This window comes from Candidatus Nanopelagicales bacterium (assembly GCA_030700225.1).
Classification (GTDB): Bacteria; Actinomycetota; Actinomycetes; order S36-B12.
The window spans coordinates 1-48,294 of the sequence record JAUYJT010000014.1; the positions used below are offsets into that span (position 1 = coordinate 1).

The 48,294-nt window shown below is 64.7% G+C and carries 39 protein-coding genes, 2 tRNA genes and 1 pseudogene; 13 read left to right on the forward strand and 29 right to left on the reverse strand.

All coding sequences use genetic code 11. The features are described from left to right. Positions 1-88 precede the first annotated feature (88 nt). The 7 genes from Q8P38_01525 to Q8P38_01555 form a co-directional block, all read right to left on the reverse strand. Positions 89-161: transfer RNA gene (locus Q8P38_01525), tRNA-Glu, on the reverse strand. Between the two features lie 60 nt (positions 162-221). Then, positions 222-293: transfer RNA gene (locus tag Q8P38_01530), tRNA-Gln, on the reverse strand. 20 nt (positions 294-313) lie between these two features. After that, complete coding sequence (gltX, locus tag Q8P38_01535; GenBank protein MDP4013294.1) at positions 314-1,861, reverse strand: glutamate--tRNA ligase; 1,548 nt, start codon at positions 1,859-1,861, stop codon at positions 314-316. Continuing rightward, positions 1,854-2,645 carry a fumarylacetoacetate hydrolase family protein gene (locus tag Q8P38_01540; GenBank protein MDP4013295.1) on the reverse strand — a complete coding sequence of 264 codons (792 nt, stop codon included), beginning with the start codon at positions 2,643-2,645 and terminating at the stop codon, positions 1,854-1,856. The genes gltX and Q8P38_01540 overlap by 8 nt, the downstream gene beginning before the upstream one ends. Before the next feature lie 46 nt (positions 2,646-2,691). Next, the gene (gene cimA, locus Q8P38_01545; protein MDP4013296.1) at positions 2,692-4,302 is read right to left on the reverse strand and encodes a citramalate synthase; all 1,611 of its coding nucleotides are present in this window, start codon (positions 4,300-4,302) and stop codon (positions 2,692-2,694) included. A gap of 44 nt (positions 4,303-4,346) precedes the next feature. Next, the gene (locus tag Q8P38_01550; GenBank protein MDP4013297.1) at positions 4,347-5,450 is read right to left on the reverse strand and encodes a branched-chain amino acid aminotransferase; all 1,104 of its coding nucleotides are present in this window, start codon (positions 5,448-5,450) and stop codon (positions 4,347-4,349) included. 55 nt (positions 5,451-5,505) lie between these two features. Continuing rightward, a complete protein-coding gene (locus tag Q8P38_01555) occupies positions 5,506-6,561 on the reverse strand; it encodes a 3-isopropylmalate dehydrogenase (GenBank protein ID MDP4013298.1) in 1,056 nt (351 codons plus the stop codon). A gap of 399 nt (positions 6,562-6,960) precedes the next feature. On the opposite strand from Q8P38_01555, the gene leuA reads away from it, so the two are divergent. Both leuA and Q8P38_01565 read left to right on the forward strand, forming a co-directional pair. Then, complete coding sequence (gene leuA / locus Q8P38_01560) at positions 6,961-8,784, forward strand: 2-isopropylmalate synthase (protein MDP4013299.1); 1,824 nt, start codon at positions 6,961-6,963, stop codon at positions 8,782-8,784. Between the two features lie 54 nt (positions 8,785-8,838). Continuing rightward, a complete protein-coding gene (locus Q8P38_01565) occupies positions 8,839-9,078 on the forward strand; it encodes an NIL domain-containing protein (GenBank protein MDP4013300.1) in 240 nt (79 codons plus the stop codon). On the opposite strand, the gene Q8P38_01570 is transcribed toward Q8P38_01565, so the two are convergent. From Q8P38_01570 to serA, 6 genes are all read right to left on the reverse strand, one after another. Further along, a complete protein-coding gene (locus tag Q8P38_01570; GenBank protein MDP4013301.1) occupies positions 9,075-10,715 on the reverse strand; it encodes a glycerol-3-phosphate dehydrogenase/oxidase in 1,641 nt (546 codons plus the stop codon). The two genes, Q8P38_01565 and Q8P38_01570, sit on opposite strands and share 4 nt — an antisense overlap. 13 nt (positions 10,716-10,728) lie before the next feature. Beyond that, entirely contained in the window at positions 10,729-12,375 is a 1,647-nt protein-coding gene (locus tag Q8P38_01575; protein ID MDP4013302.1) for an NAD(P)-binding protein, read from the reverse strand. Continuing rightward, entirely contained in the window at positions 12,375-13,376 is a 1,002-nt protein-coding gene (locus Q8P38_01580) for a thiamine pyrophosphate-dependent enzyme (GenBank protein MDP4013303.1), read from the reverse strand. Before Q8P38_01580 ends, Q8P38_01575 begins: the two co-directional genes overlap by 1 nt. Beyond that, a complete protein-coding gene (locus tag Q8P38_01585; GenBank protein MDP4013304.1) occupies positions 13,373-14,632 on the reverse strand; it encodes a hypothetical protein in 1,260 nt (419 codons plus the stop codon). Before Q8P38_01585 ends, Q8P38_01580 begins: the two co-directional genes overlap by 4 nt. Further along, on the reverse strand, positions 14,616-15,206 hold the full coding sequence (locus Q8P38_01590; GenBank protein MDP4013305.1) for a 2-oxoacid:acceptor oxidoreductase family protein: 591 nt from the start codon (positions 15,204-15,206) through the stop codon (positions 14,616-14,618). The genes Q8P38_01585 and Q8P38_01590 overlap by 17 nt, the downstream gene beginning before the upstream one ends. A 92-nt stretch (positions 15,207-15,298) precedes the next feature. Continuing rightward, positions 15,299-16,885: a phosphoglycerate dehydrogenase gene (gene serA / locus Q8P38_01595; protein MDP4013306.1), complete on the reverse strand. Its 1,587-nt coding sequence runs from the start codon at positions 16,883-16,885 to the stop codon at positions 15,299-15,301. 115 nt (positions 16,886-17,000) lie between these two features. Here serA and Q8P38_01600 point away from each other — a divergent pair, with 115 nt between their 5' ends. The 4 genes from Q8P38_01600 to Q8P38_01615 all read left to right on the forward strand — a co-directional run bounded on the left by Q8P38_01600 (position 17,001) and on the right by Q8P38_01615 (position 21,331). Continuing rightward, the gene (locus Q8P38_01600) at positions 17,001-18,296 is read left to right on the forward strand and encodes an alpha-amylase family glycosyl hydrolase (GenBank protein MDP4013307.1); all 1,296 of its coding nucleotides are present in this window, start codon (positions 17,001-17,003) and stop codon (positions 18,294-18,296) included. Positions 18,297-18,387: 91 nt separating this feature from the next. Continuing rightward, on the forward strand, positions 18,388-19,404 hold the full coding sequence (locus tag Q8P38_01605) for a hypothetical protein (protein MDP4013308.1): 1,017 nt from the start codon (positions 18,388-18,390) through the stop codon (positions 19,402-19,404). A gap of 67 nt (positions 19,405-19,471) precedes the next feature. Next, positions 19,472-20,572, forward strand: a complete 1,101-nt coding sequence (locus tag Q8P38_01610; protein ID MDP4013309.1) for a hypothetical protein — start codon at positions 19,472-19,474, stop codon at positions 20,570-20,572. A gap of 417 nt (positions 20,573-20,989) precedes the next feature. After that, a complete protein-coding gene (locus Q8P38_01615; protein ID MDP4013310.1) occupies positions 20,990-21,331 on the forward strand; it encodes a hypothetical protein in 342 nt (113 codons plus the stop codon). Positions 21,332-21,338: 7 nt separating this feature from the next. Here Q8P38_01615 and ilvC read toward each other — a convergent pair whose 3' ends face one another. From ilvC to Q8P38_01630, 3 genes and pseudogenes are all read right to left on the reverse strand, one after another. Then, complete coding sequence (gene ilvC, locus Q8P38_01620) at positions 21,339-22,367, reverse strand: ketol-acid reductoisomerase (GenBank protein MDP4013311.1); 1,029 nt, start codon at positions 22,365-22,367, stop codon at positions 21,339-21,341. A gap of 76 nt (positions 22,368-22,443) precedes the next feature. Beyond that, a complete protein-coding gene (gene ilvN / locus Q8P38_01625; GenBank protein MDP4013312.1) occupies positions 22,444-22,956 on the reverse strand; it encodes an acetolactate synthase small subunit in 513 nt (170 codons plus the stop codon). Then, a pseudogene (locus Q8P38_01630) lies at positions 22,956-24,722 on the reverse strand (acetolactate synthase large subunit). The gene ilvN and the pseudogene Q8P38_01630 overlap by 1 nt, the downstream one beginning before the upstream one ends. A gap of 403 nt (positions 24,723-25,125) precedes the next feature. On the opposite strand from Q8P38_01630, the gene Q8P38_01635 reads away from it, so the two are divergent. Then, positions 25,126-25,251 carry a hypothetical protein gene (locus Q8P38_01635; protein MDP4013313.1) on the forward strand — a complete coding sequence of 42 codons (126 nt, stop codon included), beginning with the start codon at positions 25,126-25,128 and terminating at the stop codon, positions 25,249-25,251. Between the two features lie 65 nt (positions 25,252-25,316). On the opposite strand, the gene Q8P38_01640 is transcribed toward Q8P38_01635, so the two are convergent. Then, positions 25,317-26,084 carry a 5'-methylthioadenosine/adenosylhomocysteine nucleosidase gene (locus Q8P38_01640; protein ID MDP4013314.1) on the reverse strand — a complete coding sequence of 256 codons (768 nt, stop codon included), beginning with the start codon at positions 26,082-26,084 and terminating at the stop codon, positions 25,317-25,319. A 131-nt stretch (positions 26,085-26,215) separates the two neighbouring features. Here Q8P38_01640 and Q8P38_01645 point away from each other — a divergent pair, with 131 nt between their 5' ends. After that, positions 26,216-26,680: a cupin domain-containing protein gene (locus Q8P38_01645; GenBank protein ID MDP4013315.1), complete on the forward strand. Its 465-nt coding sequence runs from the start codon at positions 26,216-26,218 to the stop codon at positions 26,678-26,680. A gap of 148 nt (positions 26,681-26,828) precedes the next feature. Here the strand turns inward: Q8P38_01645 and Q8P38_01650 are convergent, their stop codons facing one another. Both Q8P38_01650 and Q8P38_01655 read right to left on the reverse strand, forming a co-directional pair. Continuing rightward, positions 26,829-27,218 (reverse strand): type II toxin-antitoxin system death-on-curing family toxin, encoded by a 390-nt coding sequence (locus tag Q8P38_01650; protein ID MDP4013316.1) that lies wholly within the window; start codon positions 27,216-27,218, stop codon positions 26,829-26,831. Then, on the reverse strand, positions 27,215-27,445 hold the full coding sequence (locus Q8P38_01655) for a hypothetical protein (GenBank protein MDP4013317.1): 231 nt from the start codon (positions 27,443-27,445) through the stop codon (positions 27,215-27,217). The genes Q8P38_01650 and Q8P38_01655 overlap by 4 nt, the downstream gene beginning before the upstream one ends. A 136-nt stretch (positions 27,446-27,581) precedes the next feature. Here Q8P38_01655 and Q8P38_01660 point away from each other — a divergent pair, with 136 nt between their 5' ends. Continuing rightward, positions 27,582-30,425 carry an MMPL family transporter gene (locus tag Q8P38_01660; protein MDP4013318.1) on the forward strand — a complete coding sequence of 948 codons (2,844 nt, stop codon included), beginning with the start codon at positions 27,582-27,584 and terminating at the stop codon, positions 30,423-30,425. Then, entirely contained in the window at positions 30,422-32,842 is a 2,421-nt protein-coding gene (locus Q8P38_01665) for a hypothetical protein (protein ID MDP4013319.1), read from the forward strand. The genes Q8P38_01660 and Q8P38_01665 overlap by 4 nt, the downstream gene beginning before the upstream one ends. 1 nt (position 32,843) lies before the next feature. On the opposite strand, the gene ilvD is transcribed toward Q8P38_01665, so the two are convergent. Beyond that, entirely contained in the window at positions 32,844-34,508 is a 1,665-nt protein-coding gene (gene ilvD / locus Q8P38_01670) for a dihydroxy-acid dehydratase (GenBank protein MDP4013320.1), read from the reverse strand. A gap of 95 nt (positions 34,509-34,603) precedes the next feature. Between ilvD and Q8P38_01675 the strand changes: the two genes are divergently transcribed. The 3 genes from Q8P38_01675 to Q8P38_01685 all read left to right on the forward strand — a co-directional run bounded on the left by Q8P38_01675 (position 34,604) and on the right by Q8P38_01685 (position 37,200). After that, the gene (locus Q8P38_01675) at positions 34,604-35,353 is read left to right on the forward strand and encodes a polysaccharide deacetylase family protein (GenBank protein ID MDP4013321.1); all 750 of its coding nucleotides are present in this window, start codon (positions 34,604-34,606) and stop codon (positions 35,351-35,353) included. 61 nt (positions 35,354-35,414) lie between these two features. Further along, positions 35,415-36,374 carry an aldo/keto reductase gene (locus Q8P38_01680; protein MDP4013322.1) on the forward strand — a complete coding sequence of 320 codons (960 nt, stop codon included), beginning with the start codon at positions 35,415-35,417 and terminating at the stop codon, positions 36,372-36,374. Further along, complete coding sequence (locus Q8P38_01685) at positions 36,343-37,200, forward strand: endo alpha-1,4 polygalactosaminidase (GenBank protein ID MDP4013323.1); 858 nt, start codon at positions 36,343-36,345, stop codon at positions 37,198-37,200. Before Q8P38_01680 ends, Q8P38_01685 begins: the two co-directional genes overlap by 32 nt. Positions 37,201-37,415: 215 nt before the next feature. Here Q8P38_01685 and gatB read toward each other — a convergent pair whose 3' ends face one another. The 9 genes from gatB to Q8P38_01730 form a co-directional block, all read right to left on the reverse strand. Beyond that, a complete protein-coding gene (gatB, locus tag Q8P38_01690; GenBank protein ID MDP4013324.1) occupies positions 37,416-38,930 on the reverse strand; it encodes an Asp-tRNA(Asn)/Glu-tRNA(Gln) amidotransferase subunit GatB in 1,515 nt (504 codons plus the stop codon). After that, positions 38,927-40,411 carry an Asp-tRNA(Asn)/Glu-tRNA(Gln) amidotransferase subunit GatA gene (gene gatA / locus Q8P38_01695; GenBank protein MDP4013325.1) on the reverse strand — a complete coding sequence of 495 codons (1,485 nt, stop codon included), beginning with the start codon at positions 40,409-40,411 and terminating at the stop codon, positions 38,927-38,929. The genes gatB and gatA overlap by 4 nt, the downstream gene beginning before the upstream one ends. After that, positions 40,408-40,701 (reverse strand): Asp-tRNA(Asn)/Glu-tRNA(Gln) amidotransferase subunit GatC, encoded by a 294-nt coding sequence (gene gatC / locus Q8P38_01700; GenBank protein MDP4013326.1) that lies wholly within the window; start codon positions 40,699-40,701, stop codon positions 40,408-40,410. Before gatC ends, gatA begins: the two co-directional genes overlap by 4 nt. Before the next feature lie 24 nt (positions 40,702-40,725). After that, entirely contained in the window at positions 40,726-42,978 is a 2,253-nt protein-coding gene (gene ligA, locus Q8P38_01705) for an NAD-dependent DNA ligase LigA (GenBank protein MDP4013327.1), read from the reverse strand. Between the two features lie 147 nt (positions 42,979-43,125). After that, a complete protein-coding gene (locus tag Q8P38_01710; protein MDP4013328.1) occupies positions 43,126-43,812 on the reverse strand; it encodes a hypothetical protein in 687 nt (228 codons plus the stop codon). Continuing rightward, a complete protein-coding gene (locus tag Q8P38_01715) occupies positions 43,809-44,354 on the reverse strand; it encodes a hypothetical protein (GenBank protein ID MDP4013329.1) in 546 nt (181 codons plus the stop codon). Before Q8P38_01715 ends, Q8P38_01710 begins: the two co-directional genes overlap by 4 nt. A gap of 220 nt (positions 44,355-44,574) precedes the next feature. Next, positions 44,575-44,967, reverse strand: a complete 393-nt coding sequence (locus Q8P38_01720) for a hypothetical protein (protein ID MDP4013330.1) — start codon at positions 44,965-44,967, stop codon at positions 44,575-44,577. A 303-nt stretch (positions 44,968-45,270) separates the two neighbouring features. After that, the gene (locus tag Q8P38_01725) at positions 45,271-45,762 is read right to left on the reverse strand and encodes a hypothetical protein (protein MDP4013331.1); all 492 of its coding nucleotides are present in this window, start codon (positions 45,760-45,762) and stop codon (positions 45,271-45,273) included. Between the two features lie 35 nt (positions 45,763-45,797). Next, a partial coding sequence (locus Q8P38_01730; protein ID MDP4013332.1) for an RHS repeat-associated core domain-containing protein occupies positions 45,798-48,294 on the reverse strand: 2,497 nt, incomplete at its 5' end.

A 48,294-nucleotide genomic window follows, 5' to 3' on the forward strand; every position in this document is an offset into this window, starting at 1 on the left:
GCGTACCGGGCGGCACATCCGTAAGCGGAGCCGCGTGGACGCCGAAAGGCCCCTGACACCCGTTTCCGCGAGTCAGAGGCCTCCGCCGTAGCCCCGACGGGATTCGAACCCGCGCTACCGCCTTGAGAGGGCGGCGTGCTAGGCCACTACACAACGGGGCCGTGGCCGCGCGATGACGGCCGTCGAGCCGACACAACGCGAGGATCGCACTCGCGATCCAGCTGGGGTACCAGGACTCGAACCTAGACTAACGGAGCCAGAATCCGTCGGGCTGCCAATTACCCCATACCCCATCGGGTGCTTCGCCCGGCGATTATAGCCCAGTCTGAGTCACAGCCGCGATCGCCAGATCGAGGCGGCGGATGGCGGACTCGCGTCCCAGAATCTCCAAGGACTCGAACAGCGGCGGCGAGATCCTGCGACCAGTGACCGCGACCCGGACCGGCCCGAACGCCAACTTGGGTTTCAACCCCAACCCGTCCACTAACCGATCACGAAGCACCCGCTCGATCGAATCGTGCGACCATTCCGGCAGCTCGGCCAGAGCGGAGCGCGAGGCCTCAAGGACCGGACCTGCCGCCTCGCCCAACACCTTCGTCGCGTCGTCTGGATCGACGCGGAACTGATCCTCGTCCACGAACAGGAACTCCAGCATCGGTGCGGCCTGTCCGAGTGTGTCCAGGCGCTCGGCGATCAACGGCACCGATTGCTCCAAGGTGTCGCGCTGATCGCTCGTCAGCTGCTCGCCGACAAGGCCCCCCTGCCTCAGATACGGGACCAATCGCGCCTGGAGTTCCGCGGCCGGCAACGCTCTGATCCACTCGGCGTTGATGGCAGTGCACTTCTTCAGGTCGAATCTGGCTGGATTGGGGTTCACGCGAGTGATGTCGAAGTGCTGCGCCATCTCGCTCATCGAGAACAGTTCCGGATTGTGGCCGATGGTTGACTGATGGTCATCGCCCATCGACCACCCCAGCAGCGCGAGGTAGTTCAGCAGGCCCTCCGGCATGAATCCAGCGTCGCGGTACATCCGCAGGGACGATTCAGGGTCGCGTTTCGCGAGCTTGCGGTTCCCCTCGCCCATCACATAGGGCAAGTGGCCGAAGGCGGGCGTGGAGCCCTCGACGGCGCCACACTCGAGCATCGCGTCATACAGCGCGATCTGGCGCGGCGTCGAAGAAAGCAGATCCTCGCCTCGCAGAACATGCGTGATCCGCATCAGAGCGTCGTCGACCGGGTTCACCAGCGTGTAGAGAGGCTCCCCGTTCGCACGCACGAGCACGTAGTCACGAACCTGCCCGGCTGCGACCCGCACATCTCCGCGGACCAGGTCATGCCAAACGAAATCCCGGTCGGGCATCCGGAAACGAAGAGCGGGCTTGAGTCCCTCATCCGCCAAGCGCCCGCGATCCGTTGGAGTCAAGTCCCGGCAGTGCCCGTCGTAGCCGGGGGTAGTGTGCGCCTGTCGCGCCGCGACGCGGCGGACCTCAAGCTCCCCCGTAGTGCAGAAGCACGGGTAGGCATATCCGGCCTCCTGGAGCCTCCGCGCCACATCGCGGTAAGTGTCGAGCCTCTCAGACTGCCGGTAGGGACCGTACGGACCGCCGACCTCGGGCCCCTCGTCCCAGTCCAGACCCAGCCACCGCATGGATTCAAGCAACGCCAGATACGACTCCTCAGTGTCTCGTGAGGAGTCCGTGTCCTCGATCCGAAACACGAAAGTGCCGCCGTGATGCCGCGCGAACGCCCAGTTGAACAGGGCCGTGCGGATCATCCCGACGTGCGGGTTTCCGGTCGGTGACGGGCAGAACCGCACCCTGGTATCCGCGCCCAAATCCGTAACACCCATGGATTCACTCACCAGCAATCACATCGTTGGTCAAAGTCCCCAGTCCGGCGATCGAAACGCTGACGCGATCCCCCTCGACCAGCGGACCCACACCGGCAGGGGTCCCGGTGAGTATGACGTCTCCGGGCAGCAAGGTCATGATCGAACTCACCCACGAGACCAGCTCCCGGACGCCGAACAACATCTGCCTAGTCGAGCCCCGCTGCCGCCGTTCATCGTTCACGAGAACTTCCACATCCGCGTCAGCCGGATCGAAATCGGTTTCGATCCACGGACCCAGCGGGCAGAACGTGTCGAAGCCCTTGGCCCGGGTCCACTGCCAGTCGGTCGCCTGAAGATCGCGGGCAGTGACGTCGTTCCCGCACGTGTAGCCGAGGATGACCCGGTCAGCGTCCACAGCAGCTACGTGACGGCACATCCGCCCGATGACGACAGCCAGCTCGCCCTCGTGCTCCACCCGCGAAGACTGCTCCGGCAGCTTGATCCGCGCACCGGGACCAATCACAGCGGTGTTCGGCTTCAGGAAGATCAGAGGATCCGCGGGGGGCTGCGAACCCATCTCGGCCGCGTGATCGGCGTAGTTCTGCCCTATCCCAATGATCTTGGACGGCAGCACGGGCGCCAACAGCTTCACAGATTCGATGGGAATCGCGGTGTCCACGAGGTCCAGCTCCGCGTAGGGATGCCCGCGAACCGGGCGCACGCTGGCGCCTGACATGCCGCCGGGCCCCGGTCCGGCCGCCTCCAAGACTCCGAAGGCAACTGTCCCTGGCAGCGAGAAACGAACGATACGCACAGCAGCACAGCCTACGGCGGCGGCGCGGCTGCCCTCCCCCTCGCGGTCAGTCGTCGCGCTCCGCGAGGAGTAGCCCGTAAGTGATCGCATCCTCCAGCGCGAGCCAGGAGGCTTCTATTACGTTCTCGTGCACGCCGACGGTTTGCCATTCGCAGCTGCCGTTGGACGTGCTGACCAGTACTCGGGTGACGGCATCGGTGCCCTTGACGCCTTCGAGTATCCGAACCTTGTAGTCCACCAGCGAGACGTCCTTGAGGGCTGGATGGGCGCGCACTAGAGCCTTGCGCAACGCGTTGTCCAGCGCGTTGACTGGGCCGTTGCCCTCCGCGGTCGAGATCACACGTCCGCCGTTGGTCTCGATCTTGACGGTGGCTTCGCTGACGACTGCCCCATCATCGCGGTGCTCAACGATCGTCCGCCACGACTCCAACCGGAACGTCTGGGGTCGTGTCCCAACCTCCGCGAGCAGCATCAACTCGAACGACGCGTCGGCGGCTTCGAACGTCCAGCCCTGCGACTCCAACCCCTTGACGCGTTCTACGAGGCGCTCGACCGCGGCTGGGTTGGCCGACAAGTCGTAGCCCAGCTCCTTGCTCTTCATCTCGACAGAGGCACGCCCAGCCATCTCGGTGACCAGGACGCGCATGTCGTTGCCGACCAAGTCCGGGTCGGTGTGGTTGTAGAGCTCGACGGCGACCTTCAGCGCGCTGGCATGGAGACCGGCCTTGTGGGCGAAGGAGGACACTCCCGCGTACGGCTGATGCGTGTCCGGAGTCAGATTGGCGATGTCGGCGATGGCGTGTGCGACCCGAACCGTCTCCCGGAGACATCCTTCGGGCAGTACCCTCATGCCCAACTTGAGCTCAAGGTTCGCCACAACAGCGAATATGTCGGCGTTTCCCGTGCGTTCACCGTAGCCATTCGCAGTGCCCTGGACATGCGTAGCTCCGGCCTCGACCGCGGCGATCGTGTTGGCGATCGCGCAACCTGTGTCGTCCTGGCAATGGATGCCGATCCGCGTGCCCGACCGGCGAACCACGTCAGCCACGATCGAGCTGATACCGCTGGGTAGCATGCCCCCGTTCGTGTCACAAAGGACCCCGACTGAACCTCCAGCGGCGGCCACGGCGTCAAGCAAGCGGATTCCGTAGTCCCGGTCGCGGGAGTAGCCGTCGAAGAAATGCTCAGCGTCCACGAATACCCTGCGGCCTTCCCCGACCAAGAACGCGACAGTGTCCGAGACCATCGCCAGGTTCTCCTCCAGGGTTGTACGCAAGGCCTCACTCACGTGGCGCACGTCCGACTTGGCCACGAGAGTCACCACCGGGGCGCCCGAATCGAGCAGAGCCTTCACCTGCGGATCGTCCTGGACATTGACGCCCGCCCTGCGAGTGGCGCCGAAGGCCACGAGCTGAGCGTTCTGGAGCCGCAGCTCCGACACCGCCCGGCTGAAGAACTCGGTGTCCTTGGGCATCGCGCCCGGCCACCCGCCTTCGATGAACCCGACTCCGTATTCGTCCAGCAGCCGGGCGACGGCTAGCTTGTCGCTGACGGAGTACGAGATTCCCTCCCGCTGGGCGCCGTCGCGCAGAGTCGTGTCGAACACATGGAATGAGTCGTCGGGCCGGAAGTCCGTCCCTGTTTCCGCGGCAGTCATCTCCGTCGTCCTTTCGCGTGCTGTTGGTCAGTGATCGCGGGAGGTCAGGCGATTCGCCTCAACCATCCGTGGTGATCGGGCGCCGCACCAGTCTGAATGTCGAGCAAAGCGTGGCGAAGCTGGCTAGTGACAGGACCAGCCTCGGCGCCACCGACGTTCCACTCGGCCGTCCGGCCGCACACGCGGTCCACTGGCGTGATCACCGCGGCGGTGCCGCAAGCGAATACCTCAGTGATCTCGCCGGACATCGACCCCTCGCGCCATTCGTCGACACTGATTCGGCCCTCCTCCACGTCATAACCCAAGTCGCGTGCCAACGTCAGCAGCGAAGCCCGCGTGATCCCTGGGAGCAGGCTCCCAGTTAGTTTCGGGGTCATCAAACGCGCGCCGGTTCCGGTGCCGTAGACGAAGAACAGGTTCATCCCGCCCATTTCCTCAACCCAGCGGCGCTCGACCGCGTCCAGCCAGACGACCTGATCACACCCGTTTTCCATGGCCTCGACTTGGGCGATGAGAGAAGCCGCGTAGTTCCCCGCGCACTTGGCTTCGCCGGTACCTCCCGGCGCGGCCCGCACGTAGTCCTCGGTGAGCCAGACAGCCACCGGCTGGACCCCATCCCGGAAGTAGGCGCCGGCCGGAGACGCGATCAGCAGGTACAGATACTCGTCCGCTGGCCGCACTCCGAGCCCGACCTCGGTGGAGAACATGAACGGACGCATATACAGCGACTTCTCCCTGTGGTGAGGAACCCAGTCCGCGTCCAGGGATAGCAGGGCCTCCAACGACCCAATGAACAGATCCTCAGGCAGTTCGGGCATGGCCAGTCTGCGGGCCGATGCGCGAAACCGTCGGGCGTTCTCCTCAGGCCGGAAGACGTACACACGATCGTCGGCGTGGCGGTAAGCCTTTAGCCCCTCGAAGACGCTCTGCCCGTAGTGCAACGAGTTAGTTCCTGGGTCCAGCTGCAGCGGACTGTAGGCGTCAACGGCCGCGTCATGCCATCCGCGACCCGCGAGCCAACGGATCTGCACCATGTGGTCGGTGAACACGTTGCCGAATCCAGGGTCGTCCAGAATCGCCCAGCGCTCATTCACCGGAAGCGGTGACGCATTCTGGCGGATCACGAAACTCTGAGTGACTTCTTCCACGGTTCCCTCACGATCAGGCGTCAGGTTCAGTTTCCTCCATCTCGCCGCGGCAGCGTCAGCGGGAGGCGGAAATGATCGAGTCCGCCAGTGCGTCGCCGATCTGTGAAGTCGTCCTGACTCCGCTCCGACTGGCGAGATCCTGTGCCACCGCCTGCTCAACAGCGGCGGCGGCGTCTGGGCGTCCCAGATGATCCAGGAGCAGCGCCACGCTGAGCACGGTCGCCGTTGGGTCAGCCTCGCCCCGACCGGCGATGTCGGGGGCTGAGCCATGTACCGGCTCGAACATGCTCGGATTGGCGTGGCTGGGGTCCAGGTTGCCGCTTGCGGCCAGGCCGATGCCGCCGCAGATCGCCGCGCCGATGTCGGTGAGGATGTCGCCGAACAGGTTGTCGGTCACGACGACGTCGAATCGCTCGGGATTGGTCAGGAAGAACATCGCAGCCGCGTCTACGTGCAGGTACTCGGTCTCGATCTCCGGATGCCTGGCCGCCTCGTCGTCAAAGACGCGGCGCCATAACCCTCCGGCGTAGACCAAGACGTTGGCCTTGTGGACGAGCGTTACCTTGCCTCGCGGTCGACGTTCGGCGCGAGCGAAGGCGTCGGCCACGATCCGGGACACGCCGTAAGCCGTGTTGACGCTCTCCTCGGTTGCGACCTCGTGCTCGGTGCCACTCCGGAGCACTCCTCCAGCCCCCGCGTACGGGCCCTCGGTGCCTTCCCTGCACACGACGAAGTCGATGTCGGCCGGTGCCTTGCCCGCCAACGGAGTCTCGACTCCCGGATACAGCTTCACCGGACGCAGGTTCACGTGATGATCCAGCTCGAAGCGCAGGCGAAGGAGCAGGCCACGCTCGAGTACACCTGGGGGAACCATCGGGTCACCGACAGCCCCGAGCAGGATGGCGTCCTGCTCACGAAGCTCCTCAAGAACCGAATCCGGCAGGAGCTCTCCGGTGGCAAGGTATCTCTTGGCGCCCAGGTCGTATTCGGTGTAGTCGCAGTCGAACTCGAACCTGTCCGCCGCCGCGTCCAACGACTTGCGGGCTTCGGCGACGACCTCGGTGCCGATACCGTCCCCGGGAATGACGGCCAACCGGAATGTTTCGGACATGATCCAAGGGTAGGGTCCACGCTGAGTCCGCGTCGCTTGCCCCGTGCCGGTCCCGTGTCCCCGGGGTTTCGCCCCCCCCGCCGCCGAAACGCCCGTTCCGCACAGAAGCGCCCTTTTGGGGACAGACGCGCCCGTTGCAACGGTCGCGTCCTTGCGCAACGGTCGCGTCTGTCGGGAACGGCCGTTTCCGCGCCCCGGGGCGGCGGGCTTTGGCGACCACGCGTCGCGGCTGATACTGTTTCCGTGATGTTGTTCGCGGCACTGCTTCTTCGTAGCCGCGACGAGGCCTGAGCGACCGGCCGCCTCGTCGCGGAGGCGCTGCACGTCGGTCACTCCTCCCCCCTCCCCGGCTTCGCCGGGCGGGCGGTACCCCCACCCACTTCTCGAAGAGGAACCGCGATGAACGGCATCAATCACGACGAAACCAACGAGCAGCAGCCGTCGGGCATGGCCATCCACAGGTACCGCCCCTACCCACCGATCTCACTCACCGACCGGACATGGCCGTCCCGTAGCATCACTGCCGCACCACGCTGGTGCGCGGTCGACCTTCGTGACGGCAACCAGGCCCTGATCGACCCGATGACGCCGGACCGCAAGCGACGGATGTTCGACCTGCTGGTGAAGCTGGGCTACAAGGAGATCGAGGTCGGCTTCCCCTCGGCCTCCCAGACCGATCATGACTTTCTGCGTCACCTGATCGAAGATGACGCGATTCCGGACGACGTAGTGATCCAAGTTCTGACCCAGTCGCGAGAGCACCTGATCAAGAGCACATTCAACGCGATCCGGGGTGCCAAGCAGGCCATCGTCCACCTGTACAACTCAACGTCTACCCTCCAGCGCCAAGTTGTGTTCGGGATGGACCGCGACGGGATCACGGACATCGCCGTGCGCGGAGCCCAGCTATGCGCGAAGTACGCGGAGCCCCTGGCCGGAGAGACCGACATCTTCTTCGAGTACTCCCCGGAGTCCTTCACCGGGACCGAACTGGACTACGCCGCCGAGGTATGCAACAGGGTCAACGACATCTGGGAACCAACACCCCAGCACAAAGTGATCATCAACCTGCCCGCGACCGTTGAGATGTCAACGCCCAACGTCTACGCCGATTCGATCGAGTGGATGGGTCGGAACCTCGAGCGGCGTGACTCCATCGTGGTGAGCCTGCACCCACACAACGACCGGGGCACGGCCGTAGCCGCTGCGGAACTTGGGCTGATGGCTGGCGCGGATCGCATCGAGGGCTGCCTATTTGGCAGTGGCGAGCGCACCGGGAACGTATGCCTGGTGACGCTGGGACTGAACCTGTTCAGCCAAGGGGTCGACCCTCAGATCAACTTCCGTGACATCGACGAGGTCAGGCGGACGGTCGAGTACTGCAATCAGCTCCCCGTCAACGAACGGCATCCCTACGGCGGCGACCTGGTCTACACAGCCTTCAGCGGATCGCATCAGGACGCCATCAACAAGGGGCTGCGCGCGATGCAGGCAGCCGCCGGCACCGTCCCCCACGTCGCTGGGGGTCCCCTCCCCCACTTCGCGGGGGGACCCCCAACGAAGTGGGGGAGGGGGTCTCCACCCGTCGATGACTTGGCTTGGCAAGTTCCGTACCTGCCAATCGACCCGAGAGATGTCGGCCGCACCTATGAGGCGGTCATCAGGGTGAACAGCCAGTCCGGCAAGGGCGGTGTCGCCTACATCATGCGCACTGAGCATCAGCTTGATCTGCCCAGGCGCCTGCAAGTCGAGTTCTCTCAGGCGATACAGCGACGCACCGACGACGCGGGGGGCGAGGTCACGCCGGACGAGATGTGGGAGATCTTCAACGACGAGTACCTGCCGAACCCAGACGCGCCGTGGGGGCGCTTCGAGCTGCTCTCGGTAGGCGAAGAGTCCAAGGTGGGTGGGCAGACCAGCGTCCACGTCGAGCTGACCGACTACGGCCGACCGATCCAGCTGTCCGGGACCGGTAATGGCCCGATCGCGGCGTTCTGTCAGGCGCTCGGATCACATGGAGTAAATGTGCGCGTCCTGGACTACGCCGAGCACGCCATGTCGTCCGGCGGAGACGCCTCCGCGGCGTCGTACCTGGAGTGCGGCATTGACGGCAGTGTCCTGTGGGGCGTTGGCATCGACCCGTCCATCGTGACGTCGTCGCTGAAGGCGATCGTGTCGGCTGTCAACCGGGCCTGTCGCGGCAAGACGCACGCCCACCCGTAGGGTTGGGCCTACGGTTCGTCGGCGGCGGCGAACGTGTGAGAGAGGAGCCCAGCTGTGGCGGAGCATCTGCGCTTGACTTTCCCGGAGAATCAGGTCACGGAACCGGTCATCTACCACTTGGTGAAGGACTATCACGTGGTCCCGAACATCCGGCGCGCTGCGATCGAGAGCCACTTCGGCTGGATGGTCGTCGAACTCGCTGGAGATCTCGACTCGATCGCCGCGGCCAAGAAGTACCTTGAGTCGCACGGGATCAGAATCGACAGCGCCGAAGGCGACATCGTCGAGGGCTAACTCCGGACGGCGATCTCCCCGTCGGCCCGCTCCTTGGTGAAGTACTCGTCGTAACGTCGTTGCGCGTCATCGCCGAACAGCAGCTCGCAGGCTTCCTGTATCCCGTCGGCATCCCTGATCGCGTCGTGGTCGATCACCAGCGCGATCTTCGACCGACGCCTCATGAAGTCCTCGAGCTTGGTGATCATCTCAGTCTTGGCCGCGTAGAACAGCTCGACTCGCACGTACTCGGCACCCTCGATGACGTCATCGGCCATGCTCGGGTCATCGCGGATCGCTTCGAGCATCGCGAAGGAGCGCAGCCCATACCGCCTCCACAACCGCGTCGACAAGGTCTCGAAGCTCGCTCGCCTGCGCAGCTTGTCCAGCCCCATCAGCCGCGCCTGGCGCTCGAACTCGTTCCTGGTCGCCTTCTTCGGCTCCCCGTACCAGGACTTCTTGTCCTTCTCCAGGCTGACTCCCAGGGACTTCACAAGAGCACAGACTTCGTTGCCGATGTTCACGCAGTCGGTCAGCTTCCCGCCGAAGACCGTGATCCATGACCGCGCGGAATCGGTCTCCATCGCGTGCTTGCGCGACAACGAGGTCCAGTCCGTCTTCTCGCTATCCATGACGGTGGCTTCGACGACCAATGGCCGCACTCCGCAGCGGGTCGCGATTATGTCAGCGGGCGTCAACGGCTTGTCCAGACTTAGCCGTGCGTTGATCTGGTCCAGCAAGTAGTCGCGATCATCCGTAGTGACTTGCGTGACCGGATCGCCAACACGGTCATCGGTCGTTCCGATCATGGATCTGGGGCCCATAGGAATCACGTAGAACAGACGCCCGGTGTCGTCGAAGAAGGCCAGAACGCGCTCACTGTCGCCGATTCTGGGCACTATCAGGTGGATCCCCTTCGAGAAGACGATCTTGTGCTTCGTGGCTATGTCCTGCTGACGGTTCAGTTCGTCGACGAAAGGCCCGGTGGCGTTGATGATCACTCTTGCGCTGGCCCGGTAGGTCGCGCCAGTGTCGGTGTCCCTCAGCTCAGCCTGCCATTTGTCCTGCTCTCGCGCGGCCGAGACCAGCTCCACGTAGTTGGCGCACACGGCACCGACGTTGAGCGCGGACCTAATGAAGCTGAACACGAACCGGGAGTCATTGTCGACTAGGTAGGCGTCCGAGTACTCGATACCCCCGGCAACGTTGGCCGTGTTGATAACGGGCTCGATCTGGGCGATCTTGTCCGTGCTGTGCATTCGGGGCGACTTGGTGAAGCAGCTGCCAATGAACCAGTACGCCGAAGCGCCCATAATCGCGAGCCACCTGTTGTACGGCGAATGCTCGCCCAACGCGGCTAGGAAGCGGATCTCCTTCAGGTTCGCGGGGTAGAACCGGATCAGGTGATTGCGCGAAACGCACAGCTTCCTGACCAGTCCGATCTCGTAGTTCTCCAGGTACTTGAAACCGCCCCACACTAGGTTCGACGACTCCATGGAAGTGAAGCCGGCGAAGTCTCCACGGTCGATGACGGCGACAGACGCACCCCTCGATGCCAGGGCGGCAGCGCTCACAGCGCCGTTGATACCCCCACCGACGATCAGGACGTCGAATTCCCCGCCGTCAAGCTTGGCGATGTTGCTGTCTCTTAGTCCCATGGTCGCCTCTTGTCTAGATCTCCTCGGGCACGAGCACGATCGCACCGGACGGGCATTCGTTCACGCAGATCCCGCAGCCCTTGCAGTAGTCCAGCTTGAACGCGTAGTCGCGGCCGTTGTCGCCTTCGGCGCTGCCGACCTCGAACTTCGAGACCGAGTTGTCCGGGCAAACCCCGAAGCAGTTGTCACAGTTGAAGCAGTTGCCGCACGACAGGCAACGCCGCGCCTCGAACACCGCATTCGACTCGTCGAGCCCGATCTTCACCTCGTCGAACGAGTTCATCCTGCGCGCTAGGTCCAAGCTCTCGCGAACCGTGCGAGGGGCGTCGGCGTAGTACCAGGTGTTGAGGCGGTCGAATGACGCGACCTCGGGACGGTCCGGATGGACGTATGGCTGCCCGCGCAGCCAACCGTCAATGTTGCGCGCGGCGAGCTTCCCATGGCCGATGGCCACCGTGACTGTTCGTTCACTGGGAACCATGTCGCCGCCCGCGAAGATGCCAGGCGACCCGGTCATCATGCGCGAGTCGACGTCAACTACACCGTCTTCGATCGTCAAGCCGGGGACTCCGTCAAGCAAAGACAGGTCGACTTCCTGCCCGAGCGCCAGAACGAGCGAATCAGCTTCGAGCTCCTCTATCTCCCCGGTCGGCTGCGGGAAACCTTTGTCGTCAAGTTCCATGCGTTCTACGGTCATGTGGCCGGCGTCCATGTGCTTGATCGTCGACAGCCACTTCATCAGGACGCCTTCCTCAAGCGCGCCCTCCACCTCGTCATCGTGCGCTGGCATGCGGTCCCGCGTCCGCCGGTAGACCACGACCGACTCTTCAGCGCCCAGCCGCTTGGCGGTACGCGCGGCATCCATGGCTGTGTTGCCGCCGCCGTACACGACGACGTGGCGCCCGAGCAGAGGCTTGTCCTGGCCTTCCATGCTCCGCAGGAGGCTGACCGCGTCCAGGACCTTGGCTGAGCTGCCCGCCGGGATGTAGGCGCGCTTGCCTATGTGCGCCCCTACCGCCAGGAACACGGCGTCGAACCCGCCACCCTTCTTCGCCTCCAGCACGTGGTCAACGCGGGTGTCAAGCTCCAGAGTCACGCCCATGTCGAGGATCCGCGCCACTTCCGCGTCGAGTACATCCCGCGGCAACCGATATGTGGGGATACCGAAGCGCAGCATCCCGCCCGCCTTCGGGCCGGCGTCCTTGATGACGACCTCATGACCTAGCAGCCTCAGGTGGTATGCGGCCGAAAGCCCGGACGGACCCGCGCCGATGACCAGTACGCGCTTGCCCGAATCCTGGGCCGCGACGGGGACGCGCCACCCCTCCCGGAGAGCCATGTCCCCGAGGAACTGCTCCACGGAGTTGATCCCAACCGGCTTGTCGAGTTGGCCACGATTGCACGCCTTCTGGCAAGGGTGATAGCAGACCCGTCCCATCACCGCGGGCATGGGGTTGTCCCGCGTCAAGATCCGCCAGGCGGCTTCGTAGTCACCACTCTCGGCCTCGAAGAGCCAGCCCTGGATGTTCTCCCCCGCAGGGCACGCGTCGTTGCAAGGGGGCAACGAATTTCGGTAGACGGGCCGTTTCGTCCGCCACGATCCAGTCTTGTTCGCCAGGCTGGATCCGACATCGAGCGTGATCGCGAACGGCTTGTCCATCACGACTCCTCCTCATCCGGCAGGAGCCCGTAGCGCTCGATGTTGCGATCGGCCGCCGCCTGAATCTTGGCGATGACCTCGGTGGCCGGCTCATCACCGAACAGATGGGAGTATCGCTTCTGCCTGCGCAAGTACTCGTCCACCGGGACGCGCCGCCTGATCTTCGAAACGCTAACCACTTCCCCATTTCTGGCTTCGAACACGGGGAAGACCCCAGATTCCTTGGCCAGCCTGGACAACAGGATCGTCTCCCGGGACTCCGATCCCCAGCCCAGAGGGCAGGGCACGAGGACATGCAGGTAGCGGGCGCCACGAATCGACATCGCTGTCGCGACCTTGTCCTCCAGATCGCGCAGGTCGGCCACAGTCGCGGTGGCGACGTAGGGGATTTCGTGAGCCATGGCGATTCTGGGCATGTCCTTGCCCTGTCCGAACTCATTCCCCGGATGCGGCCCGACGGCCTGTGTGGTCATGGTCTTCGCGGCCGGCGGCGTCGCACCGGATCGTTGAATACCGGTGTTCATGTAGGCGCCGTTGTCGTAGCAGATGAACAACACGTCATCGTTGCGGTCGAACATCCCCGACAGCGGTCCGAAACCGATGTCCACGGTGCCACCGTCGCCGGCCTGACCGACGACGCGGATGTCTTCTCGGCCCTTCGCCTTGAGAGCGGCCGCGACACCCGCCGCGACGGCCGCAGCGTTTCCGAATACCGAATGCAGCCAGGGGATCTGCCAGCTCGTCTCCGGGTACGGCGTGGTGAACACCTCCAGGCAGCCTGTCGCATTCACCGCGATGAGCTTGCCGTTGGTCGCGCGAACCGCCGCGTCGATCGCATAACGCGCGCCGAGCGCCTCACCGCACCCCTGGCACGCGCGGTGACCACTGGTGATCGCGTTGCTCCGGTCCGCGTCGGATTGAACGCTGCGTGCCGATTCGTCGACGAGCCGGTTCCCGACCGCGAATGATCCGACTTGGTAGAACTTGATTGGCGTATTCATCCGGTCCCCCCGGCGCCACCCGCAGGACCAAGGTCCCGCAGGATGTTCTCAGCCGCCGGGCCGGACCTGCGTTTCCCTCGTACTCGTTCAAGCTCTCGGTCCACCAGATCGTGACGCAGATTCAGGAAGGTTAGATCAGCCAGCCGACCAGCCTCAGCGTCGTTGATCATCCCGGACAGGGCACTCTTCAGGATCGGCCGCCCGCCCAGCCCGGCGATGACCGTGTACGTCTGGATCGGCAACCCCGCGAGCGCCGTTCGGACGTCGGCCGAGACGATCCCGCCGATCCCGACAGCGAATGCGCGCTCCAGGACCACGACCGTCTTGGCGCCAATCAGCGCATCGTGCACGGCGGCGACGGGGAAGGGCCGGAATGACTTCAGCCCAAGAACACCGATCTTGCGTCCATCGTCACGGAGTTCGTCTACGGCATCCTTGAGCGTGCCGAGCACCGAGCCGAGGGCGACAACGACGGTCTCCGCGTCCTCCAGCCGGTACGGCCCAACCAGTCCCCCGCTCGCGCGCCCCGTCACTTCCTCGAACTCCGCGGCTATCTGAGGGATCTCCTCCAGAGCCTGCATCTGCCGCACATGTGCCAGAAACCGGACTTCGGTGAAAGCCTCCGGACCGACCATCGCGCCGATTGACACAGGGTCGTCCGGATCGAGCACTTCCTGGGGCTCGAACGGTGGCAGGAACTGGTCGACCATCTCGGCTGTGGGGATGTCTACGTCCTCGAACGCGTGCGTCAGGATGAACCCGTCCATGCACACCATGACCGGCAGCGAGACCGACTCGGCCAGGCGGAATGCCTGGATGTGCAGATCGGCAGCCTCCTGGTTGTCTTCCGCGAAGAGCTGGATCCAGCCGCAATCGCGCTGGCTCATGCTGTCGGTCTGATCGTTCCAGATGTTGATCGGGGCGCCGATCGCCCTGTTGGCCACTGTCATGACGATAGGCAGCCCTAGGCCTGATGCGTTGTACACGGCCTCCGCCATGAACAACAGACCCTGACTGGCCGTGGCTGTGTAGGTACGCGCCCCCCCTGCGGACGATCCGATCGCGACGCTCATGGCGGAGAACTCACTGTCGACGTTGACGAACTCGCAGGGCGATAGCTCACCGGACTTCACCAGCTTGCTGAGTGCTTCGACGATGTGGGTTTGAGGGGAGATGGGGTACGCGCAGATCACTTCCGGGTGGCACAGGCGCACCGCTTGGGCAACTGCCTGTGAGCCTTCAATCTGTCGACGCATGCGCCCGGTCCTTTCGCTTCGAGCTGACATGGTCATAGGCCTCGCGAGCTCCGGCCTCATTCGCCCTGGCGACATCCTCCCGGAATCGCTCGCTGATCGCCTCGACTACATCCTCCAGCGAGACTTCCCGAATCATGGCGGCCAACCCGCCGAGGAGAACCGCGTTCGGCAGGGGCCTGCCTACGTGCCTCATGGCGATCTCCGTCGCCGACACGGTGACCAGCCGCTCGGGATCATGAGCGGCCGCGAACTCCCCAAGACCCAGGTCTTCGAACGACTTGTTCGTGTTGACGATCACGTAGCCCTCCTGGGGAAAGCCCGACAGAAGGTCCACCGAATGCAGCAGTGTGACGTCTTGGATCACCAGGGCGTCAGGCACAATAATCGGCTCCCGGATCCTGATGGGCTTGTCGCTGATCCTGCAGTACGACACCACTGGCGCCCCCGTGCGCTCCGAACCGAAGTTCGGGAACGCCTGGGCGAACCGCCCGCCCTTGAACGCGGCAACCGATAGCAGCTCCGCGGCGGTCACTACACCCTGACCACCTCGACCGTGGACCCTGACCTGGAACACGGCGCCTCCTCATCAAACGCCGCCGAGCTGGTCACCCGGTTGCGCATTTCACCCTAGTCAGTCAAGGGGTGGGAAGCATGCCGTTGAAGCGGTCAGTCCAGATCTACCGCCCGTCCGAAGTCGGCACCGATCTCGCGAGTGATCTCGTCGGCAATTCCCGACGGTATAGCCGAATCAACGGTCAGAACGGTCAAGGCCTGCCCACCGGCGCCTGTTCTGCCGACCTGCATCCCAGCGATGTTGATGGCCTCGTCGCCGAGAATGTGGCCCAACTGCCCGACGACACCGGGCCGGTCTTCGTGCCCGAGAAAGAACATGTGCTCGCTGATAGCTACGTCCAGGTCGACTCCGTCAACTTCAACGAGTTTCAGCTCGTTGTGGGGTCCGACGACTGTGCCACCAACCAGCGACGAATTCCCGTCGGCCAGTGTGGTCCTGACGCGGACCTCCAAGCGATGGTCGGGGCTCTCAGCGTCAGTGATCAGGCAGACGTGGATGCCACGTTCCTTCGCCATCACCGGGGCGTTGACGTATGAAACCGGATCGTCAACCAGTTGTCCCAGAATCCCCTTCAGAGCCGCCAGCTCAAGGACGCGCACGTCCTCAGTGGCAACTTCACCCAAGACTTCTACGTCCACCCGCTCGATCGCCCCGGCGGACAGCGCGCATGCGATGGACCCGAGTTGCTCGGCCAAGGGAAGCAGCGGCTTGACACATTCCGCCAGGACTCCGCCCTGGACGTTCACGGCGTCGGGGACGAGCTCTCCCTCCAGCGCTAGCCGTACCGATCTGGCTACCGACAGACCAGCCTTCTCCTGGGCCTCATCCGTGCTAGCTCCCAAGTGGGGAGTGGCCACGACGTTCTCCAGAGCGAACAACGGCGAGTCCGTGCAGGGCTCTTTGGAGTAAACGTCAACGCCAGCGCCAGCCACACGTCCTTCAACGATCGCCTCGTAAAGTGCCGCCTCATCCACGATGCCGCCCCGCGCGGCGTTGATGATGCGGACGGTGGGCTTCACCTTGCGCAACGCGTCATCGCCGATGAGTCCGAGCGTCTCGGAGGTCTTTGGCAGATGGACGGTGATGAAGTCCGACTCGGCCAGCAGCTCATCCAGTTCGACGATCTTCACGCCGAGCTGGGCGGCGCGAGCTGGCTGCACGAACGGGTCATAGGCGATGATCCGCACTCCGAACGAACTGATCCGCTGAGCGACCAGAGTCCCGATCCGTCCGAACCCGACTATCCCTACGACCTTGTCCGCCATTTCCACGCCGCTGAACTTCGACCGTTTCCACTCGCCTCGGGCGAGCGCCTCGTTGGCGGGAACGATGTTGCGGGCGCAGGCCAGAATCAGTGCTACTGCAAGTTCAGCCGCGCTCACGACGTTGGACGTGGGCGCGTTGACAACCATGACACCGGCCTGTGTGGCTGCCTTGACGTCGACGTTGTCCAGACCGACACCGGCACGGGCGATCACCTTCAAGTTGCGGGCGGCCGCTAGGGCTTCGGCATCGACCTTCGTGGCGGACCGGACGAGGATGGCGTCAACGTCAGCGATCGCCGGCAGCAACTGCCCCCGGTCAGACCCGTCGCAGTACCTCACTTCGAACTCGGGGCCCAAGGCCTCGACCGTCGCGGGCGATAGTTCTTCCGCGATCAACACGATCGGTTTCGTCACGGCGGCTCCCAGCGTGCGGTTGTGGCGAGTCGCGACGCCCATTCCGGCGGCGCGAACCCCGGACGCTTGGGATTCTACCCACCGGCCTGATAGCGACTGCTGCTACGTTCCGATCGTGGCCTGGGCAGACGACGTGATCTGGTGGCAGGTGTACCCGCTCGGCTTCACGGGCGCCCATCCTGGCGGGGCCATCGGCCGGACTCTGCGCTATCTGGAGCCGTGGTTGGACTACGCCATCGAACTGGGCTGCTCCGGTCTGGCGCTGGGCCCAGTGTTCGAATCTGAGTCGCACGGGTACGACACGATCGACCATTTCCGAATCGATCCGAGGTTAGGCGCACAGGAGGACTTCGACAGCCTCGTCACCGCTGCTCACGACCGGGGGATGCGTGTCCTGCTCGACGGCGTGTTCAACCACGTCGGTCGTGGACATGCCCAATTCCAGGCGGCCCTCGAAGCCGGTCCCGAGTCGGAGGCGGCCCGCTGGTTCCGCCTCCAGCGAAGGGAACCCGAACCGGTGTACGAGGCGTTCGAGGGCCATGAGGACCTGATCAACCTGAACCACTCCGAGCCATCAGTCGCCGACTACGTCTCGCGCGTCATGGAGTACTGGCTCGACCGCGGAGCCGATGGCTGGCGACTCGATGCCGCCTACGCGGTCCCTGTCCAGTTCTGGCAGACCGTGACCGGCCGGGTCCGGGACAGGCGACCTGAGGCGTGGTTCTTGGCTGAAGTCCTTCACGGCGACTACGCGGAATTCGCTGCCGAGTCCGGCGTGGATTCGGTGACGCAATACGAGTTGTGGAAGGCGACGTGGAGCAGCCTCAACGACGTCAACTTCTTCGAGCTCGCCTGGGCGATTGAGCGCCACGACGGTTTCGCCGAGCAATTCCTGCCGCTCACGTTCGTCGGCAACCACGACGTCACCCGCCTGGCCAGCGTGCTGAACGATCCCCGGCACATAGGCCACGCCCTGGCGATACTGTTCACAATCGCCGGCATCCCATCGGTCTACTACGGCGACGAGCAGGCCTTCCAGGGCGTGAAGGAGGAGCGGTTCGGCGGCGACGATGCCGTCCGGCCCGAGTTCCCCGCCTCCGCGGAGGATCTCGCACCATTTGGCTGGCCGACCTACCGGCTGCACCAGGAACTGATCGCCCTAAGGCGGCGGCACCGCTGGCTGACCTGTTGCTCCACGACGCAGCTCCACCTGACGAACGCGGCCTTCGCCTACCGGTCCACCGCGCGCGACGGCGACGGCTCGTTGACTGTCCTGCTGAATCTGTCAGACGATCCCGTGCGCTTCCCGGTTGACCTGGGTGGCACCCGCACCGAGGCCGAGTCCGGTCGGGCGGACGACCCCGCACTCGTCGACGGGCACGGCTGGCGGATCCTGGTCGAGGCTCCGTGACCCGATGCCCCCTCATCCGCAGGTTCAGTCGAGCCGCTCACGATCCGACAATGGTGTTGTGGGTTCGCTGAGTACTGTGCGACGCCGTCGAATGAGTGCCGCCGCGGGAGCCGCGATCGTCGCTGCCGCCTTGGGCGCGAGCATCGTCACCGCACCCGTAGGTGCAGCGCCTGTGGCGGCGAACGCCAATCCGGCTCGCCAAGCGTCGGGCACGTCGGTTTCCGGTACAGTGCCGGGCACGAACTGCCCACTGTTCCCCGCCAACAACTACTGGCGGACGCCGATCAGGGACGCCAAGGTCCACCGCCGCTCGAAGCGGTGGGTGCGCGCGATCGGCGGCGGGAAGCTGCACCCTGACTTTGGTCCATCGTTCGGAGAACAAGCCATCCCATACGGGATTCCGTTCAACGTCGTGCGGAACGCCCACGTCACCGCGCGAGTGACCTTCGACTACGACGACGAGAGCGATCACGTCCGTTACCCTCTCGGGTCTGACATCGTCCTCGAAGGTGGACCCGGCGCCGACGGCGATCGTCACGCGATCATCGTCAACGCGGACACTTGCACCCTCTACGAGACCTGGGCCACCGAGCGCCGCGGCTCACGCTGGCACGCCGGATCGGGGGCAGTGTGGGATCTGCGCTCCAACGCACTGCGGCCAAGGGAGTGGACGTCGGCCGATGCGGCGGGCCTGCCGATCCTGCCGGGGCTGCTGCGATACGACGAAGTGCGCGCGGGCAAGGTCAAGCACGCGATTCGCTTCACCGCGCCCGTGACCCGCGACCGGTTCATCTGGCCCGCCCGTCATCGGGCCGGGGCGACCGACAGCGCGGGCTACCCGCCGATGGGCGCCCGGTTCAGGCTGAAGAAGTCCTTCTCTCTGGTCGGCTGGTCCCGGGACGCCCGGGTCGTACTGAAGGCGATGAAGAGGTTCGGGCTGGTTCTAGCGGATAACGGCGCCGCCTGGTACTTCCAAGGAACGTCCGACGAGCGTTGGCCTGTGGCCTTGGTCAGCGAACTCAAGCAGATCCCGGCGCGTTCGTTCGTGGCTGTCGCGACCGCCGGGATGAAGATCCGTCCCTGGTCAGGCCGCGCTCGTCGGCCGTAGCCCGGCCCCAGCCGATTCGGCCGACTTGACCCGGGGTCGATCGCAACCGCCGAAGTAGGATTGGTGAATGGACTGGTGGAGGCATCCCAGCGCACGCCTGGTCGCCGGGTGTGTCGCTGCGGCCCTGAGTCTCGCTTTGGCCGCCGCCGCGACCGCGCCCGTGGTCACTGCGGCACCGGAGCAGACGGCGCCCCCAGCCCGGGAAACCGGGCGAGCGGCCCCCGGGAAACTCGCATCCGGACTGCCTCCTGTGCCGGGACGTCGCATGTTCGCGGCGAGCAGTCCGTTCAACCAGCTGATTCCCAGATCCGCGCCCGTACATCCAAGCTCCGCTGAACTCGTCGCACGGCTGTTCCGTCGCGCGCGCTCCAGCCCTCCGGTCGTGGCCGTGTCCCAGTGGTCCGTTCCAGTCCTCCGCGCCCGGAAGGGCACGAAACGCCAGTCCGTGACACTGACCGCGAACTGGTCACCGTACGCGCGCATGGTTGGCGTTCCCATCCCACGGGGCGCCAGACCCGACCCGCAGGGGGACGGCCACCTGGCCATAATCGCTCCCGGCAAGAAGTGGCTCTGGGAACTGTGGCAGGCCCGACGCAAGGGTGGCCGCTGGCTGGCGTCCTGGGGAACCCGTATCCGGTTGGCATCCTCCGGGGTCCATCGTCGGGGGCTCTCGGCCCGTGGGTCGGGCTTCGCCTTGACCGCCGGACTCATCTGGCCCCGTGAACTTCGGCGAGGTCGCATCGCCCACGCTCTACTGTTTTCGGCCCATCCAACCAGGCGGACCACGTTCGTGGCCCCGGCGACGGAATCTGACGGCACAAGTCGCTCGGCCCTGGCTCTCCCAGAAGGTGCACGACTGCGCTTGGATCCGGCGGTCGACCTGAGCGCGTTCGCCATGACCCGTAAGGAACGAGTCATCGCCGTCGCCCTTCAGCGCTACGGAATGTTCCTCGGGGACGATGGCGGCAGCGTCGTCAGCCTCTACCAAGTCAATCCTTCGTCGTTCCGGAAGGCAGTTGTCGGAAGACAACCCTGGCGGCTGTACGACGGCGTGGCGGAGTTGCCTGGGATCCCGTGGGACAGGCTCCAAGTCCTCGACTACCAAGGCTCGGAAAGGCGTGTGGACACCGACCGCCTTCGCGTCACCGACCCCAGGATCTACCGATAGGCGCCGCGCGACGTGCGAACTGCCTCTTGATGATCTTGTTGCGCTTTCGGCCACTTCAGATACGCCAAGCGGCCACATTTGGCCGTTTTCGCTACAAGATCACTTGGGGGCTGGATTCGGTCCGGAAACGGCGTGCACCCCGGCCTGGCGACAGACACGTTTGATGGCACGAAGCCACCCGCTTCCTTGGGCCAGCCAGACCCGGGCTAACCCAATCCTGAACTCCACGCAGCAGAGCCGCAAACCGGGCTACCTAGATACTCACTGTCGCTTGTGTCGGAACGGCCGCAAACACACGGCGTCGTACGAGCGGCGATCAATGCGGGAGCTTCTGGAGGAACGAGGCTAGCCAAGGAACCTGTGCCTCAGGTTCTATAGACAGGTGGAACGGGCCAAGAACTAGGCGGGAGACAACGCATGCACTGGAACAAGGGCCTAGTGGCCGCGTGGGTGGCCCTGTTGTGGAGCTGGATCCTGGGCGGATGGTGGATGGTGGACGCCGCGCTCCCCTCCTCGGGGATCAGAGACCCAAACTACTTCTGGGTGATGCTCGCGGGAGTCACGCCCCCGCTCGCACTCACCGCCATCTGCGTGGTCATCCAGTCGTCCCCAAGCGCTCGCTTCAAGGTCCGCCTGGTCTGCACGCTGCTGTTCGCCGTCTACGCGTTCGGCCTGTTCATCCTCGGGTTGTACTTCATGCCTGCACTGGCAGCGTCTGTGATCTCGACCATCCAAAGCAGGGTGCCGCGCGAGCAGTAGGCGGGACCTAGCGCGCGGCGGTGCCTTCGACGTAGTCGTCGTCCTGGGTATCCACCCAGGCCATCAGCTTGCGCAGCTCGCGCCCGGTCCTCTCGATCGGGTGCTTCTCGGCCCTCGCACGCAGAGCCTTGAACTCAGGCGCACCGGCATCCTGGTCGTCGATGAACCGTTGAGCGAACTTGCCAGACTGAATGTCAGCCAGCACCGCCGACATGTTCTGCTTCACCGCTTCGCTGATGACCCGAGGGCCGCTGACGTAGTCGCCGTACTCGGCGGTGTCAGAAATGCTCCAGCGCTGCTTGGCGATGCCGCCTTCATACATCAGATCCACGATCAGCTTCAGCTCATGAAGGCACTCGAAGTAGGCGACCTCGGGCTGGTAGCCAGCCTCGACGAGCACTTCGAATCCGTACTGCACGAGCTGCGACGCTCCCCCACACAGGACCGCCTGCTCACCGAACAGGTCGGTCTCGGTCTCCTCAGTGAACGTCGTCTCGATGCCACCCGCGCGCAAAGCGCCGAGGGCCTTCGCGTACGAAAGCGTCAGCGGCCAGGCGCTGCCCGTCGCGTCCTGCTCGACGGCGACGATGGCCGGAACGCCGCGGCCTGACTCATACTCCCGGCGCACTAGGTGGCCAGGGCCCTTCGGTGCGACCATGCACACGTCCACATCGGCGGGCGGCTTGATGTAGCCGAACCGGATGTTGAACCCGTGCGCGAAGAACAACGCGTCGCCGGACTGCAGATTCTCCGCGATGGCGTCGGCGTACAGGCCCCGCTGGGCGGGGTCCGGCACGAGCACCATGATCACGTCGGCTTCAGCGACGGCCGTGGCCGGATCCACGACGCGAAGTCCGGCTGCCTCTGCCTTCTCACCGCTTCTGGAGCCCGGCTGCAAGCCAACACGGACGTCAACGCCGGAATCACGCAAGTTGAGCGCGTGAGCGTGACCCTGCGAACCGAATCCGAGGATCGCCACGACGCGGTTCTGGATGACCGACAGGTCCACGTCGTCTTCGTAGTACAGGGTTGCCACTCGAATTCCTCCTCCAAGGTCTGCCGCGGCCAGGCTACTTGCCGCCGCGATCTGTCCAATTCCCAGGCCCGCGCGGTCAGGCCTTGCGCGAAGACCTGTCAGTGATCGACTTGCCGCCCCGGCTCACAGCCACTGCCCCCGACTGGACAAGCTCCTTGATCCCGAACGGCTCCAGGACCCGCAACAGTGCCTCCAGCTTCCCCCGGGTACCGGTCGCTTCGATCGTCACGGCGTCCGGCGCGACATCAACGACCTTCGCGCGGAACAGGGCCGCGACGTCCAGGACGTGGCTGCGAACCTCCAGATCGGCACGGACCTTGACCAGGATCAGCTCGCGCTGGACGCTGTGATCGGAGTCGAGTTCCACGATCTTGATGACGTTGACGAGCTTGTTGAGCTGCTTTGTGACCTGCTCCAGTCGTTGCCCGGAGACATTGACCACGATCGTCATCCGCGATGTGCCGGGCCGTTCGGTCGGTCCGACCGCCAGCGACTCGATGTTGAACCCGCGCCTTGCGAACAGGCTCGCGATCCGAGCCAGGACGCCCGGCACGTCCTCAACCAGGACCGAGACAGTGTGCCGTGACATTAGTCCTCCCGCTCCCACTTGGGCGCCAAATGCCGCGCCACCTTGATGTCGTCGTTACTCGTGCCGGCCGCGACCATAGGCCAGACCATCGCGTCCTTGTGGACCTTGAAGTCGACAACCACTGGCTTGTCGTTGATCGCCATCGCCTGCTCGATCGTCGAGTCGACGTCGGCCTCAGCCGAGCACCGAAGTCCGGCAGCACCGTACGCCTCGGCGAGCTTGACGAAGTCCGGAAACTCGTGGGATCTCAAGTCGGTACTGGAGTAGCGCTGGTTGTAGAACAGCGTCTGCCACTGCCGCACCATCCCGAGACTGGAGTTGTTGATCAGCGCGACCTTGATGGGGATCTCGTTGATCGTGCACGTGGCCAGCTCCTGATTGGTCATCTGGAAGCACCCGTCACCGTCGACGACCCAGACCGTCGTGTCCGGACACCCAACCTTCGCGCCCATGGCCGCCGGGATCCCGTACCCCATGGTGCCCAATCCGCCCGACGTGAGCCATCGGCGCGGTTGCTGGAAGTTCAGGAACTGGCTGGCCCACATTTGGTGCTGCCCGACGCCGGAGGCGTAGATGGCTTCTGGTCCAACCAGGGCGGCGAGCCTCTGGATCACGTATTGGGGCGACAGCGTGCCGTCGTGCGGATCCTCGTAGCCCATGGGGTAGGTCTCGCGCCAGTGATCGACGGTGGACAGCCAATCGGTGTAGTCCCCGGCCTGGTTGGCGCCGGTCTCGGCCCGCAGCGCGATCAACAGCTCGGACAGAATCTCCCGGGCGTCCCCGACAATGGGCAGGTCGACCGCCACGCTCTTACCGATCTCCGCGGGATCTATGTCAGCGTGGATCACCTTGGCCCTGGGCGCGAACGAACTCAGCTGACCGGTGACCCGGTCGTCGAACCTGGTACCGATCGCGAAGATCAGGTCCGCGCGCTGCAGCGCCCCGACAGCAGCCACCGTGCCGTGCATCCCCGGCATGCCGTAGTTCAGGCGGTGACCGTCGGGAAACGCCCCGATCCCCATCATCGTCGTGACGACGGGAATGCCCGCGAACTCAGCCACGTGCATCAGTTCCGTCGCCGCGTCCGCCAGCACGACTCCCCCACCGGCGAGTAGGACTGGCCGACGGGCCTTGACGATCATCCGGGCGGCGTCGCGAATCTGCTTGGAGTTGGGGTGAATCTTCGGGCGGTATCCAGGCAGATCCAGTTGCTCCGGCCACGCGAACGTCGTAGGTGCCTGCAGCGCGTCCTTGGCGATGTCCACTAGGACCGGCCCAGGGCGCCCCGTTCCCGCGATGTGGAAAGCCTCGGCGATCGCTCGCGGAATGTCGTCTGGGTTCGTGATCAGGTAGTTGTGCTTGGTGATCGGGAACGTGATGCCGCGGATGTCTGCCTCTTGGAAGGCGTCTGTCCCGATCGCCGGACTTGCCACCTGGCCCGTGATCGCCACCATGGGAACTGAGTCCATGTGCGCGTCCGCGAGCGCGGTAACAAGGTTGGTTGCCCCAGGCCCCGACGTCGCCATGCACACTCCAACGCGGCCGGTCGCTATCGCGTACCCCTCAGCCGCGTGCCCGGCCCCCTGCTCATGGCGCACGAGGATGTGACGGATCTGCGCCGAGTCCATCAACGGGTCGTAGGCGGGCAGGATCGCTCCTCCGGGAATGCCGAAGACGACCTCGACCCCGGCGTGCTCCAAGGACGCCACCAGACTCTGCGACCCCGTCATGTGCTGCACCATTCGGGACCCTCCTTCCTGCATACCGCCGCTCCTGCGGCGACGTCGTCGCGAACTGTACGCCGCCGCCTCGTCCGTTGCCCTCGCCCGCCAAACGAATGGGGACCCAGCAACGAAAAACCCCCCGGCCCTATTGGGGCACCGAGGGGTCGCGCGTCAGCGGGTGGCCGACGCGCTACGTAACTACGAGGCGATGTGATCGCACGGGGCAATCCTCGGCCTGGCGGGGGCATCGTGTCAAATCAGGGGGTCGGCGGTCCAGCCAGCCCTGACTTTGCGGCCGTTCCCGACAAACGCGCCCTTTGGGGTACAGGCGCGCCCGTTGCAACGGTCGCGTCCTTCAGTAACGGGTGTTTCTTCCGGGAACGGCAGTGAGTATCTAGGTAGCTCGGTTTGTGGCTCTGATGCGTGGAGTTCAGGATTGGGTTAGATGATCCACGCCGAGCACCGGAAGCTGCTGCGCCTGCGTGACGACGAGGGTCTACCCGACGAGTTGATGTGCACCATCCAGCGTGAACTGGATGTGCGACTCAAGGCCAACGAGCTGCCGCGTTGATCGTCCGAGAACTTCTGGGTAACCGCAAGCCTCCCCACCGTGGCGTCCGGCCCCCACCAAAGGAACTACAACTGCCGGGCTTTCGCGGTCAGGAAACCGCGAATGATCCCCAGGCTGTACGGATCGGCGATGTGGGTAAGAAACGATTGGAAATCGACCGCCGCGTGCGAATCTGCCGTGTCGGAGATGATGCGGGCGATGCCGAAACGTGCGCCGTGTTCGTAGGCCACCTGCGCCACGGCCGCTCCCTCCATCTCCACACAGATGGCGTCGGGGAGCCGTCGGCGCAGATCCTCCCTGAGCTTTCCGTCGGCGACGAACTGGTCGCCGCTGAGCATGAGTCCCCGGGTGACCACCGGGTTGGCCACCCCGAGGCGGTGTCGGACTTCCTCGGGAAGTTCGGTCAATAGTTGGTGGCGCAGGTAATGTTCGGCGCTTCGTTGCAGCTCCTCCGTCAGCACAGGATCTGTTGGGATCCGGGTGACTCCCAGGAACGGAAGTTCATGGCGAGGGAATAGTGGTCGGGCATCCATGTCGTGTTGAACGAGTTCGTCGGCCACGATCACGTCGCCGATCCCACGGTCCGGGTCGACTGCACCGGCGAGTCCTATGAACACGAGCTCGGCGGGGTCGTAACGGGACAGCAACTGAGTGGCCGTAGTGGCTGAGGCGACCTTGCCCCATCGGGACCACACCGCTACCACCGGACTGCCCCACAACTCTCCCGCGTAGAACTGCCGCTCGCCGATCCTCTCGGACCGCACGCCGGTCATCGAGCTGAGCAACGCGTCGATCTCTTCCTGCATGGCGGCCATCAGGGCGATTGGGCGCATGGCCCAAGTGTTCCAGAGTCCTGAGGAATAGACCCGGCAGTTACTCAGCGGTCGGTGCGCGAAGTGGTCGAAGATCAGCCGCAGCGCGGGATTCTCGACTGCGGCCTGTTTCCCGTCGATAGGCTGCGGCTGTGGCCGATGCAGAGAGCTTGATCAGAGATCTGGGCCTACAACAGCACCCCGAGGGTGGTTGGTTCGCAGAGATCCACCGTAGCCAACACCAGGTGACCCGCTCCGATGCTGCCGTGCGAGTAGCCGGAACGTTGATCTACTACCTGTTACGCGCTGGCGAACACAGCACCTGGCACCGGGTGGCGTCCGAGGAGATTTGGAACCACGTGGCGGGTGATCCCCTAAGCCTGTATACCCACCCCGGCGAACTCGTGGAGACCGTGCTGGGTACACCGCCGGATCTGCCAGCCGCCGGAGTCGTCGACGCGGGTGTCTGGCAGGCGGCCCGCAGCAGGGGGACCTTCACCCTCGTGACGTGCGCTGTGTGTCCCGGCTTCGACTTCGCGGACTTCGAATTGCTCTCCCCTGAATCGACCGACCGCGCGACATTGGCGCAACTGCCAGGCCTCGGCTTCCTCGCGTGATGAGCAGACTTTCGGTGCCGGGAGGCCCCGGCCACACTTCGCGCTCACTTTGTGTGAGGCACCTCGCCGCGGTGGTCGCCCGGGGCCATAGCCAAAAGGACAGGAGTCCTCTGCCTGATCGAGGCAGGAAAGCGGGCGACCGAGACACTCAGTGTGGCCGCCCATGGTCGCGCAGCCACGTCGCGATCTCAGCAACGGCAGCGTCGCCAGTGGCGGCCCTCACCGCGAAGTCGACGGCTCCAGCTTCGTCACCTTGAACGATTACGCCGTTGCATTCGCAGAAGAGTAACGCGGTAACGAATGCCGTGCGCTTGTTTCCGTCGATGAATGCGTGACCCCTAGCCAGAGCCACCAGGTACCTCGCGGCCAGCGCCGGAACGTCGTTGACACCTTCGTACATCCAAGCGTTGCGGGGTCGGAGTAGCGCGGATTCCAGCGCGCCCGCGTCGCGTACTCCAGGTGTCCCGCCATACCGGGCCAACTGGTCAGCGTGGATCGCGGTGACAACCGACGGGTGAACCCACTCGGGTTCGCTCACCGGTCCGCCAACGCTTTCAACGCATTCCTGTAGCGGGCGTTCACCTTCTCCATGGCCTGGATCTGCTTCTCGACCTCCGGGTCGAACACGGACAACGTGATCTCACCCGCAGCGGATTCCAGCAGTGTCAGATAGTCGCCCTCCCCCACGCCCACGGCCTCGATGACGCTCCTGGGAAGGAGCACTCCAAGCGACCCGCCGATCCGGCGCACCTTCAACTTCGCCATACGATGATTATAACCTTTGTTACACCTGATGCGCAGGGCCGCGGCCCGTGACTAGCACGCGATCCCGCGAGCCACGCCACGACGGCAATTCGACCGTTCCTTCTCGCAGGCACGAGCGAGGCGGCAGGATCGGGGGGTGACACGTCGGCTGTACTTCATAGGCCGCTGGAGCGCCCAGCACGCCAAACTCGTGCTGGCCATGTGGATCATCGCCCTCGTGGCCCTAAGCGGCGCGAACATGGCAGTCCCCCAGTCTGGTCGGCAGGAATTCTCCCTAGAGGGAACCGATAGCGCGACCGCGTTGACGCTGATGAGCAGGGCTTTCCCTGGAGTCGCCTCGGACGCCAGCCCAGTGGCGATCTCGGCGGATATGAGCCTGGCCAGCGGCGACGGCAAACAGATACTCGATAACGTGTCCAAGTCCGTCACGCGGATCCACGGCGTAGTCAGCGTGACCGGACCAGCGGAACAACCGAGCCTTCTATCTGACGACAAGAAGACCGCGATACTCAACGTGACGGTCAATGATCGCTATATCGGCCAGCCGGACAAGGCCCGGGAGATTCTGGATACGGCGACCAAGGAAGCGCAGGCGATATCGCCGACAGCCAAAGTTGCCATGGGAGGAATTCTCGGCGAAGCGATCTCGAGCACCGACACCAAGAAGAGCGAGATACTGGGCCTCATCGCGGCTGTCATCGTCCTGTTAATAGCACTGAGACGCCCCGAGGCGGCGTTCATTCCCATCGTCAACGCGATCTTCGCCGTGGGGTGCGGACTGGCGATAGTGAGCCTTCTCGGCCGCATTGTCCTCATTCCCAACGTCGCGGCAACACTGGGAACGATGATCGGGCTCGGCGTTGGGATTGACTACGCGCTGTTCCTGGTGACCCGTCACAGGGTCATGTTGCTCAAGGGCTTCGAAGTGGCCGACTCAGCCGGTCGCACAGCGGGCACGGCCGGGGCGGGCATGGTGTTCGCCGGCAGCACCCTGATCCTGGCGGTGTGCGGTCTGTCGCTGACAGGAATCTCATTCCTGGCCTGGCTCGGCTACTCGGCCGCGATCGTGGTTGCCGTGGCAGTCGCGGCGTCCCTCACCCTGGTCCCAGCCATCTTCGGGCTGCTTGGCAAGAGAGTCCTCCGCAAGAAGCAGATTCACGCCATCCACGAGGGCGACACGCACTTGGACGAAGGATCCTGGGCTCGGATAGCGGACTCGGTGACGAGTCGGCCATGGCGCTACGCGGTGACCGCTACTGTCGTCCTGCTCATCCTGGCCAGTCCGATGGCATCGATGTCGTTCGGTCAGGCTGATGACTCAGCCCTGCCTCCCGATACGACCGCCTATCAGGCCAACCAGATGATGGTCGACGCGTTCGGCCCAGGTTCGGTTGGGCCACTGCTCGTAGTCGTGCAGATGAACCGAGCGGCTGAGCCGCCCAAGAACGCGAAGCTATCGTCCGGCTCCGGGGATCCCCGGGCACAGGACCCCCGGCTGACCAGGCTGGCGGCCGACCTTGCCAAGACACCCGGCATCGAGAACGTCAGTCCGCCCTATGTCAGCCCAGACGGAGGAGTCGCGGGCATCAAGGTAACCCCAACTACAGGGCCAGCCGATCCCGCGACGCAAGCTCTAGTTGAAGCTCTGCGCGCGAAAGTCCTACCCCAGGATACGAAGGGGGAGGACATGAACGCGCACGTCGGCGGGCTCACGGCTCTGCAGATGGACTTGACCGGCCAGATCGGTGAACGACTGCCGTACTTCATCATCGGGGTGGCTACGCTCTCGGCCCTGCTGCTGATGGTCGCGTACCGCTCCTTGGTCATCCCCATCAAGGCTGCCGCGATGAACCTGATCTCAATCTCCGCCGCATACGGCGTTGTCGTCGCGGTCTTCCAATGGGGCTGGGGCGCTCACTTGATAGGCATAGAAGAACTGGTTCCCATCGAATCGTATGTACCGATGATGATGTTCGCCGTCCTCTTCGGCCTGTCCATGGACTACGAGGTGTTCCTGCTGACGTCGTTCCAGGAGCACTGGTCCCGCACCGGGAACATGGTCGCCTCGGTGCGGCGCGGGCTGACCGACACCGGGCAAGTCGTGACGTCGGCGGCCTCCATCATGGTCGTGGTCTTCGCGTCGTTCATCCTCGTGCCAAACGCGATAGTGAAAATGTTCGGCATCGGGTTGAGCACGGCTGTTCTCGTCGACGCCACGATCGTGCGGTGCATCTTGGTCCCGGCTCTCATGGTGCTGGCAGCCAAGTGGACCTGGTGGCTCCCGAGGTGGCTGAACCGGATCGTTCCCGCCCTGCACGTCGAGGGTGACCCGTCTGAGCTTGAGTCGATCCACCGACCCCATGACGAGCCGCCGCCGGAAACCACGGATGTCAAGGCGCGACCCTCGACGCCCCTTCTGCCAATCCTGATAGGCGTATTCGTCGCGTGGTTCGTCGGAAGCCGGATGAGGCAACCCGCCGACTCCGCGCCGTTCCAGGATGTCGCCATAGCGGTCGCGGCTCTCGGCGGAGGCCTCGCGGTCTGGCTGCCTCGCAGCCTCGCCGGGTCGGGGCGCCTGCCGGGCGTGAGGATACTGGTGATGCTTTGCGGGGCGGTCTGCGTCGGTATCGGCTACGGAATACTCGGCATCGTGATCGCGCCTGTCGCCCAGGTCCCAGGACGTATGGCCGCTTGGGCGCTGCTTGGGACCGCCCTCCTTGCGACACTGCCCAAACTGCGGAGCTACGGCCTTCCCTTGATGGTCGGCGGCATCATCATGACTGTGACGTTCGCTTCGTCCGCGGCCGAGTCCTCGGGCAGCGCCGGAGATCTCGTGCTCAGCGCAATGGTCCCGGCGGCGCTGGCTGGCACCGTCGCGCTCCTGGTGCGCAGGATCATGGACTCGGCGAAGGATTCGCGTGACTATCCGGCCGAGCGCAAGTCCCGCCACCGCGAACACCCGACGAGCGTCTCATCATGAAGCGCCTGCTCATCGCCGCGATTTCCTTATCCCTTGTGGGCATCGCGATCCTGGCTGGCCCTTCGGCCACGGGCCGACAGCCCCAAGCATCAGGTGACTCCGGAACTGGGTCCAGCCCGGCGGGCTCGGCGCCCTGGTCCGCGACCAACGCGCTGGCCGGAGACAGCAACACCCCGGCCGAGGGAACCCTGCGCAACGACGAGCTCGTGGTGGCGTCCCTAGATCCTTTGGGGCTGCCCGTAACGGCCAACCTGATCAGCCGGGTCAGCAGCTCCGGCGGCCCGCAGCGGACCATCGTCGATCCGACTTCCACGTCAAACATCGCCTACCTGAACAGGCGCGGACAGCCCACGGTCGTAGGCAAGGGCATCGAGGTCACCGTGGGCGGCCAGGAGCCTGTCGTCATCATCACGAAGGCCGAATTCGACCGGACACTCCCGGTGGCGCTGCACGCCGAGTACGTTCTGAACGGTCAGGTCGTTGACCCACAAGACGTCGTCGGAGCGTCCGGCGATGTGACCATCAGATTCACGGTCACAAACGTCGACGTCAAACAGCAGAAGCTGCGCTACACCGACTCTTCCGGGAAGAGCCACGAGAGCGAGGAGCCGATCTTCGCCCCGTTCGTAGGCACGCTCACCACGGTCCTGCCGGGCGAATACGACATCACATCGAGCAAGGACGCGGTCGCCTCCACCGACGGCAAGGGCAACACAGTCCTGACATGGAGCCTGCTGCTGTATCCGCCGCTTGGCGACTACAGGCAGGTCGTGAGCTTCGGCGCCACCACCGAATCCGCCGTCGTGCCCATGACCACGCTGGCGGCGGCCCCCGTGTCAACGAACCAGGACCCTGCTGTCGCCTTCAGCGCGGACATGTTCGGCAAGTCGCTGGATGGAAACAAAGAGCTGACCGACGCGGTGAGCAAACTCGACGACGGCACCCTGTCTCTGGCGGACGGAGCCGCGAAGCTGGCAGCCGGACTGTACGAACTCGACCAAGGCCTCGGCAAGGCCAGCGATGGTGTTTCCGATCAGCTCGTGCCTGGCACGATCCAGGTCGCAGTCGGCGCCAGCGCCATAGCCGTCGGCCAGGGCGAGCTTACGACCGCTGTCGGGACTGCCGCCGATGGCGCCGGGGAACTGTACTCGGGCGCGCAGGAGCTGGCCGTGGGGCTGGCGGCGCTCAGTGCTGGACTGGACATCCTGGCGAACACCGCGCTGCCCGAGATCAGGGATGGCGCGAAGAAGCTCAAGAGCGGTACCGTCGAGCTGTCCGAGGCTGTTGGCTCCCCCACGGATCCACCGATCCCGATCCCCACGACGACCCCGATCCCAACGCCAACCGCTTCGATCACGCTCGTGCAAGCGATACGGGGGGCCGTTCTCGCGGCACAAGTGCTCACGGTTCAAGCCGAGACTCTCGCCACGAACCTTGCCCCAATCTTCGCGACCATCGACACCAGCGCGATCACTTCCGGCACGGCCAGGGACCGCGCCGATGACGCGACTGACGCGCTGGACGCGCTCCTGGTGGAACTGTGCCCGACACCCCCGACGATCACTCCCCAGCAGTGCGCGGACATGGAGCAAGCCCGCGTCGATTCCAGCACTGCGGCCGCCGACGCCGGTACGGTCTCTGACGACCTGACCGACGCATCAGTCCTGGCCGACACGGAGCTCCTCCGCGCCCAAGGGATTGCGGTGGCTCTGGACTACTTCGAACAGTTTCTTAAGGAGATAAGAGCGGGCATCCTCGAAGTCTCCGTGGCCCTGCGCTCCGGTTCCTACGTGCCAGGCGAGGAGGGCCTGGTAGAGGGACTGACGGAGCTAGTCGACGCCTTGAGGCTGACTGTGGCGGCTACGAAGATCCTTGACAAGGGCGGTGACGCGGCTCTGGCCGGAGCCAAGGAACTGGCCGCTGGCAACCTGGCCCTGTCCAACGGTCTGGACGCGACGGACGCGGGCGCGCGCCAACTCACGCGCGCGACGGACAAGCTGGCGGCCGGCGCCAGCGAGGTGGCGTTTGGGTCAGTCGAGGTTGCGGCAGCTCTCAAAGCACTGACCGAGGGAGCGGGCCAAGCCACCACCGGCGCGGGAGATCTGGCATCCGGAGCCGAGGAACTGCAGCAGCAGGGAACGCGCAAGATGCTGGAATCCGTCATCGAATCGTCGCAGCAGCCCGCGCTGGCGAACGCGTGGCTCGCAGCCGCCAGCGCCAGGGCACCGGAGGCACTCCCCTATGGACAACCGAAAGGTGCTGATGGCAGCGCTGCCTACGTGATGACGATGGACCCGGTGGGGCCATCTGACAGCTGGGCCTGGCAGATCGCCGCGATCCTGATCCTGGGCGTGTCCGCCGTGGCCGGGGCGGCCCTGAAGCAGAGCCTGGCCACGCGCCGCGAGGAACGGGGCTAGCTCAGTCGCAGACGGCGCCCTTCGACGCCGAACCGACCAGTTGGGTGTACTTGTGCAACACGCCGCGCGTGTACCTGGGCTCCGCGGGCTCCCAGTTCTCACGGCGCCGAGCCATTTCCTCCTCCTCGACCAGCAGATCGAGGCGGCGACTCGCGATGTCGACGCGGATCCTGTCTCCGTCAGCGACCAGAGCGATCGGCCCACCGTCGGCGGATTCGGGTGCCACGTGTCCGACGCATAGACCGGTCGTACCGCCTGAGAAGCGCCCGTCCGTCACCAGGAGGACGTCCTTACCCAATCCGGCGCCCTTGATGGCGCCTGTGATCATCAGCATCTCCCGCATACCGGGTCCGCTCTTGGGCCCCTCCTGGCGGATGACAACGACATCCCCCGCCTGGATCGTGCCGTCCTCCAGCGCAGCCATGGCGGACTGCTCTCGCTCGAAAACGCGGGCCACCCCTTCAAAGACATCAACTGGCACTCCCGCGTTCTTCACCACGGCCCCGTCCGGGCACAGCGAGCCAGACAGAATCGTGATGCCACCAGTGGGCATCAACGGCGCGCTAACCGGATGAAGGACCCAACCGTCAGGCTGGGGCACGTCCATGTCGGCCAGATTCTCGCCCATGGTCCTGCCCGTAACCGTCAGACAGTCGCCGTGCAGCATCCCAGCGTCCAGCAGAGCCCGCAAGACCACAGGAACGCCGCCCACCCTGTCCACATCACTCATTACGAACCGTCCGAACGGCTTCAGGTCGGCCAGCAGCGGCACCTCAGATCCGATCCGGTGGAAGTCCTCCATATCCAATGGCACATCGGCTTCGTGAGCCAGCGCCAGCAGATGAAGCACAGCGTTCGTGGAACCGCCCAGGGCCATGACGACCGTTATCGCGTTCTCGAACGCCTCCCGGGTCAGGATGTCCCGCGTCGTGATCCCGCTGCGCAGAAGTCCAACGACAGCCTCACCCGAGTGCCGGGCTATCCCGTCCCTCCTACGGTCAACTGCGGGCGGAGCCGCAGATCCGGGCAGCGACATGCCGATCGCCTCGCCGACGCTGGCCATGGTGTTCGCGGTGTACATGCCCCCGCACGCGCCTTCGCCAGGGCAGATAGCCCGCTCGATGCGATCGACCTCATCGCGTGTAGTCAGGCCGCGCGCGCAGGCCCCGACTGCCTCGAACGCGTCGATGATCGTGACATCGCGGTCCCCGACCCTGCCGGGCAGGATCGATCCCGCGTAGACCAGGACGCTGGCGACATCCAGCCTCGCGGCGGCCATGAGCATCCCTGGTAGGGACTTGTCGCACCCGGCGAAGGTGACCATGGCGTCCAAACGCTCGGCCTGCATCACAGTCTCGACCGAGTCGGCTATCACCTCTCGGCTGACGAGCGAGAAGTGCATGCCTTCGTGCCCCATCGAGATGCCGTCCGACACGGAGATTGTCGCGAACTCCAATGGGTACCCACCCGCTGCGTGGACACCTTCCTTGGCGGATTGCGCCAGTCTCTTCAATGACAAGTTGCACGGCGTGATCTCGTTCCAGGACGAGGCAACCCCGATCTGCGGCTTGGCGAAGTCCTCGTCCGCCATTCCAACGGCACGCAGCATCCCTCTGGCGGGAGCCCGCTCCATTCCGTCAGTCACCTCGCGGCTTCGCGGTTTCATATCAGGTATTGAAGGCATGCCCGCAAGCCTACTTCGACGGTTGCGACACGGTTGCCGCTCACCGCCCGGGCGCGCGCCGGATGCGACACTGGGGCGTGCTGAAACTCCCGCTCACAGTCGTCGCCGCCGTCAGCGCCCTGATCCTCGCCGCGTGTGCGCCCGCTGGCTCTGCCCCCCAGAGCCCCACGGCGTCCGAGTCAACGAGCGCATCCGGAAGCGCATCCCCGTCTGAGGCCAGCCCGTCGCCTTCGCCCAGCGACAGCAGCAAGCCGTCGAAGGTTCTCTATCTGACATTCGACGATGGACCGTCTGTTCCGTTCACTCGACAGATCCTGGACATCTTCGAGGAGTACAACTCCAAGACGACTTTCTTCATCTATGGAGCCTTCGCCAGGGTCAACCCCGGCGTTGTCAAGGACATCGTTTCGCGAGGCCAGGCGATCGGGAATCACACGTACAACCACCCGAACCTCACGACGCTGTCCGACGACGCGGTACGCAAGGAACTGAGCAAGACCGCCGACGTGGTGGGTCCGGGGATGGGCCCGTGCATGCGACCTCCCTACCTGGCCACGAACGACCGCGTGCGCCGCATCAGCAAGCAAGAGGGATACAGCACCGTGTTGGGAGACCTCTCGGCCGCGGACTGGACCGTGCCGCCTGTCTCGACGCTGATGGCGTCTCTGCGCGCCGCGTCGAAGAACAAGGCGATAATCATCATTCACGACGGACCGCAACTGCGGCAGAACACAGTGGCGGCGGTTCGCCAGTTGATGCCATGGTGGATCAAGAAGGGCTTCAGCCTGGAGTCACTGCCGCAGTGCGTGAACCCAGTCCAGCCCTGATCTGAGCAGGAAGCCATATGGGGGATTCCGCGATCGGGCGAGCGCGGCATAGAGTCTGCCCATGCACGTAACGCCACGAAGAATCGGCAGCTGGGGGCTTGAAGTCGGCCGGATCGGGCTTGGCTGTATGTCCATGACCGGTGTCTACGACGTGGATCAGCGACAGGACGAACGCTCCGAGCTGACGGTACGCAGGGCCATCGACCTTGGCGTGACCCTGATCGACACCGCGGACTCCTACGGTCCGTTCACAAATGAGCTGCTCGTCGGACGGGCCCTAGCGTCCCGCCGGGGAGCGGCGGTGCTGTCAACCAAAGTGGGTCTGGTTGGCCGATCGGACGGGGCTGTGCTGCGCAACGGCCGACCTGATCACATCGTGTCAGCGTGCGATGCTTCGCTGCGCCGCCTCCAAGCGGACCACATAGACCTGTACTCCTTGCACTCAATCGACCCCGGGGTGCCGGTGGAGGACTCGTGGTCTGCCATGGCTGGCCTCGTCGCCGCCGGCAAAGTACGTGCGCTCGGCATCATGACTGATGACATCGCTGTCCTGGAGCTCGTTCAGGCGATATTCCCCGTCACAGCCGTGTTCGTCGAGTATTCGCTTTGGGCGCAGGGCAACGAGGCCGTAGTGCGCTGGTGCGGCGAACGCGGGATAGGGGTGCTCGCGACGAGTCCACTGGGTCGCGGGTACCTGACCGGGACGCTGGACCCTGCCCGAAGATTCGCTTGGACTGACTTGCGGTCGAAACTCGGCGACTTCAGCCCCGACGGCCTTCGCGAAAACCGCGTATGGATCGACCGGCTTCGGCGCGTCGCGAGGGACAAGCGAGCGACCTCGGCCCAAGTCGCTCTGGCTTGGGTCTCGCAGCAAGGCGAGCACATCGTCCCCTTGGCCGGAACCAAACGTCCCGACCACCTGGAAGAGAACGCCCGCGCGGCTGATCTGAAGCTGGACGACCTGGACCTGAGCCTGCTGCGGGGGGAAAATGAGGAGAGTGACCAGGGAAGCGATACCTAGAGCGACGATCCGTTCGCTCTTGGGGGCGGTCCTGCTCGGGTTATCTGTAGTTGCTGGGACTCCGATCGCCAACGCCACGCACCCCGAGCCCGTGCTCGAGCCTGGGGGTACCCCCACCCGCCTCGAAGAGGCGGGAAGGGGGAGGGACACGTTCCACATCCAGTTCAGCGGCAAGCTGCGCGTGCCGACGGGGACAGACGTCGTCGAGATCGACGGGGAGGACACGCGAGCCCGACGAGTCACCAAACTGCACGCTCGCGGCATCGAGGTCGTCTGCTACGTCAGCGCGGGCACGTTCGAGAACTACCGTCGGGACGCGGCCAAGTTCCCGGCCCGCGTGATCGGCGAACAGCTTCCGGACTGGCCAGATGAGCGATGGCTGGACATCCGCAAGCGCGGGGTCCTGAGACCCATCATGACCCGGCGAGCCCGGGCCTGCGCGCGGAAGGGATTCGACGGCATCGAGTTCGACAATGTGGACGGATACGCCAACAACACCGGATTCCCGCTGCGCCGGGCAGACCAGATCAAGTACGACAAGATGCTGGCGCGCATCGCCAGGAAGAACGCGCTGTCACCGGGCCTGAAGAACGCCGTGGGACTGGTGAAGGATCTCGAACCGGCATTCGACTGGGCCCTCAACGAAGAGTGCGTCACCTACCGGGAATGCGGGCGCTACAGGCCGTTCGTTCGCAGCGGCAAGGCAGTGATCGTCATCGAGTACGGGGGGGTGAGCCAGAAGCGCCTCTGCCGCGTGACCGGTCGCCTTGGCTTGAGTGGGCAGATGAAGCGCCTCAGCCTGTCGGCCTGGTCACGGCCCTGCTGACTCTGGCGCGCTGTGGACCGAAGTTCAGCTATTCCGCTGCCGAAGCGGCCGTTCCCAACAAACGCGAATGTTTGGGTACAGACGCGCCCGTTGCAACACCCGTTTCTTGCTGTAACGGTCGCGTTTGTCAGGAACGGCCGCATCGGCGAGGGGCTGGGGGCGGAAGCGTTCCACCTCACGTGGCTTCGGGCCGGACAGGCCTACGCCGGTCCGCCTCAGCCGAGTCCCAGGCGCTCCATGAGCAACTGCCGAACGCGCGCGGCGTCGGCTTGCCCCCGCGTCGCCTTCATCACGGCGCCGATGATCGCTCCAGCCGCCTGCGGCTTGCCGCCCTTGATCTTGTCCACCGCGTCGGAGTTCCCGGCGATCGCTTCATCCAGGATCACCGCCAACGCGGCATCATCGGACACCAGCTCAAGACCGCGGTCGCGGATCACGGCGTCGGCATCCCCTTCCCCGGCCAGAATCCCCTCGAACACTTGACGGGCCAACTTGTCGTTCAGAGTCCCCGCCCGCACTAGGGCATCCACCCTGGCGACATCTCTCGGAGACGCCGGGATCTCGCTCAAGTCCACTGAACGTTCGTTCGCGACCCTGGCCAGTTCCCCCAGCCACCACTTGCGCGCCGCCGCGTGGCCCGTTCCCAAGTCCACCGTTGCCTCGACGAGATCCAGGGCTCCGGCGTTGATCACGGACTGCATGTCGAAGTCGCTGATCTGCCACTGCTGCTGAAGTCGTTCACGGCGGACAGCGGGCATCTCCGGCAACCCCGCCTTCAAGTCGGCCACCCATGCCTCATCCGGCGCCATCGGCATCAGGTCAGGCTCTGGGAAGTACCTGTAGTCCTCCGCCTCTTCCTTAGATCGCCCCGGTGTTGTCGTCCCGGAGTCTTCGTGGAAGTGACGGGTTTCCTGATGGACTCTGCCGCCGGAGTCCAGCACAGCCGCCTGCCGACCGATCTCGAACCTCACCGCACGCTCGACAGAACGCAGGGAGTTGACGTTCTTCGTCTCGCTGCGCGTCCCCCACGGCTGACCGGATGGCGCGATCGACACGTTCGCGTCGCACCGCAGCGATCCTTCTTCCATCCGCACGTCCGATACCTCAAGCGCCCTGAGGATCTCGCGCAGCTCGGCGACATACGCCCGGGCAACCGCGGGCGCGAGTCCCCCGGTGCCGGGAACGGGCTTGGTCACTATCTCGATCAACGGCACGCCGGCCCGGTTGTAGTCGACCAGCGAGTAGTCCGCCCCGTGGATGCGACCCGTGGCTCCGCCCGCGTGACTGAGCTTGCCGGTGTCCTCTTCCATATGGACCCGTTCGATCCCCACGCGGACCGTCTGGGCACCGTCATCTGTCACAACCTTGACGTCCAGGTACCCGTCGACGCACAAGGGCTCGTCGTACTGGCTGATCTGGTAGTCCTTCGGCATGTCCGGATAGAAGTAGTTCTTCCGCGCGAACCGGCACCAAGTGGCGATCGAGCAGTTCAGGGCCAGCCCGATACGGATCGCTGACTCCACGGCCATCCGGTTCACCACTGGCAGGGACCCTGGCAGCCCCAGACAAACTGGGCAAGTGTGCGTGTTGGCGGGCGCTCCGAAGTCCGTGGGGCAACCGCAAAACATCTTGGACGCGGTCCCAAGTTCGACGTGGACTTCGAGTCCAATGACCGGGTCGAAGCGGGCGATCGCCTCGTCGAAATCGACAACGCAGGACTGAACGCTCACAGGTCCACTTCCCCGATCACTGGCCCGCCCCTGCGGGCATCAAGGGCAGCCTCAAGCGCGGAGGCCACGTTGTAGAGGCGATCATCGAGCCGGTGGGGGGCGACGATCTGCAAGCCGACCGGCAAGCCAGCGTCAAGGCCGATCGGCATCGACAATGCCGCGTTGCCCGCCAGGTTCACCGGGATCGTGGCGATGTCGTTCAGGTACATCGACAAAGGATCTTCCACCTTCTCGCCGATACGGAACGCCGTCGTTGGACAGGTGGGCGAGACCAGGACGTGACAGGTGTCGAAGGCAGCCGAGAAATCGCGCTGCACGAGCGTGCGAACCTTCTGGGCCTGCGCGTAGTACGCCTCGTAGTAGCCAGAGGACAACGCGTAGGTGCCGAGCATGATGCGCCGCTTGACCTCCGGGCCGAATCCGGCCTCCCGGGTCGCGGCCATCACCTGCTCCGCGCTGGAATCTCCATCATCGCCAACCCGCAGCCCGAACCTCATGGCGTCGAACTTGGCCAGGTTGCTCGAGGCTTCGCTGGGAAGGATCAAGTAGTAAGCGGCCAATGCGTAATCGAAGCTCGGGCATGAGACTTCGACGATGTCGGCCCCCAGTCCCGACAGGACATCCAGTGCCCGCATGAAGCTGGCCAGTACTCCCGGCTGGTATCCCTCGCCGCCAAGCTCAGCGATGACGCCAATCCGCAGACCCGAAACATCCCCCTCGCGCGCCGCCGCTACTACGTCCGGAGCTGGCTCGGGCAACGATGTGGAGTCCCTCGCATCATGACCCGCCATAACCTCATGCAGCAGCGCCGCGTCCATGACAGTACGGGCGCATGGCCCTGCCTGGTCAAGAGATGACGCCAGCGCCACCAGGCCGAAGCGCGAGACCGCTCCGTAGGTCGGCTTCACTCCTACAGTGCCCGTGACAGACGCCGGCTGCCTGATGGAACCGCCGGTGTCAGTGCCAACCGCCAGCGGCGCCTCGAACGCCGCGAGCGCGGCGGCTGAACCACCCCCGCTGCCTCCAGGTATGCGGTCGAGGTCCCAGGGGTTGCGGGTGGGGCCGAATCCTGAATGCTCGGTCGAGGATCCCATCGCGAACTCGTCCATGTTCGTCTTGCCCAGGATCGGCAGGCCCGCGCGCCTCAGCCTGGTGACGACGGTCGCGTCGTACGGCGGCCGCCAGCCGTCGAGGATCCGCGACCCGCAGGTCGTCGGAATTCCCCGGGTCGCCAGCACGTCCTTGACCGCCACTGGCACGCCAGCCAGAACCGGCAAGTCATCACCGTCAGCCCTGCGCTGATCCACCTGACGGGCCGCGGACAAAGCGCCCTCGGCGTCTACGTGAAGGAACGCGTGGACCCTGTCATCGACGTCATTGATCCTGTCCAAGCAAGCGGCGACCGCCTCCGCCGATGAGGCGTTTCCAGCGGCTAGTTCCGCCGCCAGACCCGCCGCCGACAGCCGCGCCAGGTCCGTCACGACGATTCCTCGTCCAGAATCCGGGGAACCCGGAATCTGCCGTCCTCAACCGCTGGCGCCCCCGCCAGAACGGTGTCACGGTCCAGACACTGATGAACCTCGTCCTCGCGGAAGACATTGATCATCGGGACGGGGTGAGATGTGGCTGGCACGTCATCGGTAGCCACCTCGGAGACAGTGGCCACGGCCGCCAGGATCTGCCCTAGCTCGCCAGCGTAGCGGTCCAGTTCCGCATCACTCAGGGAAAGCCTGGCGAGTCGCCCCAAGTGGGCAACCTGCTCGCGGGTGATCGAACTGTCGGGCACCACGCCATCCTATGAGTCGCCCTGTTCCCCGGTGGGCGCCGAGTCCCGCGCGGGCGGGCCGCTGTCCAGTAGTGCCCGGAAGCCGTCCTCGCCCAGAACGGACACTGACAGGGCCAGCGCCTTGGCTTGCTTGGATCCCGGATTCTCGCCCGCGACCACGTAGTCGGTCTTGGATGACACTGAGCTCGCCGCCTTGCCTCCTCGGGCGGCGATGGCCTCCTCGGCCTGATTGCGGGAGAAACCAGCCAGCGAACCGGTAACGACGATCGTTAGCCCAGCCAGCGTGTGGGGCAGGGAGTCGGCGGCATCCTCCGCCATGCGAACCCCGCAGGCGCGCCACTTCTCCACGATCGCCATTCGCCAGTCGGTAGTGAACCAGTCCACGATCGCCTCGGCGATCACCGGACCGACCCCGTCGCAAGCCGCGAGTTCGGCCACGTCAGCGCTGCTGATCGCGTCCAGCGAACCGAACCGCGTCGCCAGCGAGCGGGCGGCAGTGGGGCCGACATGTCTTATTGAGAGCGCGACCAGGATTCTCCACAGCGCCTTCGTCTTGGCTCGGGCAAGTTGCGACAAGAGCGCTTCGGCGTTCGCGGCCAAACCACGGCCGTCCCCGGGCTTCTCCTTGGTGAAGAAGTCACACGTCGCCAGCGCTTCTGAAGTGAGCGAGAACAAGTCCCCTTCGTCATCCACGAGCCCGCACTCCATGAGAGCGACGGCAGCCTTCCAGCCAAGCCCCGCGATGTCCAAAGCTCCCCTAGACCCGACATGGAACAGGCGCTCCCGGATCTGTGCCGGGCACAGCCGCGAATTCGGGCAGCGCAGGTCAACGTCATCGCTCTTCTCCGGCGCGAGGATCGACCCGCATTCAGGACATCTATCGGGCATCACGAACGGCCGCTGCGAGCCGTCACGTTCCTCCACTACCGGGCCTATGACCTCCGGAATGACGTCCCCAGCCTTGCGCAGGAACACCATGTCACCGATCAGGACGCCCTTGCGGGTGACTTCGTGGGCGTTGTGCAGCGTGGCCATGGAAACCGTCGAACCCGCGACGCGCACGGGCTCCATGACCGCGAATGGCGTGACACGGCCAGTGCGCCCGACATTGACGCGAATGTCCAACAGCCTGGTCCTGACCACTTCTGGGGGGTACTTGTACGCGACCGCCCAGCGCGGGGTGCGCGACGTCTGTCCGAGCCGCCTTTGTAGCCCGACGTCATCGACCTTGATGACGACTCCGTCGATTTCGTGGTCGAAGTCGAACCGACGCTCGCCCTGGCGAGAAATGAACTCCACGACGTCAGTCCGGCTTCCTACCACCTCGTTCGTCGACGCGACGGGCAAGCCCCACCGCTCGAGGCATCCGTAGGCCTGGCTCTGCAGATCTGGATGCCATCCTTCCGTGGAGCCGATCCCGTGGACGGTGAACCGCATCCGGCCGATCCGTCGGATCGCGTGGTCGAGTTCTGACCGCAACCTGTCAACATGACCGCGCGCTCTGTCAGCGCCCCTTCCCGCCTTCCCAAGGCCTGCAAGGTCGCGCTCGGCGGATCTTAGGTCCTCGACGCGCCTATCAATTCGCTGCCGCAACGTCCCGGCGCCGGCGTTGCGCGCGTTGGCGAATGGCGAGCGTCCCAGGTCGAGCATCTCGTCGTTGAGGCTGGCGAACTCAGCGTTGTCGAAAAACATCTCGCCGCGCACCTCGAGTAGCTGCGGCGCCGGAGCCTCCGATTCCGTCAGCCGCCGCGGCACGCTAGCCAGATACTGCGCGTTGAAGGTAACGTCCTCGCCGACCCGTCCGTCACCGCGTGTGGCCATCGACACCAGTTCCCCGGACCTGTACACCAGGTCCACAGCGAGCCCGTCGACCTTCAGCTCGCAAAGCAGTGCGGGAACCTCGCCGAGTTCTCGCGCGAGCCGATCCAGCCACCTGCCCAGCTCATCAAGATCGAAGACGTCATCCAGGCTCAGCATCTGCTGCTGGTGCTGCACTGGCTCAAACATCCCTGACCGGGCGCCGCCGACCAGTTGCGTCGGCGAGTCAGCGGTGACCAGCTCCGGAAACCGCCGCTCGATCTCCAACAGCTCTTGGAATAGCTCGTCGTACTCCGCGTCCGACAGAGTCGGACGGTCAGCGCCGTAGTAGCGATCGCGCGCTTCGTCTATCACGGTCACCAGTTCCACCCAGCGCGACCGCTCGCGCTCGGGAACGGAAACCGGTTCCGGTATGTCCATCACGGGATCAGCCTGCCATGGCATCCGCACGCCTTACACAGACAACTTGACAGTCATGATGAGGAATGCGTCGGAGACAGGGCTCGCGGGTCTGACCCGCCTTCCTGACTGGCTCAGTTAAGGCCTTTGGACTGATCGTCGGCATTTCGCGTTGCTCGTGATCAGAGGGCGTCACCAACGATGTTGCCAGCACTTCGTTCCCGGCCGGACCAGTCTGGAGCAGGGATTACCGGAACTAGTGGTGGCTCCACAACGGGACCATCTTCCCGCGGGTACTGCACGACTACCGAGGGCAACCACAGGTGGCTTCGTCTGGAGCGCGTGCCGGACCATTGCCTCGGCGTTGCGCCCCATCTCCCTCCCCAGATAGAGGTCTTCGAATACCTCCCGCGCCTGGTCCACCGACGTGAGCCCCATGGAGCGGACCAGGATGTTCACGTCATCCTGGTCCCTGATGTCCCTGGCGGCCAGTAGCTTCATGGCGAGCAGGTAGCGAGGGGACGCAATGAGAATCCGAAGGCCGCTGGAGGCGTCGGCGGGCTCCCGGAGCACGATCGCCTCCAGGTCCCCGCCCGGAACACCATCAGGGAGATAGTGCGACACAGCGACCTGGTTGTTCAACCAGCCCGGATCCAGTCGATGTCTCCTGGCAACCTCGTCCATCGCGTCGTAGATGGTCTCTTCAGGCCCGAATAGACCATCGACGTCATCGGTAGCCGAGCGATGGGCATACGTCAGCGTCATCGCAGCGCCACCGACGATGTACAGCTCCCCCAGGACATCCCGAGCGACCAACTCGTCGTTCAGCTCGTCCAGCAACGTCTCGATGGTGGCCGCGTCCAGCAGGTAGGAAGTCATACCGAGTCCAGGTTCCTACTGGAGAGGACGACCCGTCTTGCCTTGAACTCACCCGGAGTCTCGCGAAGGGCGACCGTTCGCAACTCCGGGGTGCAGATCCAGTGCCATCGGGCCAGGCGACTCCCAAGTCGCATGGCCCATGCGGGTGTTTCTAGACCGGCCTGCCGGGCTAGTCGTTCAGCCAGCGCGGAGATACAAGCGTCCCATAGCTCCGAGCGAGTAGTTCCCGGTTCCGCCAGGAAGAGATCTCGGTCCTCCGGGAGCTGGAGCCGGTGAAAGTGGGTGGTGGCCTGGGCCAGCAACCGGACCATCGCGGACTCAGATTCGTCCTCCCGGACCATCTTTCTGATCTGCGTCGCCAGAGCTGGCATCGTGAGATAGCGCCTGCTTCGGTACGAACTATCGCCCGGCAGCCTGGCTACCAGGCTGAGCCGGGAGCGGACTAGAGCTCCCTCCACCAATCTGCCAGATCGGTACGCCGAGACGTTGGACGGCGCCATGCCAGTGAGTTCCGCTACTCGTACCTGAGAAAGCACTTCCATGTTATAAGTATACCGTGCTATCTATAACTGTGGTGTCGGCAATGGAGAACTGGTTGTGTTGCGCAGCCAGGTTGATGACAGTGCAGCGGCCTGCTCGGTGGATGTCGCTGTCGTCGTGGAGGCCGACGGTGATCCTCGGTGGCGCGGGAGTCATCCAGGCGCCTTGGCCGTGGGTCTAGCCGACCTTCGCGGCATGGCCCTCTCCTCTGCGGTGACGCAACTAGCCGGGGGCCGTTGGGGTTGCTCCCACCAGCGCAGCCGCGAACTCCTCAGCCTCCTGAAGGCTGTCAAACCCGTGCATTTCCAGCGCGCCACCGCTGACGGGCTCGCGGAATGGGAAGCTCGCCCTGACACGGCCGCTGGTCACAATGGATGCTTCGTTCTTCGGCGGCCGTAGATTCACCTGCCTGCGACTCGCTTCGCGCAAAGCGACTGCCCCCCGGCTATCGAGACGAACCTCCACGACCGGTACCCCGTCCGCAGTAGTAGCTGCGGAAGCTGAGGCGACGTCAGCTTCCGTCACAAACGCGGGGCCCAGCCAAACCACCACGCGCCCGCTCTCGTCGCATCCGGCGATTCGCCGATCCGGCGGCTGAGGTGTCAGGGTAACCACGCAGCCCAGTCGGGCTGCCTTTCTCAGGACCGGACGAACCTGGAAGTCAGCCCGAGGCGCAGGAGGGCTCGGCTCCGGGACAGGAACCACCGAACATCCAGTGACGCCGCTCAACACGCCGACCACGCCTACTGCCACCGCATGTGTTCGTCGGCGCCCACCATGCCAACTCATCAACACCACCCATAGTGACGATTGCAGGACCGTTCATGGTACGCACAGCGCCTGCGATCAGGCCGGCACCAGGGCGTCCAGTGGCCCGATCTCCGCCTCGATCAGGCGGCGCCAAGGGCACCCAAACCCTCATCGCGCGGAGCCAACTTCGGCCCTGAGGCATCCCTCGTCCGGGTCCGGACGCGAGAGGGCCTTGGCGTCGATCCACGCGTACCCACGCCGTGTCGGTCCGTGAACGAACAGATGAGTCGTCAGCCCGGCGATGGTCTTCTCCAAACAGCGCGGCTCAGAGGACGCCGGATTCCATCCGCTCTTCTCCGCGTTCTCGGCCACCTGCCGCCTCAAGGACTCCCGGCTCCCCACGAAACGAAACACGACGTCCGGGTACACGTCAACGCAGAAGGAGAACATGCCAGCCGGGCCGCGTGCCTCCACCACGTCCGTGGCAGATCTGGGAACCAGGCCCCTCAGGTCGGCCATCGAGGACTCCCAAGACTCGCCGGGCCAGCAGTCCTGGTCGTCCGAGACGAACGCAAAGCCAAGAGTGAACACCAAGTTCGCCATCCACACCGCGCCGACGGAGATGACAACGACTAGCACAGCCGTGACGACAGCCAACACGCTGCGAGGCAGCGATCTCCGCTCCCGGGGGGCTTTCATGTGTACCTCAGTGCGGGTGAGCAGCGGACAACCCGTCCCTTCTCCCCCCTGCTTCTACACCAGAACGACCTGATGGATTGGTCCCCATTCCAGGCCTGGTAGAACTCCTTTTGCGCAGCGTTGTACAGAATGTCCAACCACCATCGACCGATGCGGTCTGTCGCCTGGGCATTCTCATACTGGGTCCTCCGCACGAGACGGTTGTTCCTCCTGTCCCTCCGCGAGTCACGCATCGCGGACTTGTTCCCCCGGTCCACCAGGCCCTCATGCGCGCCCGTGATTCGAGCTGTCCTCCATCGACCGATCTGAGCCATCAGCATGAAGTTCCATATGAAGTGCCGACGCGCATTCTGAATGTTGCCGTCGCCCGGCTCTCTCTCTTCCAGGTAGTTCGTGATGTTCCTCGCGCTATTGCATTGCACGGCGCCTATCGACGCGCACGCGACAATCTCAAGCCACTCAGCCTGCCCGTCTAGGTCGTATTGATTGACCGGATCCACAGGGTAGGTGTACGTGTTGGCGTTGCCGCCCCGGATGGGGTCTGTGGATAGGAATTGGCCGGTGTTGGGGTTGTACGGTCGGGCTCCCATTTGGATCAGTCCGGTGGCCTGGGAGGTGGGCCGCTGGTAGGCGCCGAGCCATCCGTAGCGGTCACCGCCGGACACATCGGTCGAAGCCGCACTGCCGGTGGGCTCGAGCGTGTTCGCTACGCCGCTGGTGCTGACGGTGTTGTTGATTGGGTGCCCGTAGGCGTCATACAGCTCCCAGGTGTCCAAGTCGAGGCCGTCTATCGTTCCGTCCCCCGCGCCGACCCTGGTACTGGTCTGATTGTCGGTCAGGGGCAGGGTGTTGGTGTTGTCGCCATGGGGACTCACCACGGGCACTACCCCGGTGGTGGTGGCGTCATCGCCGCTACCGGTTGTTGTCAGGATCGCCGCGACACCGCCGTCGATTCCGGGCAGCCACTGCGTCGTGGTCCCACCGGTGTCCGCGGCCCACGTGGGCGAATCCGAGGCGTCGCCGTAATGCCTCGTGGTAACAGCGCTGTCGTTGGCCTTCCGTGCCTGAGCCAGGGCCTGTTTCGCTGTCTTGGCCTTGGCCTTGGTGACGGTGGTTTCGGTGGTCGTGTCCTGCCGGCCAATCGGATCCATACCGTATTGGCGCACCAGCCACGTGTCGGAGCCGGTGTCGAAACTGATGCTGGACGCCACCGAATCATCCACGTAATACGTCTGGGTCACCGCGCCATCGTTCACCACTGGCGTCTCCACGCCCGGTAACGACGTCACCCTGCCCAGGGAGTCATAACCGTAAGTGAAAGCAGCGCTGCCGGTGACCTTGCCCGAACTGCTGGTCGTAGGTGTAGTCCCGGACACGATCTGCGCCATGGAGTTGAACACCCGACTCGTGGTGTAAGTCTTGGCCGGTGTCGGGCAGTCCTTCACCGGATCAGCCTTCCAATCCACCCCTTTCGTGGTGCCCGTAGTCGTCGTGGGCCTGGTGGACTCAACCCCATACTCGAACTCCTCGGAAAGGCACGTGGATCCCAGCCACATCGACGCGCCCGTGAGGCGCCCCGCGTGGTCGTACTCGGCCACAGACCGCGAACCAGGCAAGTCACCATCGGCTTGTAGGGCACCGACCGTGGTGGTGTCCCGTACTCGGGCGCGGCCCAAACCATCGGTGGTTTGGGCGTAGCCGACGATCAAACCGTTCCCCGCCCCCAAAGACCGATCCCCAGAGGCGGCCGTTGTGTAGACAAGGGAGGACAGTGCCCCAGCGGCGTCGGTCTTGGCTGCGGACACCACACCGTTCAACTCGGTGACTGTGGGATCCTCGGCGGCGTCGTACGACACAGTGGAAGTGTCCGGCAAACCCGGGAGCTGATAGTCCGCGCCCGAAACCAGGCCCCTGTGGTCGGTGTCGGAGTTCCACGACCACTTCGTCGTAGTCAAACCATCCCCGGTGGTATCGGTGAACCCGCCAGCGTCATACGTCGTAGCCGAAGTGACCCCGCCCGCGTCGGTGTAAGACACCTCCCGGCCCCACGAGTCATAGCCGGTCGACACGCTCGCCGCCGGGTTACTCCCGGTCGCGGCGCTCGACGCGGAAACCGGCAAACCCGTGGCGGCGTCATAGCCGTAAGTGACCGCCGGAACCGCCTTGTCCGTCGATGTTCCACCGGTGACGGTGGTGCCGGTGGGTCTGCCCGCGTCGTCATAGGACACCGTCGTGGTGCGGGTGCCACCGTTGAACGTATCCACGGAAGCGGCTGGCTGGCCCAAAGTGTCATACGCCGAAACGGTGGTGATGTTCGACCCCGAACCCCCGCTGGGCGCGGCGGCCATCGCCGTGGAGCATTCCAAACCAGCCCACTCCGGATGCCCCACGCAGTCCCCGTTGGCGTTCGGGCCATAGAACGCCGAAACCGTGGTGCCGGCGTCGCCGCCGTCAGATCCGGGCTGGATCTCTTTGGTGGTGTTTCCGTAGGCG

Excerpts from the sequence above, each read along its gene's own strand:
- cimA (MDP4013296.1), bottom strand. The coding sequence starts at position 4,302 with ATGACTGCCGCGGAAACAGGGACGGACTTCCGGCCCGACGACTCATTC.
- Q8P38_01555 (MDP4013298.1), bottom strand. The coding sequence starts at position 6,561 with ATGTCCGAAACATTCCGGTTGGCCGTCATTCCCGGGGACGGTATCGGC.
- leuA (MDP4013299.1), top strand. The coding sequence starts at position 6,961 with ATGAACGGCATCAATCACGACGAAACCAACGAGCAGCAGCCGTCGGGC.
- Q8P38_01570 (MDP4013301.1), bottom strand. The coding sequence starts at position 10,715 with ATGGGACTAAGAGACAGCAACATCGCCAAGCTTGACGGCGGGGAATTC.
- Q8P38_01575 (MDP4013302.1), bottom strand. The coding sequence starts at position 12,375 with ATGGACAAGCCGTTCGCGATCACGCTCGATGTCGGATCCAGCCTGGCG.
- Q8P38_01580 (MDP4013303.1), bottom strand. The coding sequence starts at position 13,376 with ATGAATACGCCAATCAAGTTCTACCAAGTCGGATCATTCGCGGTCGGG.
- Q8P38_01585 (MDP4013304.1), bottom strand. The coding sequence starts at position 14,632 with ATGCGTCGACAGATTGAAGGCTCACAGGCAGTTGCCCAAGCGGTGCGC.
- Q8P38_01605 (MDP4013308.1), top strand. The coding sequence starts at position 18,388 with ATGAGTGCCGCCGCGGGAGCCGCGATCGTCGCTGCCGCCTTGGGCGCG.
- Q8P38_01610 (MDP4013309.1), top strand. The coding sequence starts at position 19,472 with ATGGACTGGTGGAGGCATCCCAGCGCACGCCTGGTCGCCGGGTGTGTC.
- Q8P38_01615 (MDP4013310.1), top strand. The coding sequence starts at position 20,990 with ATGCACTGGAACAAGGGCCTAGTGGCCGCGTGGGTGGCCCTGTTGTGG.
- ilvN (MDP4013312.1), bottom strand. The coding sequence starts at position 22,956 with ATGTCACGGCACACTGTCTCGGTCCTGGTTGAGGACGTGCCGGGCGTC.
- Q8P38_01635 (MDP4013313.1), top strand. The coding sequence starts at position 25,126 with ATGATCCACGCCGAGCACCGGAAGCTGCTGCGCCTGCGTGACGACGAG.
- Q8P38_01640 (MDP4013314.1), bottom strand. The coding sequence starts at position 26,084 with ATGCGCCCAATCGCCCTGATGGCCGCCATGCAGGAAGAGATCGACGCG.
- Q8P38_01655 (MDP4013317.1), bottom strand. The coding sequence starts at position 27,445 with ATGGCGAAGTTGAAGGTGCGCCGGATCGGCGGGTCGCTTGGAGTGCTC.
- Q8P38_01665 (MDP4013319.1), top strand. The coding sequence starts at position 30,422 with ATGAAGCGCCTGCTCATCGCCGCGATTTCCTTATCCCTTGTGGGCATC.
- ilvD (MDP4013320.1), bottom strand. The coding sequence starts at position 34,508 with ATGAAACCGCGAAGCCGCGAGGTGACTGACGGAATGGAGCGGGCTCCC.
- Q8P38_01680 (MDP4013322.1), top strand. The coding sequence starts at position 35,415 with ATGCACGTAACGCCACGAAGAATCGGCAGCTGGGGGCTTGAAGTCGGC.
- Q8P38_01685 (MDP4013323.1), top strand. The coding sequence starts at position 36,343 with ATGAGGAGAGTGACCAGGGAAGCGATACCTAGAGCGACGATCCGTTCG.
- ligA (MDP4013327.1), bottom strand. The coding sequence starts at position 42,978 with ATGCCATGGCAGGCTGATCCCGTGATGGACATACCGGAACCGGTTTCC.
- Q8P38_01710 (MDP4013328.1), bottom strand. The coding sequence starts at position 43,812 with ATGACTTCCTACCTGCTGGACGCGGCCACCATCGAGACGTTGCTGGAC.
- Q8P38_01715 (MDP4013329.1), bottom strand. The coding sequence starts at position 44,354 with ATGGAAGTGCTTTCTCAGGTACGAGTAGCGGAACTCACTGGCATGGCG.